Origin of the sequence: Streptomyces sp. SCUT-3, from assembly GCF_014083985.1 — a bacterium.
In the GTDB taxonomy this organism is placed as follows: Bacteria; Actinomycetota; Actinomycetes; order Streptomycetales; family Streptomycetaceae; genus Streptomyces_H; species Streptomyces_H thermolineatus.
On sequence record NZ_CP046907.1, the window covers coordinates 841,448 to 899,118 of the forward strand.

Consider the following 57,671-nt stretch of genomic DNA (forward strand, 5'->3'; position numbering starts at 1 on the left):
GGCACTGTGGTCGGGTCCGCGGGACGGCGTGCGCCTCCGCGGGCACCGGGCGGCCGGCGTCGGCCAGGGCGGCGCGGGCCGCCGCTGTTCCGCTGCGCACCGCCCCCTCCATGGTCGCGGGCCATCCGGTGTCGGTCCACGCGCCGGCCAGGTACAGGCCGGGCACGCGGGTACGGGCGGACGGGCGCAGCCGTCCCACGCCCGGCGCGGGGGCGAACGTGGCCGTCCGCTCCCGGGTGACGAAGAAGTCCCGCACGCCGGCGCTCCGGGCGGCGGGAAGGATGCGCTCCAGCTCGGGCAGGAACCGCTTCCGCAGCGCGGCGACGGGCAGGTCGACCAGGTCGTGGGCGGCGGACTGCGAGAGCACCAGGTACTGTCCCCCGCCGGCCAGGCCGGAGGAGGCGGTGCGGTCGAAGACCCACTGGACCGGGCTGCCCAGCACGGCGAGGAAGGGACTGCGCATCACCCGGCGACCGTAGACCACGTGCAGGTCCACGATGGGCGAAACACCGATCCCGGAGAGCCGCGCGGGGTCGTCGAGGGCGCCGGGCGGCAGCAGGGCGCGGGCCTGTTCCTGCGCCACGGCGAGCACCGCCGCGGTGCACGGCAGCCGGGCGCCGTCGGCCAGGACGACCTGCCGGGCGCCGTCCGGCCCCGGCTCGACCCCGGTCGCCCGGGTCCCGGTCAGCACCCGCACCCCCGCCCGCCGCAGGGCGGCGGCGGCCCGCTCGTCGTGCAGGTCGCCCAGCGGGGCGGTGGCCCAGCCGATGTCGGCGGCGCCGGGGTCGGACAGCAGACCGGTGCGGAAGACCATCGCGGCCAGGCCGAGCGAGACGTCCCGGGCGCGGGCGTTGAGCGTGGCCACGCCCACCAGGTCCCACAGCGCCTCGACCGCGCGCGGCGACTGCCCCTGCTCGCGCAGCCAGCTCGCGAAGTCCCGCCCGTCCAGTGCGGGGTCGGCCGGGTCCAGGCCCTTGAGGGCCCAGGCGGCGCGGGCGGCCCGCAGCCGCTCGACCGGCGACAGGTGGGGGTAGGAGGCGAGGCTGCCGGCCAGGTGCAGGGGCACCGGGAGGGCGGCGCGCCGCAGCCGCGCCGCTCGCGGCCCGCCGGGGGCCGCGACGTCCAGCACGGGCACGTCCAGGCGGTCCTGGAGGGTCACCAGGCCGGTGGCGCCGATGCGGTCCAGGAAGCCCAGGTAGGCGGTGCAGCAGCGCAGGAAGACGTGCTGGCCGTTGTCGACGGCCAGGTCGCCGCGGCGGAAGGAGAAGGCGAGGCCGCCCAGGCGGGGCCTGCCCTCGACCAGGGTCACCGCGAGTCCGGCGTCGGCGAGCTCCAGGGCGGCGGTGACGCCGGCCAGGCCGCCGCCGACCACCACCGCCGTGCGGTCCGCGGCGGCGGGGCGGGACGGGACGCCGCCGCCCGGGCGGGGCACGGGGGCGCTCATGCGCCTCCCCCGGCGGCCCCGGCGACCCGGCGGGCGTGCAGGCCGGTCAGGCCGCGCACGGCCACCAGCGCCTTCTCCCCCCCGGGGAGGGAGACGCGGCCGTGCAGCACCGCCTCGGGGTCGCGGGCGATGCGCACCAGCAGCCGGTGGTAGATGCCGGCCATCGCGGACACGCAGGCGCCGCTGCGCCGGTCCAGCATCGGCAGCAGCCGGAAGCCCTCCTCGAACAGCGCGTGGGCGCGCCGGGCCTGGAAGCGGACCAGCCCGGCGAAGTCGGCGCCCGGGGCGGGCAGCCCGCGGGCGAAGCCTTCGGCGCAGCCGAACCGGTCCAGTTCCTCGGACGGCAGGTAGGTGCGGCCGTTGGCGGCGTCCTCGCGCACGTCGCGCAGGATGTTGGTGAGCTGCAGGGCGAGGCCCAGGGTGTCGGCGTAGTGGTCGGCACGGTCCGCGTCGCGGGCGCCGGGCACGGTGCCGAAGACGCCGAGGGAGAGCCGGCCGATCGCCCCGGCCACGCAGCGGCAGTACTGCCGCAGCTCCTCCCAGGTGCGGTAGGTGGCGCCGCGCACGTCCATCAGCACGCCGTCGATGAGCTCGTCGAGGGCGCCCAGCGGCAGCGGGAAGGCGCCGGCCGCGTGGGCCAGGGCCACCGCGACCGGGTCGGTGTCGTCCTCGGCGACGGCCCCGGTGCGCACCCGCTCCAGCAGGTCGCGGCACCCCTGCAGCCGGGAGGCCTTCTCCTGCGCCTCCAGCGTCCCGTCGCCGATGTCGTCGACCCGACGGGAGAAGGCGTACAGCGCGGACATCGCCCGCCGCCGGGCGGTGGGCAGCAGCCGGATGCCGTAGGCGAAGTTGCGGGCCTGGCCGCCGGTGACCGCCTCGCAGTACCGGTAGGCCGCGAGGACCGGCAAGGAGACCGGCACCCCGGTCGCTGGAGCCTGCATCGGTGCGGCTCACCTCACTCTTTCGTGTCTGTGCGTCCGGCCCCGGTGCGCGGCCGGGGGTCTCAGCGTCGCGGTCCGCGCAGCGCGGCGGCCGCCTCCCGCACCAGGCGGGCCCTGGAGGCCCTGGGCGGCCCGGGCAGGGGGTCGTGGTCGGCGTCCTCCAGTGCGGCGAGCGCCGCGCGCCCCCCGGCGACGAAGCCGGCGAGCAGCAGCCGCAGGCGGCCGCGCACGCTGCCGACCAGGGGTGCGCCCGCGTCCAGCAGGGCACGGGCGCGGTCGGCCTCGAACCGCACCAGGTCGCGCACGGCGCGGCTGCCGGTGGGGCGGGCCAGGTCCGCCTCGGTGACGCCGAAGCGCTCCATGTCCTCGGCCGGCAGGTAGATCCGGCCGCGGGCGAGGTCCTCGGCCACGTCCTGGAGGTGCTCGGCGATCTGCAGGGCCGTGCAGATCTCGTCGGAGCGGCGCAGGCGTTCGGGGCTGGTGGTGCCGGTGATCGCCAGGACCAGCCGGCCGACCGGGTTGGCCGACAGGTCGCAGTAGGCGAGCAGGTCGTCCCAGGTGGCGTACCGGGTGGTGCGCTGGTCCTGCCGGTTCGCCTCGATCAGGGCGAGGAACGGCCCCGGGTCGAGGCGGTGGCGGAGCACGGTGGGCCGCAGGGCCCGCACCAGCGGGTGGCGGGGGCCACCGTCGGTACCGCCCGCGCCGTCGAAGGCACGGAGCAGGTCGCGCTCGATGGCGTCGAGGAGGGCGAGGCGGTCGTCCGCGGCGTCCCCGGGCACGCTCAGGAGGGCGGCGTCGCCGCGGCCGGGCGGCAGGTCGCCGTCGCCGGCGTCGTCGACGAGGCGGGCGCAGCCGTAGACGGCCATCAGGTCGTTGCGCCAGGCGGCCGGCAGGAAGAAGGGGGCCACGGGGAAGTTCTCCCGGGCGGCCTTGTCGAGCACGGCGCGCGAGGACGCGTCCGTCCGCGCGGTCACCGCGTGCGTCCGGGGGTCGGGGCCGTGGGCGGCCGGGCGGGCGGTTCGGGGGCCCGGCGGGAGGCGGTGGACATGGCCGTCACCTCACCCGTTCTACACCGATAGCCGCACGTTCACCGCCGCGGGCACGCCGCCGCCGCGTCCTTGCGCCCCCGCCCTGGACCGGGATCCCCGCGCTCGGCGGTGGTGCGCCGGGCGTACGCCGGACGGGTGCCGGTACAGCTTACGTCGGCCGCGGACGGCCCCGTGCACGGGGGCGTTCCGGCGGCGGGAGCGGAGGGGCGCCCGGCGGCGGGTGGCGGGGAACGCGGCGGCGGCCGCGCCCGGGGTCCGGGTGCGGCCGCCGCCGGTGCGTACGGGCGGGGAGGGCCGGGCTACTTGCCGGTCTCCTTCTCGTACGCCTTGAGGACCTCGTCGGTGGGGCCGTCCATGACCAGGGTGCCCTTCTCCAGCCACAGCACCCGCTCGCAGGTGTCCCTGATCGACTTGTTGTTGTGGCTGACGAGGAAGACCGTGCCGGCCTCCTTGCGCAGCTCCCGGATGCGGGCCTCGGAGCGCTTCTGGAACTTGCGGTCGCCGGTGGCCAGCGCCTCGTCGATCATCAGCACGTCGTGGCTCTTGGCCGCCGCGATGGAGAACCGCAGGCGGGCCGCCATGCCGGAGGAGTAGGTGCGCATGGGGAGGGAGATGAAGTCGCCCTTCTCGTTGATCCCGGAGAAGTCGACGATGTCCTGGTACTTGGCCCGGATCTCCTCCTGGGACATGCCCATGGCCAGGCCGCCGAGGATGACGTTGCGCTCGCCGGTCAGGTCGTTCATCAGGGCGGCGTTGACGCCCAGCAGCGAGGGCTGGCCGTCGGTGTAGACCTTGCCGCTCTCGGCGGGGAGCAGGCCTGCGACGGCCTTGAGCAGGGTGGACTTGCCCGAGCCGTTGGTGCCGATCAGGCCGATGGCCTCGCCCCGGTAGGCGACGAAGCTGACGTCCTTGACCGCGTGCACCTCGCGCACGTTCGGCGACTTCTGGCGGCGCACGATGCGGCGGAGCGCGGCGACCGCGTTGCCCTTGCCGCCGCCGCCGTGCACCCGGTAGACCACGTTGAGCCGGTCGGCGACGACCGTGGGCACCCGGGCCCCGACGGCCGTGCCCGCGGCCGTCGAGGCCTCGGTGACAGCGCTCTGCTCAGCCACGACCGTAACTCTCCTCAGCCTTCCAGAAGAACAAGAAGCCTCCGATGCCCGCGACCAGCGCCCAGCCCACGGCGACCGCCCACACGTGCGGGGGCAGCTCGTTGCGGCCGAAGCTGTCGATGAGTGCGAAGCGCACCAGGTCTATGTAAACGGCTGCCGGGTTCAGCTCGAGCAGCAGGTGAACGATCCACGGCAGGTCGTGCTTCTCCAGGACCGCCCGGATGCTGTAGAAGACGCCGGACGCGTACAGCCAGGTGCGCAGGATGAACGGCATCAGCTGGGTCAGGTCGGTCATCTTGCTGCCCAGGCGGGCCATGCCGAGCGCCAGGCCGACGTTGAAGACCGACTGCAGCAGCAGCGCCGGGACGATCAGCAGCCACGACCAGGCGGGCACCTCGCCGGTGAACAGCACGATCACCAGCATCACGGCCATCGAGATCAGCAGCTGCTGGAGCTGCATGAGGGTGAAGGCGACCGGCAGCGAGGCCCGCGGGAAGTGCAGTGCCCTGATCAGCCCGAGGTTCCCCGAGATCGCCTTCACCCCGGCGAGCACCGAGGACTGGGTGAAGGTGAAGATGAAGATGCCGATGATCAGGTACGCGACGTAGTTCTCGATACCGCGTTTGCTCCCCAGCAGCACGCCGAAGATCAGGAAGTAGACGGCCGCGTTGAGCAGCGGCGTCATGACCTGCCACAGCTGGCCCAGGCGCGCGTTGGTGTACTGCGCGGTGACCCGGGCGCTGGCGTAGGCCCTGATGAAGTGCCTGCGCCCCCACAGCTGGCGGACGTACTCCGCCAGCCCCGGGCGGGCGCCGCTCACGGAGAGGCCGTACTTCTCCGCCAGGGCGGCCGGGCTCAGACCGTCGTCGGGCGACGTCACCGGCGACGCGGCCGCCGTGGCCGCGTCGCCGTGCGTTGTATCGCTCACAGTTGACACTTTCGTCCTCGTGGGGGCGCTGCCGGGGTCGGCCCCTCGGTGCGCCGATGCTCTCAGATCGGTGCGCCGATGCTCTCAGACCCGCGGTTGTCAGATGACGGGAGGGCGGCCGAGGCGGGTGAGCCGCCAGACCGTGCGCCACCTCATGGGCCTGCGCGGCCCGCAGGGGGTGGTCCACCCCTCCCGGAACCCGCCCAGCCAGGCCCGCAGTGCGGCCCCGGAGGGCCTGCGCAGCAGGGTGAGCAGGATCCAGGTACCAAGGTACGCGGGCACGAGGAGGGCGGGGAGGTTCCTGCGGGCGAGCCAGACCCGGTTGCGGGCCACCATGCGGTGGTAGACCGCGTGCCGGGACGGCGCCGTGGTGGGGTGGTGCAGCACCATGTCCGCGCGGTAGTCGATGGCCCAGCCGGCGTCGAGGGCCCGCCAGGCCAGGTCGGTCTCCTCGTGCGCGTAGAAGAAGTCGTCGGGCAGCCCGCCGACCTCGGCGAACACCTTGGTGCGCACGGCGTTGGCGCCGCCGAGGAAGGTGGTCACCCGCGAGGAGCGCATCGGGTCCGAGGCGCGCAGCCGCGGCACGTGGCGGCGCTGGGTGACCCCGGTGTCGGGGTCGGCGATGCGGAAGCTGATGATGCCGAGCTCCGGGTCGGCGGCGAAGGCCTGCCGGCACAGTTCGGCGGTGTCGGTGCGGGGCAGCAGGCCGTCGTCGTCGAGGAACAGCAGGATGTCCACCTCGCTGCCGCCCGGGCCGAACGCCTCGATGCCCACGTTGCGCCCGCCGGGGATCCCGAGGTTCTCGGGCAGCTCCACGATCCGCACCCCGGGGGGACGTCGGGCACGGGCGCCCCGTTGCCGACGACGACCACCTCGACCCGGTCGCCCTCCTGCGCGGCGACCGAGTCGAGCAGCGCCCGCAGCTCGTCGGGGCGGTTGCCCATGGTGATGACGACCGCCCCGACCTTCAGCGGGGTCTCCCGGCCGCTCACTTGAGCCTGCTCGAGGCGAGGACGGACACCAGGTGCAGCAGCGTCTGCAGGAGTGCGATGCCGGCCAGCACGGCGACGCCGAGCCGGGAGAAGAACAGGTCCCCCCGGACCGCGTCCGCGACCGCCAGGACCAGGATGAGCAGGGACGCCTCGATCCCGAGGACCAGCCGGTGGAACTTCAGCGCCGCCGCGGCCCTGCGGGCCAGCGCCAGGCCGGACGAGCGCGGCTCGGACGCCGCCTCCTGCACCGGCGGCAGTCCGCCCTGGTGGCGGGCCACGCCGACGAGGTCGGTCTCGGCCTTGATCAGGACCGCCCCGAGGGCGGCGAGGGTGCCGAGGAAGGCCCACAGCCAGTCGATCCGGCCGGAGCCCCACAGGTCGGCGGCGCGCAGGCCGAAGCCGACCAGCACCGCGGCGTCGGTCAGGTAGGCGCCGACGCGGTCCAGGTACACCCCGCCCAGGGAGAACTGCTTCTTCCAGCGGGCGACCTCGCCGTCGACGCAGTCCAGCAGCAGGTACAGCTGGACCGCCAGCACGCCGAGCACGGCGCCCGCGATCCCCGGCACCAGAAGGGCCGGGGCCGCGAGGACGCCGCAGACGGTCATCAGGTAGGTCAGCTGGTTGGGCGTGACCCGGGTGTTCACCAGGTGCCGGTCCACGCGCAGCGAGAGTTCGCGCATGTAGAGCCGGCCGGCCCAGTGCTCACCGCTCCGCCGGTCCTTCACGCCCGGGGGGTGAACGACCGGCCGGAGTTCAGCTACCGATGGCTTTGGCATAGTCGGCGTAAGCGTCCCTGATCTGGTCGGTGGAGAGGTTGAGGTGCTCGAGGATGGTGTAGCGGCCGGGCCGGGTCTTCGGAGCGAACTCCACGACCTGCACGAACTCCTCCGCGGTGAACCCGATCTCCTCCGGCAGCACCGGCAGCCCGTGGCGGTGCAGCACCTCGGCCATGAACGCCGCCTCCTCGTGCGCACCGCGCAGGTGCATCGCGAAGGCCGCGCCCAGGCCGCACTGCTCGCCGTGGCTGGCCGCGCGCTTGGGGAAGAGCAGGTCGAAGGCGTGGTTGATCTCGTGGCAGGCACCGGAGGCCGGGCGGCTGTCGCCGGCCACCGACATCGAGATGCCGGTGAGGACGAGGCCCTCGGCCAGCACCTGGAGGAACCCGTCGTCGCCGACGCCGCCCGGGTGCCGCAGCACCGCCTCGCCGGCCTGGCGCGCCATGGCGGCGGCCAGTCCGTCGATCTGCTCGCCGTTGACCTTGTGCGACAGCTCCCAGTCCGCGACGGCGGAGATGTTGGAGAGCGCGTCCCCGATGCCGGAGCGCACGAACCGCACCGGGGCCTCGCGGATCACGTCGAGGTCGATGACGACGGCGATCGGGTTGGGCACGCCGTACGAGCCGCGGCCGGCGTCGTTGTCGAGGGTGGCGACGGGCGAGCACAGGCCGTCGTGCGAGAGGTTGGTCGCCACGGCGACCAGCGGCAGGCCGATGCGGGCCGCCGCGAACTTCGCGCAGTCGATGATCTTGCCGCCGCCCAGGCCGACGACGGCGTCGAAGTGGCCGGACTTCATCGCGTCGGCCAGCTTGATCGCGTCGTCGAGGGTGCCGCCGCCCACCTCGTACCACTGGGCGCCGGGCAGGGCCGGGGCGAGCCGCTCGCGCAGCACCGCCCCGGAGCCGCCGCTGATCGCGACGGCGAGTTTGCCCGAGGCGGAGATGCGCTGGTCGGCCAGGACGGCCCCGAGGTCCTCCAGCGCACCGGCCCGGATGTCGACGACGACCGGCGAGGGAATGAGCCGGGTCAGTACTGGCACGCGATCTCCCGGCCCTTGGCGAGGTCGTCGTGGTTGTCGATCTCGACCCACTTGACGTCGCCGATCGGCGCGGTGTCGATGGTGAAGCCGCGGTCGACCAGCTCCTGGTAGCCGTCCTCGTAGTAGAGGTCGGGGTCCCGCTCGAAGGTGGTCTTCAGCGCGTCGGCGAGCGCCTCGGCGGCCTCCGGCTCGATGAGGGTGACGCCGATGTACTCGCCGGTGGCCTCGGACGGCTCCATCAGCTTGGTGATGCGCCGCACGCCCTTGTCCGGGTCGGCGACGACCTTCATCTCCTCGTCGGCGAGCTTCTTGACCGTGTCCAGGGCCAGGATGATCTTCTGCCCCTTGCCGCGGGCGGCCAGCAGGGTCTTCTCGACCGAGACCGGGTGCACGGTGTCGCCGTTGGCGAGGATCACGCCGCGGGAGAGGACGTCGCGGGCGCACCACAGGGAGTAGGCGTTGTTCCACTCCTCGGCCTTGTCGTTGTCGATCAGGGTGATCGACAGGCCGTACTTGGCCTCCAGGGCCTCCTTGCGGGCGTACACCGCCTCCTTGCGGTAGCCGACGACGATCGCGACCTCGGTGAGGCCGACCTCGGCGAAGTTGGCCAGGGTGAGGTCGAGCACGGTGGTCTCGCCGTCGACCGGCACCAGGGCCTTGGGCAGGGTGTCGGTGTAGGGGCGCAGACGCCGTCCGGCGCCGGCCGCCAGCACGAGGCCGATCATTGGGGTTCTCCTGATTCGTCGTGTACCGCGGGTGCAGCTGAGGACACCCAGAAGCGGATGCTCTCGGTGAGCACCGCGAGAGCCAGCGCCCCGGCGAGGACCGCAAGGGCGAGGGTGAGGACGGTTCCGTGCCCGAGGGTCAGCGCGACCACCGCGGTGACCAGCAGCGCACGTCCCTCGTGGCCGCCGATCGCCCGCACCAGCCACACCGGGGGCGCGCCGGTACCACCGCGGATGCGGTAGACCGTGTCGTAGTGATGGTAGGCGACGGCCGCAACCAGTCCGAAAGCAGCCGGTAGCGCTCCGTTCACCTCCGAGCGGGCCGCGAGCACCAGGACGGTGGTGTACTCGGCGGTCCGGAAGAGCGGGGGCGCCAGCCAGTCCAGCCGCCCGTCGAGCGGCCGGGAGACCGCCGCGCCCGACAGGAGGGCATAGCCGCCCGCGGCCGCCACCGCCCACCACGAGCCGGTTCCGGTGAGGAGGACGGTCAGCAGCAGCGCCGCGGTTCCCGCCGCCGCCCACACCGGGGCGGGGACGGCCCGGGGGGCCGGCACGCGGGCGACCGCCGCGGCGACCGGGCCGGTGTCGGCCAGGTCCGCCAGGGCGCGGGCCGCCTCGGGGGTACGGGGGGTCCTGCGGTTCACCGAGCGCAGCACCCGGCCGGCGGTGGTGTAGCAGGCGGCCAGCGCGCCGGCGGCGAGCAGCACGGTGAAGGTGGTGCGCGGGGTGGTCAGGGCGGCCAGCACGGCGATCATCAGCCAGCGCTCGCCGATCGGCAGGACGACCATGCGGCGCAGCCACACGGTCCAGCCGACCTTGTCCAGGCGGGCGGACAGCGCAGCGGCCGGGCTCGCCCCGGGGCCCTGCGGCCCGGCGGGCCCGGGGCCGGCCCCGCCGGCGGCCGCGGCGGGGCGGTCCGCCTCGTTGAAGGAGAAGTCGACCACGTGCCGGCAGGTCTGCAGGACCATGGCGCCCAGCGCCAGCGCCCACACGTCGTCCCCGCCGCGGGCGGCGCCCAGCGCCAGGCCCGCGTAGTAGGCGTACTCCTTGGCCCGGTCGAAGGTGGCGTCCAGCCAGGCGCCCAGCTTGGAGTACTTCAGCGCGTAGCGGGCCAGCTGGCCGTCGGTGCAGTCCAGCACGAAGGAGGCCATCAGCAGCACGCCGGAGACGGCGAAGCCGGTGCGGGTGCCGGTGGCCGCGAAGCCCGCGGCGACGAGGGCGACCAGCAGGGAGGCCGTGGTGACCTGGTTGGGGGTGAAGCCCCGGCGGGCGCACCAGCGCGCCAGGTACTTCGAGTAGGGGCTGACCAGGAAGGTGGTGGTGAATCCGTCGCGGGCCTTGACCGCGCTGCGCAGCCGCACCTTCTCCCCGTCGACCGCGGCGACGGCCCCCTCCGCCTCGGCCCGGGACGGGCCGTCGGCGGGGACGCCGGCGACCAGCACGCCCAGCTCGGGGCGGCGCGGGACGACGCCCTCGGCCTCGACGAAGTCCACCAGCACGTCGGGCAGCACGGCCCCGGCGCGGACGACGGCCGCCTCCAGGGCCGGGCGGGCGACCGGGTCCACGACCAGCACGCCGGGTGCGGCGGAGGCGGTGAACCGGGGGTCGGCCAGGGTGAGCCGCAGGGCGTGCAGGTGGCCGACGAAGCGGCGGTCCACCACGGCGACGCGCCCGCGCGCGGGTGCCGCGGCGATCCGCTCGCGCAGCTCGTCGGGTCCGGCGGCCCCGACGACGTCGTAGCCCAGTGAGCGCAGGTCGTCCTCGAGCGGGGACTCCGCGACCGGGGGGCCGGTGAGGATTGCGGTCGACAGACGAACTCACTCCCAAGGAATGTTCCGGGCTCCACTGCGGGCACCGGGGTTCTTCCTCGAACCACGGCGGCGCACCGCCGCCCGCGCAGCTCCCCCGATCAGGCCCGCGGGCATGTCGGGAGAGGTTATCGGATGCCCGCAGACGTGTTCACCGCCCGTTCACCGGGGCGGGCCCTGCGGCATGATCATCATGGCCGACCCCGGGCGCGGCGACAAACGGCCCCGGAGGGCCGGGAGGGGGCGGGGATAGGCTGCCGGGCATGACATGGATGGTTACTGGGGGAGCCGGCTACATCGGGGCGCACGTGGTGCGCGAGATGACCGCCGCCGGGGAGTCCGTGGTCGTCTACGACGACCTGTCGTCGGGGTCGGCGGACCGGCTGCCCGGGGACGTCCCGCTGGTCGTCGGCTCGGTGCTGGACCGCGGGCGCCTCGACGCCGCGATCTCGGACCACCGGGTGAGCGGCGTGGTGCACGTCGCGGCGAAGAAGCAGGTCGCCGAGTCCGTCGAGAAGCCGCTGCTGTACTACCGGGAGAACGTGCAGGGCCTGCAGACCCTGCTGGAGGCGTGCGCGGCGGCCGGGGTGGCCCGGTTCGTCTTCTCCTCCTCCGCCGCCGTCTACGGCATGCCGGACGTGGACCTGGTCACGGAGGACACCCCGTGCGCCCCGGTCAACCCCTACGGGGAGACGAAGCTGGCCGGCGAGTGGCTGGTCCGGGCTGCCGGGCGGGCCCACGGCATCGGCACGGTCTGCCTGCGGTACTTCAACGTGGCCGGCACCGCGGCCCCCGAGCTCGCCGACACCGGGACGACCAACCTGGTGCCCGCGGTGCTGCGGCGGCTGGCCGCCGGCGAGGCCCCGGTGATCTTCGGCGACGACTACCCGACGCCGGACGGCACCTGCGTGCGCGACTACATTCACGTCTCCGACATCGCATCCGCACATCTCGCGGCGGCCGGGCGCCTCGTCCGCACCGGTGCGCAGACCGACCTGGTCCTCAACATCGGGCGCGGGGAGGGCGTCTCCGTGCGGGAGATGACCGAGCTGATCTCCGAGGTCACCGGGGGCACCGGGCCCGCGGCGGTGGTGGCCCCGCGCCGCGCGGGGGACCCGGCCCGGGTGGTCGCCTCGGCCGCGCTGATCGGCCGCGAGCTGGGCTGGTCCGCCCGCCACGGGGTGAAGGAGATGGCGGAGTCCGCCTGGGAGGCCATGAGCCGGCGCCGGGCGTGATCCGCCGGGCGTGACCCGCCGCCCGGTGCACGCGGCCGGGCGCACCCGGCGGAGTGCATATGACAACGGTCACCAGTGCTGAGTTGCCCTCTTTCCTCCCCCGTTGTTCACTGGGCCGCGTCAACGGCCGCCGCCGCCCGGCTGCGGCACGTCCGGGCCCTTCGGAGAGGACGGCGGCGATGGGGGCAGGTCACGCGCACGGGCACGGCCACACGCACGGCCGGGGCCCGGGCGGCACCGCCGCGGCCGCCTACCGGGGGCGACTGGTCGCCACGCTGTGCATCACGGTCGGCATCCTCGCGGTGGAACTGGTCGGCAGCATGCTGACCGGTTCCCTGGCGCTGCTCGCCGACGCCGGCCACATGGCCACCGACGCGGCCGGCGTGGGCATGGCGCTCGTCGCGATCCACTTCGCCTCCCGCCCCGCCGACGACCGCCGCACCTTCGGCCTCGCCCGGGCCGAGATCCTGGCCGCCGTGCTCAACGCCCTGATCCTGTTCGGCATGGGCGGCTACATCCTGGTCGAGGGGGTGCGGCGGCTGATCGCCCCGACCGCGATCGACGCCGGCCCGACGGTCGTGGTCGCCCTGGTCGGCATGGCGGCGAACATCGTCTCGCTGGCGCTGCTGATGCGCGGGCAGCGCGAGAGCCTGAACGTGCGGGGCGCGTTCCTGGAGGTGGCGGCGGACGCGCTGGGCTCGGCCGCGGTGGTGGTCGCGGCCGTGGTGGTGATGCTGACCGGCTGGCAGCGGGCCGACCCGCTCGCCTCCCTCGCCATCGGGCTGCTGATCGTCCCGCGCACCTGGAAGCTGCTGACCGAGGCGGTGAACGTCCTGCTGGAGGCCGCCCCGAAGGACGTCGACCTGGCGCTGGTGCGCAAGCACATCCTCGGCATCGACGGGGTGGAGGACCTGCACGACCTCCACGTGTGGACCATCACCTCCGGGCGCCCGGTGCTGTCGGTGCACGTGGTGGTGAGCCCGGACGTCCTCCACGAGACCGGGTACGCCAAGCTGCTGCACGAACTGCAGGACTGCCTGGGCGGGCACTTCGACGTGGAGCACTGCACCTTCCAGCTGGAGCCGGGCGGCCACGCGGAGCACGAGGCCGGCCTCTGCCACTGACCGCGCCGCCCACCTGCACCTGCACCTGGGCCGGGGCCGGGGCCGGGGCCGGGGCCGGTCACACGATCGGACCGCGCCCTGCCCCGGTTCGATCACGCGGGCGAGGGCGGGTGAGGCACACTGGGGGCGTTTGCCGCCGAAAACGAACAGCTGCACACCGACCTCCCCAAGGATGCCCATGCCGACCAGTCCTGCCCGCGGCCCCGCAGGTTCCTCGCTCACCGTCCCCTCCGACGGGGCCCCCGACGAGATCCTGCTGGAGCTGGTCGACGAGTCCGGTCGCACCGTCGGCACGGCCGAGAAGCTCTCCGCCCACCTGGCGCCGGGCATGCTGCACCGGGCGTTCTCGGTGTTCCTGTTCGACGACCGGGGCCGGTTGCTGCTGCAGCGCCGCGCGCTGGGCAAGTACCACTCCCCCGGCGTGTGGTCCAACACCTGCTGCGGGCACCCCTACCCCGGGGAGGCCCCGTTCGTCGCGGCCGCGCGCCGCACGGCCGAGGAGCTGGGCGCGGCACCCGCGGCGCTGGCCGAGGCCGGCACCGTGCGCTACAACCACCCCGACCCCGCCTCCGGCCTGGTGGAGCAGGAGTACAACCACCTGTTCGTCGGCCGGGCGCCCGCGCGGCTGCTCCCCGACCCGGAGGAGATCGAGGAGACGGCGTTCGTCACCCCCGGGGAGCTGGCCGCGCTGCGCGGGCGGGCCGTCTTCTCCGCCTGGTTCGCCACCGTGCTGGACGCGGCGCGCCCGGCCGTGCGCGAGCTGACCGGAGCCGGATCCGGCTGGTGAGCCCGCGGGAACCCGGGATCCGGGGGCCCGGGTCCCGGGTTCCCGCGGGGACGGCCGGGGCGGCCGCCGGGCGGTGCGCGGCCCCCGGATAGGCTCCCCGCGCACGTCCGACGACCCCGGCCGCACCGCGGCCCGCACCGCGCCGCCCCCGGGCGGAAGGAGACCCCACGATGCCCTCCGAGCCCGGCCTCCTGCTGGAGACCTCCGGCCGCACCGCCACGGTGACCATCAGCAACCCCGCCAAGCGCAACGCGATGACCACGGCCATGTGGCGCGCCCTGCCGCCCCTGCTGGAGCGGCTCGCCGCCGACCCGCAGGTGCGGTCCGTGGTCCTGACCGGAGCCGGGGGCACGTTCTGCGCCGGGGCGGACATCGGCTCGCTGCGGGCCTTCGCCGAGGGCTCCGCGGACGACGACCCGCAGGCCGCCGCCGTGGAGGCCGAGGAGGCCCTGGCCGCGTTCCCCAAGCCCACGCTCGCGAGCATCCGCGGTTTCTGCGTGGGCGGGGGGTGCCAGCTGGCCGCGGCGTGCGACCTGAGGTTCGCCGCGCCGGGGGCCCGCTTCGGGGTGACCCCCGCCCGGCTGGGCATCGTCTACCCGGCCTCCTCCACCCGCAGGCTCGCCTCCCTGGTCGGCCCCTCGGCCGCGAAGTACCTGCTGTACTCGGCCGAACTGGTCGACGCGGAGCGGGCCCTGCGCACCGGTCTGGTCGACGAGGTGCTGGCCGACGACGAACTGGACCGCCGTGTCGAGGAGTTCACCGGCATCCTGGCCGGACGCTCGCTGCTGACGCAGGCTGCGGCGAAGGAGTTCACCGCGCTGGCCGCGGACGGCGCGGACGACCCGGAGCGGGTCGGGGAGTGGTCCCGCACGGCCCGTGCGGCCGGCGACGCCGAGGAGGGCGTCGCCGCCTTCCTCGAACGCCGCACACCCCGCTTCACCTGGAGCGGCTGACCGGCCGGGCGGCCCCGGCGGGCGCGACTGGACAAGCGGCGCCCGGGGGCGGAATGATCCCTTGCCATGGCCGACCGCTTCCCCGACATACGCCCGGAAAGCCCTGTGGCAGGGAGCGTCCTGAATCCCACACAGGTGGTCCCGGGCCCCAGGCCCGTCGAGCCCGCCGAGGCCTCGGCGGCCACTCTGATCACCGGTGAGGTCGTGGGTCCCCGCCACGCCCGCCCCTCCGGGTCCCGGCACGCCGCGGCCGGTGCCGCCGGGCTGCTCGCCGCGGGCGCCATGGCGGGACTGTCCCTGCTCAACACCTCCCAGCCGTCCGACGTCACCACCGCCCGCGAGGCCGGGGCCGCGGAAGTGGTCCCGGGCGAGGGGAGCGCCGGGGCGCCCGCCGCGCCGGCCCAGGTCCTCGCGGCCCCGGGCGACGAGCCGCTGCAGGTCGCGCAGATCCCGGCGCCCGCCGCGCCGGCGCAGGCCGCCGCAGCCCCCGCCGCCCCCGCGGCCGCACCCGCCCAGGAGGGCAACCGCGGCAGGCACGCCCGGCCGGACGGCCCCTGGGACTCCGGCGACTGGCAGGAGGCCGTGCACCGGGCGGTCAGCGCCGGCCAGCAGTACCGCGAGGAGACCGGCCGGCACCGCGGCGGCGGCCGGCACGGCGGGGGCTTCGGGCACGGGGGCTTCGGGCACGGGGGCTTCGGCGACGGTTTCTGACCGGCTCCGGCCGGGGCCGCCGATCTCCTCTCCCCCTCCCCTTCCTTTCCGATCCCCCTCCCGCGCCGTTGCCGCCCACGGGGGCGGCGCCCGGCGCGGCCGTCAGCGGACGCCGCGGATCCTGCCGACCAGGAGCCCGCCCGCAACGGTCACCGCGGCCGCCGCCACGTACAGACCCGGGTAGCCGCCGGCGTGGGCGACGACGGGCGCCGCGAGGGCCGGTGCGAGCACCTGGGGGCCGGAGTTGGCGATGTTGATGACGCCGAGGTCCTTGGCCCGGTCGGCGGCGGCCGGGAGCACCTGGGTGACCAGGGCCTGGTCGACGGCGAGGTAGACGCCGAACCCCGCGCCGAGGACGGCGGCCGCCGCCATGACCGCGGGCCAGTCGCTGGCGAGGGCGAGCATCAGGGCCGCGGCGGCCATGACGGCGCAGCACCCCGCGACGAAGACCTTGCGGCGGCCCAGGCGGTCGGAGGCGGCACCGGCCGGGACCGCCGTGCACACCGCCGCACCGGTGTACAGCAGGGTGAGCACCAGTACACCGGTGTCCGGGTCGGCCAGGCGCACCTCGTCGGCCAGGTAGTACAGCAGGTACAGCGTCCCGAGGGCGTTGCCGAGGTTGACCAGGAAGCGGCTGAGCCACGCCCACGCGAAGTCGGGGTGGCGGCGCGGGCTCACCCACAGGACGGCCGCCGGGGCGCGCAGGCGCGGCGGCGGGCGGAGCCCGCGGGGCGGGGGCGGCTCGGGGAGGCCGAGGACGTACGGGGCGGCGAGGGCCACCGTCAGCCCGGCGACCAGCAGGTAGCCGGCCCGCACCCCGTCCACGGCCGTGGTGACGAGCAGCGCGCCGAGCACCAGGCCGAGCGGCTGCATGACGCCGGTCCAGCCGGACACCGCGGCGCGCTGCCCGAGGGGCACCCGGTCGGCGACCGGGGCGGTCACCCCGGCGAGCATGGCGTTGAGTCCGGCCTGGGCCAGGCACCACCCGGCGGTGATCCCGGGCACGGTCTGCTGGAACGAGGTGAGGACGAGGCCGGCGGCCCCGGCGAGCGCGCCTCCGGCGATCCACGGCCGGCGGCGTCCGAAGCGGCTCGTCGTGCGGTCGGACAGGGCGCCCGCCAGCGGGTTGGCCACCAGGGCCACCAGGGCGCCGAATCCGGTGACCCACGCCAGGGCGGACTCCTTGGACCCGGCGTCGAGGGCCGCGAGCTGCCGGGGCAGCAGGATCTGGATGGGGGTGAAGAACGCCGTGAAGACGCCCAGGTTCGCCAGCGCGAGTCCCGCGGTCCAGCGGCCGCCCACCCGTTCCCGCGGCGCGTCGGGCGCGTCGGGCGCGCCGTCGGCGGCGGGCGGCCGCGACCCTCCGCCGGGCGGGACGCGGGTGCTGCTCACCGGGGCGCCGGGGCGTCCGCGCGGGCCGTGCGGGTCGCGCGGTGGGCGGCGACGAGGTCGCGGTACCAGGCAAAGGATTCCTTGGGCGTGCGGGCCTGGGTGGCGTGGTCCACGTGCACCAGGCCGAACCGCTGGTGGTAGCCCTCGGCCCACTCGAAGTTGTCGGTCAGCGTCCACACGAAGTAGCCGCGCACGTCCACGCCGGCCCGGACCGCCTCGGCCACCGCGCGCACGTGCCCGTCCAGGTAGGCGATGCGGCGGGGGTCGGCGACCCTGCCGTCCGCCGCGGTGTCCGGCAGGGAGCAGCCGTTCTCGGTGACGAACACCGGCGGCAGGGCGTCCCCGTAGCGGTCCTTCAGGCCGGTGAGCAGCTCGGTGAGGCCCTCGGGGACGACGGGCCAGCCGAAGGCGGTGCGTTCGTACTCCTCGGCGCCGGGGGCCGCGGCGGCCTCGGCGAAGGGCAGCCCGGGAGTGTCGGGGGCCGTGATCCAGGTGGGGTTGTAGTAGTTGACGCCCAGTCCGTCGAGCGGGGCGGAGACGGTCTCGAGGTCGCCGTCGCGCACCGCGCCCCGCAGGTCCTCCCCGGCCCCGAAGGCCGACAGGTCGGGGTAGCGGCCCAGCAGGACGGGGTCGTTGAAGAGGCGGTTGTGCAGCGCGTCGTACGCCTGCGCCGCCGCGCGGTCCTGCGGCGAGGGGCCCGCCGGCCGCACCGGGGTGCAGTTGTTGACCAGCATCACCTCTCCCGCCCCCGCCCCGCGCAGCGCGGCCGCGGCCCGGCCGTGGGCGAGCAGCTGGTGGTGGGCCGCGGGCAGGGCGTCGAGCATCAGCGCGCGGCCGGGCGCGTGCACCCCGAGTGCGTATCCGAAGGCCATGTGGACGAAGGGCTCGTTGAGGGTGATCCACCGCCCGACGCGGTCCTTCAGCCGGGCCGCCACCAGCTCCGCGTAGTCGGCGAACCGGGCGGCGGTGTCCCGGTTCAGCCAGCCGCCCGCGTCCTCCAGCTCCTGCGGCAGGTCCCAGTGGAAGAGGGTGGGCACCGGGGTGATGCCGTGCTCCAGCAGCGCGTCGGTGAGCCGGTCGTAGAAGCCGAGGCCCCGGGGGTCGGCCGGGCCGGAGCCGGACGGCTGGACGCGCGGCCAGGCGATCGAGAAGCGGTACGCGTCCACGCCCAGGTCCGCCAGGAGCGCCACGTCCTCGGGCCAGCGGTGGTAGTGGTCGCACGCGACCGCGGCGGTGTGGCCGTCGCGGACCGCGCCGGGCCGTGCGGCGAAGGTGTCCCACACCGAGGGGCCCCGGCCGTCCTCGCCGACCGCTCCCTCGACCTGGTAGGCGGAGGAGGCGACGCCCCACAGGAAGTCGCCGGGCAGGCGGTGGCGGACCGGACGGGTCATGGCGTACTCCTCACCGGACGGGCGAACATGAGCAGGGCTCACACTTGACGGTTCGCCAACCGTACGCCCGATCGGGCACAGTTGCACCGTGCGGAACCAGAACGATGCGGCGGAGTCCGGTCCCCCGCGGGGCGGCCCCCTGCGGCGCGAGCCCGTGCAGCGGCGCAGCGCCGAGCGGGTGGAGCGGATCGTCGACGCCTGCGCGGCCCTGCTGGACGAGACGGGGTACGCGGCGCTGACCACGAAGGAGGTGGCGCGCCGGGCCGGTGTGCCGATCGGCACCCTCTACCAGTTCTTCTCCGGCAAGGACGCGCTCCTCGGCGCGCTGGCCCGGCGCAACCTGGACCGCTACCTCGACCGCCTCGCCCGGCGGGCGGAGGCCGAGGCCCCGAAGGACACCGCGGCGGTCGTGGACCTGGCCGTCGAGGAGTTCGTCGCCATGCGGCGCTCCGTGCCGGGCTTCGCCGTCGTGGACTTCGGCGCGGTAGGCCTGCAGGACGCCGCCCGGCTGCTCGACGCGGCCGCGGACGACAACTCCACCGTCGCCGGGCGGCTGTGGGTGCTCGCCCGGGACCTGGGCGGCCCGCACGTCACGCCGCTGGCCGTCCGCGTGGCACTGGAGGCCGGCGAGGCCGTGCTCAGGCTCGCCTTCGCGGCCGACGAGGACGGCGACCCCGCGCTGATCGCGGAGTGCAAACGCCTGCTGCGCGCCTACCTGGGCGCGGGGACCTAGTCGGGCGGGGGCCCGGCCGGGCGCGGGGGCTTGACCGGGCGAGGGGCCCGGCCGGGCGCGGGGCCCGGCCGGGCGCGGGGCCCGGCCGGGCGCGGGGCCCGGCCGGGTCGTGCGTCCCGGGCCCTTGACGCGGAAGGCGGCGGTGGCGATCCTCGGGGGACTCGGCACGAAAACATGAATGACCGTCATGTTCCAGATCCACGAAAGCCGTCCGGGGCACCCGGCCGGAAGGCGGCCGCCGCGCGCGGGCGGACCGCCCGGCGGCCGCAGCCCGCACCGCACCCCCACCGGATCCGAGCCCAGCGCACCGAAGGTGTGACATGACCAGACACGCACTGCGCCCCCGCGTCACGACCGCCGTCGTGACGCTGGTCCTCGCCCTGGCCGCGGCCCTCCTGGGCGCGGGCACCGGCTCCCCCGCCCGCGCCGACGGCGGCTGGTGGGACCCCGCCGACCGGCCCGGGCCCGACTCGCAGATCAACGTCGCCGGCGAACCCTTCCGGGGAACCGGGCCCGACGGCACGGTGCGCGGGTTCGTCGACGCGCACAACCACCTGATGTCCAACGAGGGGTTCGGCGGGCGCATCATCTGCGGGAGGACGTTCTCCGAGAAGGGCGCCCCCGAAGCCCTGAAGGACTGCCCCGAGCACTACCCGGACGGCTCGCTCGCCCTGTTCGAGAACGTCACCGGCGGCGCGGACGGACACCACGACCCCGTCGGCTGGCCCACCTTCCGCGACTGGCCCGCCCACGACTCCCTCAGCCACCAGCAGAACTACTACGCCTGGGTGGAGCGGGCCTGGCGCGGCGGCCAGCGGATCCTCGTCAACGACCTCGTCACCAACGGCCAGTTGTGCGCCCTCTACCCGTACAAGGACCGCGGCTGCGACGAGATGGAGTCCGTCCGGCTCCAGGCGCGGGAGACGTACCGTCTCCAGGACCACATCGACCGGATGTACGGCGGCGCGGGCAAGGGCTGGTTCAGGATCGTCACCGACGCCGGACAGGCCCGCGAGGTCGTCGCCCGGGGCAAGCTGGCCGTCGTCCTCGGGGTCGAGACCTCCGAGCCGTTCGGCTGCAAGCAGGTCCTCGACGTCGCGCAGTGCGACAGGGACGACATCGACCGCGGCCTGGACGAGCTGTACGACCTCGGCGTGCGCAGCATGTTCCTGTGCCACAAGTTCGACAACGCGCTGTGCGGCGTCCGCTTCGACGAAGGCACCACCGGCACGGCGGTCAACATCGGCCAGTTCCTGTCGACCGGCACCTTCTGGACCACGCAGAAGTGCACCGGCCCGCAGCACGACAACCCCGTCGGCGCGGCGGCGCCCGCCGAGGCCGCGGCCCTGCTGCCCGAAGGGGTGCAGGTCCCCTCGTACGACGCGGACGCCCGGTGCAACGTGCGCGGGCTGACCGGGCTCGGCGAGTACGCGCTCCGGGGCATGATGAAGCGCAACATGATGCTGGAGATCGACCACATGAGCGTCAAGGCCGCGGGCCGGGCCCTCGACATCCTGGAGTCCGAGGCGTACCCGGGCGTGATCTCCAGCCACAGCTGGATGGACGAGCAGTGGACCGGGCGGCTCTACCGCCTCGGCGGCTTCGTCGCCCAGTACGCCCACTCCGCCGAGGACTTCGTCGAGGCGGGCCGCCGCGACGCGGCGCTGCGCGACGCCCACGGCGCCGGCTACGCCTACGGCACCGACATGAACGGCGTCGGCGGGTGGCCGGCCCCCGTGGGCGAGGACGCCCCCAACGCGGTGCGGTACCCGTTCCGCAGCGCCGACGGCGGCGCGGTCCTGGACCGCCAGGTCACCGGCGAGCGCACCTGGGACCTCAACACCGACGGCCTGGCGCACAACGGCCTCGTCCCGGACTGGATCGAGCAGATGCGCCTGAGCGGCGGGCAGGACGTCGTGGACGACCTCTCCCGGGGCGCCGAGTCCTACCTCGGCACCTGGAGGGCGACCGAACGCCACCGGCCCGCCGCGGACCTGGCCGCCGGCGTCCCGGCCACCGCCAGCTCCTCGGAGTCCAACCCCTTCACCGACTACGGGCCCGCCCGGGCCGTCGACCGCGACCGGAACACCCGCTGGGCGAGCGACTGGAGCGACGACCAGTGGCTGCGGCTGGACCTGGGGGCCGTGCGCACCGTCGACCGGGTCACCCTGGACTGGGAGCGCGCCTACGCCAGGGGGTACCGCGTCGAGGTGTCGGCCGACGGCGCCGACTGGCGGACCGTGTGGTCCACGACCGCGGGCGACGGCGGGCTCGACACCGCCTCGTTCGCCGCCGTGCCCGCCCGCTACGTGCGGGTGCACGGCACCGAACGGGGCACGAAGTACGGCTACTCGCTCCACGAGGTCGGCGTCTTCGGGAGGTGACCGCCCGGGAAGCCCTTTCGGGGCCTCCCGGAGGGCCCTTCCGGGTCCCGACGACAGCCCCGTCCCAAGACCCCGTCCCACGGCCCCGTCCCACGGCCCCGTCCCGCCCTCCCGGCGGGACGGGGCCGTCCGGGTGCCCGGACGCGGCGGCGCCGCCGTCACCGGACGTTCGGCACGCGCAGCCTCTTCCAGCTGGCCGGTCCGGGGATGCCGTCGGCGGCCCTCCCCGAGTACCCCAGCCTGCGCTGCCAGGCGGCGTACGACCTGCGGTCGGCCTCGGTCCACTCCGGCCCCGGACCGACCGCGTACCGGCCGCACCCCTCGGCGACCAGCCGCCTGCCCATCGCGGTGACGACCGCGCTGCGCCGCCCGGCACGGAAGAACGCGGCCCCGGGGAACGGTTCGTACGCGGGCTCGGCCGGCTCCTTCGGCGGCTCCCCGGCCGGCGGGCCGTCCGCCTCCCCGCCCAGCCTCTCCTTCACCCGGGCGCGCACGGACGACATGGTGAAGCCCTTGGGGTCGACCTTGCCGGGCTGCCACTCCAGGTGGCCGATCACCGACCGCTCGGACCAGCCGTGGGCTCGGCAGACCGCGGCGGAGGCCTTCTCGATCGCCTCCAGCTGCGCGGCGGGCCACGGGTCCTTGCCGTCCCCGAGGTTGACGCACTCGAAGCCGTAGAACCGGGCGTTGCCGTCGGTGTCGGCCTCGTTGTCCCCGGGCAGGGCGGCGGCCTCGGCGACGACGGCTCGCAGCACGTCGCCGTCGCCCAGGCCGGCGTGGTTGGCCCGCCCGTTGCCGACCAGGTACACCGTGCCGTCCTTGGCGATCACGCCGTGGCACAGCGGGCCGGGCAGCGAGCTGTGCCCCTCGTAGCACAGGCGCACGGAGGCGTCGGTGCCCTCGGTGACGGTGTGGTGGATCATCACCCCGTGCACCGGGCCCCACGCGCCCTTGGCGTTGCGGTTGTGCGTCCTCCACGACCGGTACTCGACGACCTTCAGGCCCTCGGCGCGCAGCGCCGCGACCAGCCGGTCGGCCGACAGCGGAGTGGCCATCAGCGGTCCTCCTTCCTTCTCCGCACCGTCTGTCCGTTCGGCATTTCCGCACGGGCGCCGGGGGAACCCGGCCCCCGTGCGGGAACGGTTGTTCCCCGGCTCACCGGCCTCGCCGCCCTCACCGGCCGGAGCCGCCGGAGCGGCCGGACCGGGCGCCGCGTGCCCGCCGCAGCGGCGCGGCCAGCGGTGCGAAGACCCGCCGCAGGTCCTCGGCCACCCCCTCGCCGGTGACCCAGGCCAGCGGCGCGCAGTGCCGGACGGTCCCGGCGGGCGGCCGCAGCAGGGGCTCCCCGGCAGCGTCCGCCGGCCACTCGACGGCTCCGGTGGCGGTGCGGGCGGGGATCACCCAGTGGTCGCCGGGGCGGTAGTCGCCGCCGGGCTCGAACCACACCTGCACACCGTCCTCCAGGCCGGTCCACACGCCCTCCTCCAGGAGGACCGCGCCGTGCCGGAGCCCGGCGGAACCGCGGCCCCTCCCGGCCCGCTGGTCCCAGCGGCGCAGGAAGGGGTGGTGCTCGGGACGGCGGCCGGTGCCGGGGCCGGGCTCGCCGGAGAGCCGGACCCGCCGCCCGGGCAGGTCGACCTCCTCGACCTGCAGCAGCGGGGCGGGCTCGCCGCGGCCGGTGCGGACGTCGTCGGCGAACTCCACCCAGTCGCCCGCCTCCAGTTCGAGCCTGCCGTCGCCGCCGGCGGGGAGCAGCTCGGCCCAGGTCCCGTCGAGCCGGGCGACCGGCCGGACCACGGAACCGTTCTCCCTCGACCACTTGAAGGTGGGCCCCCCGTCGTCGTCCCCCACCGTCCCGCCCCGGTGCACCTCGACCCGGTACAGCTGGTTCTCCGGGCCCCGGTAGCGGGCGTCCGGGTCGACCGGGCAGGGGTGCTCGTCGGCCCCGTCCGGGCGTTCGCTGCGCGCGGCCAGCAGGGCGGAGGTGGTGGTGTAGCGCCGCGCCCAGGCGGCGAACGCCTCCTCGGCGGCCTGCGCGTCGGCGTCGTCGGGCAGGTCCAGTTCGCCGGTGGTCAGCGCCCGCACCTGCCAGACGGTCTTCAGCCGGGCCGCGGTGTCGGCGACCGCCGCGCCGAGGGCGGACTCGCGGATCTCGGGGTCCTCGGCCGCGGTGACGGACCGCTCCCACGCCGTCAGGGCCACCAGGTAGGGGAAGGTGCCGGGGAGCCGGTCGCCGGGGCGCTCGGGGTCGCGGTGGGCGTCGGGCTGGTCCCAGTAGGTCCACCCGGTGTGCCGCGGCCCGTCCCCCGAGCCGCCGTCCCCGGAGCCGCCGCCGCCGTCCCCGGAGCCGCCGCCGCCGTCCCCGTCGCCGGGCCGGCCGGACCCGGCGGGGAGGCCGGGGGCGGGGCGGGTGGCGTCGAGCAGGATCCCGTCGACGTAGTAGCGGCCCGCGCCGATCGTCAGGTCGTCCGGCCCCCGGTTGCCGGGGACGTGGCCGACGGCGAAGCCGGCGTCCCCCGAGGGACCGCCGTGGGGGCCGACCAGGTCGGCGGCGGTGGTGCGGGCGGTGTGCAGCCAGATGGCGGCCTGCTCGTTGGCGTCGGCGTCGAGCTGCACCCGCCCCTGCTGGGCGAGGACGGCCGAGTAGTGCTTCTCGGGCCGGAAGGTGACACGGGAGAAGTCCCCGTACATGCATCCCCCTCGGGAGTGGTGGTGACGGTGTTCGGTGGTCGGACGGGGTCGGACGGGGCCCTCAGGTGACGTGGACGATCCCGGCGTCGGTGCCGGCCGGCACGAACTCCTCGATCCGGGCGCTCAGGTTGTCCTGGCGCTGCGGCTGGAACAGCTCGTGGAAGGCGCCGAGCTCCGAGCCGTCCTCGGCGCCGCGGACGATCTCCGCCGCGCAGTCGGCGGCGAGCTGGACGTAGGCGGGGGTGCCGTAGCGGGTGGAGGTGAACCGGGGCCGGACCCTGGCCGACTCCAGTTCCTCGTCCTCGGCCGTCCCCCCGGCCTCGCGCACCGCCTCGCGCACCAGGTCGGGCTGGCAGTGGTGGCGGCGCGGGGTCCGCGAGCCGGGCGGGACGTAGCTGAAGCGCAGGCAGCCGGTTCCGCGCCGGGCGACGTGCACGCGGCCGTCGAAGACGCAGTTCTCGCCGACCGCCACCGCGTGCGTGTGCACCTCGCCGACGACGGTGGTGCGGCGGGCGTGCAGGACCGCGTGGGCGTGCCGGCAGTCGGGGGCGGACAGCGCCTCGCGGTCCGGTCCGGTGGCGTCCAGGACGCTGTCGGTGATGTGGATCTCCAGCGGGTCGGTGCCCACCTCGTCGCCGACGACGCGGATCGTGCCCAGGATGCTGCGTTCGATCCGCACGCAGGCCGAGGTGCGGTCCAGGACGAGGCTGGGCTCGTCCGGGGAGAGCGGCTCGCACTCCGGCTCCAGCGACCAGCCGGGCACCAGGGTGCAGTGCCGCACCGTCACCGAGCCCACGGGGCCGGTGACGTTGACCCCGCGCCCGCACACGAGCAGGCCGTCCAGGACGAAGCGGGGCGCGCCGCCCCGCCCGGCGCGGTCGGCGTGCTCTCCCCGCCCGGCGCGCCCGGCTCGGTCGGCGTGCTCCTCGTGGGCGGCGCGGACGTTGAGCGCGTCGGGGCGGTTGCTGTACCAGTCCAGCAGGCGCAGCACGGGCCGGGTCCCCTCCGCGGCGCGCAGCCGCAGGTGGTCGCCGGGTTCGAGGTCGAAGTCCAGCTGCTCCTGGTGGGCGCCGCTGTGGGTGAGTTCGATGACCGCCTCGCCGCCGGCCCGCCCCTCGGCCTTGTCGCGGCGCCACTGCTCGTAGGCGTCGGTGATCCGCTCGTGGCGGCGGCCGGGGCCGACCCGGTAGAGGGCGGCGCCGGGCGCGGGGGCGGGCTCGCGCGGGTACTCGCCGCCGCCGGTGTCGTCGCTGAAGGCGTGGTGGTAGGTGACCCACACGCCGCGGCGGGGGGCCGAGCGGGCGCCGAAGGCGATCCGGCCCAGGACGGGGTCGACGGCGACCTGCCCGCGCCGGGGCCGGTAGGTCCAGCCGGACAGGTCGGCGACGACGACGTCGGCGGGCGGGACCGGCTCGCCGTCCCCGTCCCGCCAGATCGCCAGGGACCTGCCGGGCCCGTAGTAGTCGGCCAGGCGGTCGGCGAGCAGGCGCCGGCCCACGTACCCGGGGACGTTGTCCACGGTGGCGGTGTGGGCGGCCGACGGCTCCGGCTCGGGCCTGGTGACCAGCGGGGTGTCGTTGCCCAGGATGGAGAAGGTGTACAGGTTGCGGGCCCGGTCGACGCAGTAGGCGGGGCCGCGGGTGACCGAGTACGGCTTGAGCCGCCACACGAACACCCCGACCCCCGCGGGGGTGCGGCCGCCCGGGCGGCGCCGGGAGGCCGCCCGGCGCACGTCCGCGCTGCGGGCGGTGGTCTCGAACGGGCCGCCGAGCAGGGCCAGCGCGGAACCGTCGCGCAGGTCGGCGGTGCGGCCGCGGGAGCCGGACGGCGTCCGCCGCGTCCTGGCCGGTGCCGGTGGGCCGGACCGGCTGCGCGGCGGCCAGCAGCCGGGAGAACTCCACGGCGCGGGCGGGCCACTCGGCGACCTTGGCGGACAGCTCCTCCAGCAGGGCCGAGGTGCCCTTGCGGCGGCGGTCGGCGACGGTGTCGGCGACGTCGCGGCGCGGGGCGAGGCGGGCGGCCAGCCGGCGGCGGGAGGCCGCCCGGTCCCCGCCGCCCGCGCCGGCCAGGCCGTCGGAGAGCACCTGCTCGTAGCCGGGCAGGATCCGGTAGCCGACCAGGTCGCCCAGGTGGGGCAGGACCCAGTCGCCGCAGGTCTCGACGAAGGCGTCCTCGTAGCCCTCCTCGATCGCGGTGCGCACCAGGTCGGCCTGTTCGGCGATCACGGCGAGGAGGGCGCGCAGCGGCTCGCCCTCCTCCGCGTCGCGCAGCCGGTGCCACTGGGGCAGCAGGTCGGCGAGGCCGTCGGGGTCGCGGCTCATGCGGTGGCCTCCTCGAGGATGAGCGTGTCGGGCAGGTCAGGGGAGAGCAGGACGAACTGCGCGGGCCGGATCCCGCGGAAGACGGTGACCGTGCGGCCCCGCGGCAGCGGCCGGGTGCCGGTGATGCCGGGGTTGAGCCGCAACAGTTCGCCCACGGTGATGCCGTGCCGGGCGGCGACCGCGGTGAGGGTCTCGCCCTCCGGGTCCTGGATCCGGTAGCGCTCCTGCGCCCACCGCGCGGGGCGGGCCGGGACGGTGCCCCGCGGCTCCTCCAGCTGCCGGGCGAGCCGTTCCAGGCCGGCCGGGGTCAGGCTGCCGGGGATCCCGGTGAAGGCGTCGACGTCGACGTGGTCGACTCCGGGCACCGTGTGGCCGCGGCCAGCACCTCCGACAGGTGGGCGGGCTGCCCGAGCTCCCGGGCGGCGTGCCCCAGTCGTTCCAGCAGGGCGCGGCGCAGGGCCGGTTCCACGACGTCCCAGGAGTGGTCCGGGCGGACGGCGACGCGGGCCGCCACGACGAGCAGGACGAGCTCGCGGACCGCGACGTGCACCGGCACGGCGGGGTCGCCGTGGGCGGCCAGCGCGGCGCGCAGGGTGCGCACGGTGTCGGAGTCGTCGGCGAGCGGGGCGTCGTCGACGCCGGCGACGGTGACGTGCACGGACTCCCGGGCCCCGTCGAACAGCCGGACGGCGGCGGCCCGCCCGATGCCGGCCCGGGCGCGGGCGAAGTCGGCGTGGTCGGATACCGAGACCAGCCGGTCCAGGGCGCCGACGGCCAGCGGATGTTGCGGCGGGCCGCGCCCGGACCGTCCGGGTCGGCCGCGCCGGTGGCGGGCAGCGGGTTGGTGACGCCGGACACGCCCAGCGGCCGGGTGACGGCCTGGGTGATCCGGCCCGGCGGCAGGTCGCCCTGCCGTCCGACGCCCACCCGGTAGCGGGCGCGGACGTTCTCGTGCCCGGTCGGCAGCCGGGCGCCGTTGACGCCGTCGCCGAAGGTCACGGTGGTGCGGCCGTCCGCGGTGGTGCCGGTGGCGTACACGCGCTCGCGCGGGCCGCGGCCGGCCAGGCTGTCCACCTCGTGCCACAGCACCCCGTCCACCCGGACCTCCAGGGTGGACGCCGCGCCGGACGGGGTGTCGGCGGCCAGCCAGGTCAGCGGGGCCTGCCACAGGGCGAAGCTCTGGTGGGCGCGGGCGGCGTCGCCGCTGCCGATCGCCTCGTCCCGGGTGGCGCCCTGGGTGGCGCGCACGACGTTGCCGAGGACCTTCACGGTGTCGCGGCGGTAGCTGAACGCCAGGTCGGCGGCGAGGACGAGGGTGGTGTGCACGGTGTCGCCGGGCAGGGCGGGGTCCACGCCCTGCCGGACGGCGGCGACCATGGCGAGTTCGGTACCGGGGACGCCGGAGGTGCCGGGCACGTCGGTGCGCTCGCCGGTGACCACGACCCACCGGCCGGGGGTCAGGCCCGTGGAGCGCGGCGAGCTCGATCTCGTTGCCGTGGACGTCCTCGTCCACCGGCTCCTCGGCCAGGGCCAGCGTCTCGCCCCGGGCGTGGACGGTGGTGTCGCGGATGTGCGAGAGCAGGGTGTCGTGCTCGTCCATCCACGGCTCCTCCAGGGTCAGCTCGGTGACCTTCCCGGTGATGCCGAAGTCGGCCCGGGAGACCACCCGCACGTCGTCGACCCGGGTGATCAGCAGGGCCAGCGCCGGGTCGCCGGGGACCTCGCCGGACACGCCCTTGCGGGGCCTGCGCACGGCGACCCAGCTGCCGGGGCGATGCCGTCGTGGACCGCGTCCAGGGCGATGACGTTGCGGGAGGTGGGCTGGAGCCGCGCGGTCAGGACCACCTCGACGGCGGGCTCCTCGCCCTCGCCGGCGCGGCGGACGGCGACCTGCAGCCCGCCGTGGCCGGCGGGGTGCTCGTCCCCGGGGCGAGACGGAACTCCAGCGGCTCGCCCCGCCCGTCCCCGACCGTCACCCGGACGGTGCCGTCCGGAGCGGGCTCGGAGAAGAACAGGACGCGTTCGGGCAGGTCGGGCAGGAGGCGGACGGTGACGCCGGCCTCCTGGCCGGGGCCGGGGGCCGCCTCAGGCCCTGGGGCCGCCGCGGAGCCGGGGGCTCGTCCTCGCCGCCCCCGATCAGCTCCCCCAGCCACTCCAGCGGGCCCTGCCCCTGCCCCTGCCCCTCCCCCTCCTGCTTCTCCTGCTCCCCTCCGGGCCGTCCCGCACGGCCCGGCTCCTGCGGGCCCTGCGGGTCCTGGGGTGCGTCCTGCTCCCCGGGATCTTCCTGCGGGGCGTGGGTGGTCAGCTCGACCCGCCGGGACCGAGCGCGAAGTCGGCGGAGGTCCCGGGCGGCGGGAGCTGGCGGCGGTACGGGACCGAGCTGCCGGCCTCGGTGTAGGAGAGGTCCGCGCGGCGCGGCTTCTCCCCGTCGCGGCCGTAGCCGATCCGCACAGCGATCCGCTTGCTGCCGGTCAGCGGCCAGTCGTCGTGGCGCACGACGCGTCCGGCGTCGTCGTGCACCGGTTTCAGGGGCGCGGTGGCGCCGAAGGGGGTGGCGGTGACCCGCATCGCCTGCATCTCGTGCAGGGCCAGTGGCGCGGTGAGCCCGATCCTGCTCCAGGCGCGGTACAGGCCGTCGCGCAGCCGGGGGTCGAGGGCCGTCAGCAGGCCGGGGCCCAGGTCGGACCCGGGGGCGTAGAGGCGCTGCGGGTCCCGGTCCAGGTGGCGGGGGCCGGCAGGCTGCCGTGCGGGGGCCGTGCGCAGCGCGGCGATCAGCGGGCCGAGTCCGCGCACGGCGGGTCGAAGGGCACCGGCGGTTCCTGTCCGCCGCCCCCCGTCCCGGCTCCGTCCCCCGCCCCGGCTCCGTGCGCGGGGGCGCCGGCCGTGGCGGGGGCGCCGGCCACGAGCCGGTCGATGCCCAGGGCGAAGTGCAGGCCGGCCCCGCCCGCGGGCTGCGGACCCTCCTCCGCGGGCTCCTCCGGCGGCTGCGGGGTTCCAGCTGCCGCGCCTGTCCGGCGATCCCGAGGAGCACCGCCTCCAGTTGCGCGAACCACCGCGCCACCGGCTCGTGGTCACGGGCGATTTCCCGTGCCTCACGGTCCGCTCGACCGTCTCGGCGAGCCGGGCGGCGAGTTCGGAGGCCGTGTCCAGCAGGTCCAGGTCGGCGCGCAGCGGCCCCAGGACGTCCTCGTCGACGCGCTGACGACCGGGCTGTCCTGCGGACGCGGGTTCGGCGCGTCCCCGCCCGGCGTGATCCACCTCTGCAGTTCCTCCAGGAGGGCCGCCAGGGAGGGGAGTTCGGGACCGGGCAGCCCGACCGCCGTGGTGCCCAGGGCGCGGTCGACCCGCACGTGCGGGACGGTCAGCAGCACCCGCTGCCCGGGGTCCGCCGACTTCTCCGCGCTGAAGACGAACAGCAGCCGGTCCCCCGGGCGGACGTTGTTGGCGGTGCCCACAGGAACAGTTCCCGGCGTGCGTGCAGCCGGTCCGCGGTGAGCTGGTGGGGGCGGCGGGTGCGCACCGCCATCTCGTTCCACGACCAGCGGGCCCGCAGGTCCTCGGCGGTCTCGAAGGACTGCGGCTCCTCCCCCGGCCCGGGCACGCTGGTCGACCGCGCGCCGGCGGGGACCGTCACGACCGGGTCCTCGCCGAGCGCGGGTCGTGGTCGAGGGAGTAGGCGAGGAAGGTGGAGGCGGCGATCCCGGGGCGGGGGCGGTGTCCCACCAGGCGGCCGAGGAGTTCCAGGGAGCGGGGTCGGTGGCGGTGCGCAGGTACCGCTCGGCGGCGATCCGCTCGGAGTGGAAGTCCGTCAGGTCCGCCAGGACCGCCCAGGCGTCGAGCAGGGCGACCGCCGGGTCGCCCGGGTCGCGCACGGTCAGGCCGCGCAGCGCCGGGTGGGCGGGCCCGGACAGGCGGGCGAGCATCGTGGACAGGAAGTCCGCGTGGGTGCCCACCCGGTGGGCGAGGACGTCGCGGCCGGGCGGGTTGTGCACCTCGAGCGGCGTCACGGTCCGGACGCCGTCGCATCCGCAACCGCAACCGCGGGACGGGCCGGTGGTCATCGGCCACCTCCGATCACGAGCTTCAGGCGGCCGTTCTCCGGCCGGTCGGGGTCGTTGTCGCACTGGGCGACCTCCAGCGGGCCCGTGCGCAGCAGTCCCGCGTCGAGTTCTCCGTCGTCGCCGCGGAAGAGCCGCCGCAGCCGCGTCACCCGGGCGTCGGCCACGCCGGCACCGCGGCGGCGGCCGCCACCAGGCGGCTGGCGCGTACCGGTTCGCCGAAGGTGAGTGCGTCGGGGTGGAAGAAGCCGGGCCGCCCGTCGGGCAGCACACCGGTGCCCAGGGCGCGGCGCAGCGCGGCCAGGACCTGCCCGCGCTGGTGCCCGGGGCGGCGCACACGGTCAGCTCGATGTCGAGCGGCACCAGCGGCGCGGTGCGCACCACCAGGTCGTGGCCGATCCTGCGGTACGCCTCCAGGGCGCGGGCGACCTCCGCGAGGAGGCCGGGCGGCGCGGTGGCGGCGTCGAGCGGGTCGACGGCCACGTGCACCTCCTGGACGCTGCCGGTCCAGCGCAGTTGCGCGGCGGCGCGCTGCACCCCGGGCAGGGCGGCGGCCAGTGCCGCGTAGTCCTCGGCGGTGACGGCGCGCAGCCCGGTGCGGCGCAGGGCCGGGGCGCCAGGCGGCGCACGTCGTCCAGCGGCTCGGGCTCGGTGCCGCCGACGGCGGGCAGCGGGTTGCGCACCCGCAGGACGGCCGCGTGCGGCACCGGGAGCCTGCGGCCCGCCTTCGCGCGGCGGGTCCCGGTCCCGGCCGGGGCGCGGTCGGCCCCGCCGCGGCACAGCACGAGGTGGTTGACGGCCTCGGCCCCGACGTTGCCCGCGGCCCCGTTGCCGATCCGGTAGAAGACCTCCAGGCGTGCCCCGGGCGGGGGCGCGGCGCCGTGCCTGCCGTCGCCGAAGCGCAGGGTGAGGCGGCCGTCGTTGCCGGTCTCGCCGACGAAGTGGGCGTCGCGCGCGGCCCGGAGGCCAGCAGGTCGCGGCGCGGCGTCCAGGTCCGGCCGCCGGCCGAGACCGCACGGCGGGCAGCGCGGCGCGCGGATCGGTGGCGAGGGCGGCGGCAGGGCCCGCGAGCACCGGGTCGTCGGGGTCGAGCGGCCGCGTACGGCTCGCCCCAGGTGTGAGCGACCTCCCAGACGACGGAGCGGTCCAGCACGCCCCCGGCGCGGGCCCGTGCGGTCAGGATCTCCACCGGGTCAGCCGGGGCCGCAGCAGGCGGCGGCGCCGGGCGAGCAGTTCCCGCAGGGCGTGGGCGGGACGCTCGCGCAGGCGGACCTCCTCCAGCACGCGGGCGCCGAACAGCACGGTCAGCTCCGCGACCTCGGCGCGGCCGGGCGGCCGGCCGTCCTCGGCCGCCCGCCACAGCTCCTCCAGCCGTTCGCGCACCCGCTCCGGTACCGCCGCGAGGTGCTCGGCCTGGGCGGCGGAGACGCGGCGCGGGTCGGGGTGGGGGGCGGCCCGGGTGACGGGCGCGTGGCGCAGCACGGGGCGGAAGCGGACCGGCACCGGCGGGTAGGAGGACCGGGCGAGCAGGGTCTCCAGGCGCTCCGCCTGCTCGGAGGCGGTGGGCGGCTCGACCTTCTCGGTGTCCTTGCCCGCGCCGGGCACGAGGCGGATCTCCAGGCCGGCGCGGGTGACCTCGGCCTCGCCGAGGAGGGCGTGCAGGGAGCGCACCCGGGCGGGGGTGAGCCGCCGGCCGGACCGGGTGAGGTCCAGCAGCCCGTGGAGGGCGAGGGCCGCCTCGCTGCTCCCCCCGCCCTCCCCGCACCCGCAGCCGTCGCCGCAGTCGCAGGGGGCGACGACCACCGGGGCCGGGGGCACGGTTGAAGCGCTCGGGGGCACCGCCGCAGAAGGTGAGGGAGCGGCCGTGCTCGACGGCGACGACATTGGCCCGGGCGACGCTGACGTCCGGGAGCGGCCTGCAGTCGGTCCCGCCGCGCGAGGACAGGCACAGCGGGAAGGCCAGTGCGTCGGCCCGGTCCCAGGAGACCTCCAGGACCGGCTGGTCGCAGAGCCTGTCGACCAGCGGGTGACGGAGGTCAGCCGCACCGCCTGGCGGTGGGCGGGGTCGGCGTCGGCCGGACTGCCGGTGCGGGGGCCGAGCACCTCCTCGAGGACGAGGAGTCGCCGGGCCGCAGTCTCAGCACGCTCGCGGGGACGGGGCGGCCCGCGGGGTGGCCTCCGCCCGGACGGCCGGTGGCTTCGGCTTCGGTTCCGGTTCCGGTCCCGGTCCCGGTGTCCGCGTCGGTGCGGGCACCTGCGGCGGCTTCGGCGGTCCCGGGGCCGGGGCCGTCGGCCCGGGGGCCGGGCCCGTCGCAGCGGTCCGCCCACTCGTCGCGCAGGGTGGCCGAGACCGCGCCCCGGGGCAGGACGCACTCCTCGTCGCCCCAGGTCCAGAAGCGGACCGCGTTGTGCGCGGGTACAGCGCCGGCTCGGCGTCGCCGAGCGGTTCGAACACCTCCTGGGAGGCACCGGGGGGCAGCGCGTCCAGGTCCTCGTCGGCCAGTACCGTGCCGAGTTCGGGCCGGTCCCGCGGGTCGAGGCGGCCGGTGTCGACCGCCGCGAAGCGGAAGGCCCCGCGGGGCAGGACCACGGGGCGGTCCGTCTCCAGCGCGACGAACGCGCGGGCCGCCGCGCCGTCGTGCATGGCGTAGTCCACCAGCCGGGCGTGCCGGCGCACCGACTCGCGGCGGCGGGCGGTGTCCAGGTACGCCTCGGTGGCCACCGCGTCCTGGTGGTGGGCCAGCCGGTCCGCGGTGTACGCCAGCAGTTCGGCGACGGTCACGCCCAGGTCGGGCACGTGCCGTTCCGCCCATTCCGGCGCGGTCAGGGCCATGCGGTCCAGCACCGTCCGGAGCCGCTCGTAGTCGCGGGCCGTGCGGTCGATCAGCGGCGCGGGCCGCAGCGGTGCCGGGCACGGCTCCTCGGCCGCGCAGTCGAACGGGGTGGGGCGGCCGGGCCGGAAGGAGAAGCCGGCCGAGTGGTAGCGCTGGTCGAAGCCCCGGTAGGGGGTGGTGCCGGGGCGGCCGTGGGCGTCGGTCTCCACGATCGACAGCCGGTAGGCGGAGGTGTCGCCGGTACGGTCGAGGACGACGTGCATCCGGTCGTCGAGTTCGGGGTCCTCCTCGGTCTCGACGTGCACCTCGACGGCCCGGAGGCCGGTGACGCGGCGGCCCCCGTCGATGCGCACGTTCCGCGGCCCGACGCCGCCGGGCGCCTTGCCCAGGAAGGTGACGGTGAGGGTGCGGCCGTCGGCGGCCTCCACCCGTCCCCGTTCAGCCGGGCGGCCCGGACCGCGTGCCGCCGCCGGTCGGTGCGGCACCGGGCGCCGGGCGTGCCGGGCGTGCCGCCCGCGTCGGCCGCGCCGCTCGCACCGCTCGTGCCGCTCGTGCCGCTCGTGCCGCTCGTGCCGATGTCCGTGCTCATGCGCCCCCCGTCCCCTCGAACACCTCGTCGCGGTGCGTCCCGGTGCGCCGGACCGTGTACGCAGGTGCACGCGCACCGTGTTGTCCTCGGCGGTCACGTCGAGGTCCCCGACGTCGATCACGTCGCCAGCCACTGCTGCAGCGCGGCGTGGACGGTGAGCTGCAGCGCCGAGGCCAGCTCGGGGCTGTTGGGTGCGAAGACCAGGTCGAGCAGCCCGCAGCCGAAGTCCGGGCGCATCACGCGCTCGCCGGGGCTGGTGAACAGCAGCTGCTCGATCATGTCGCGCACGTGCTCGTCGTACGGCGCGTGCGCGGTGCGGCCCCGGCTGTCGGTGCGGAAGGGGAAGGCGATGTCGGTGCGGCGGGGCCCCGCGTCGTACGCCTTCGGCTCGACCACCCGCTCGCCGTGCGCGGTACTCCTCGTCGGCGGGCTCACGCGCCCACCACCCTCTGCTGCACGACGGAGACGACCGCAGGCCCCTGCGGGACTGCCCCGCGGAGTGGCAGGCCCCGGCGAGGACTGCAGGACGCCGGTGAGCCGTCGATCCGCACCGGGCGGAGGGCCGGTCCAGCGGACCGAGGTGCACGGGCCCGGGCCGCCGGCCGCGGTGGCGGGGCAGCCGGTGACGGTGAACAGGTCGGCGGTGGTCACCGCCGGGCTGCCCTGGGCCAGCACCCGGTGCCGGCCCGGTGACGGACGGGCCTGCGCCCGTGCGGGCAGGTCACCGTCGAGGCGGTGTTCAACAGGTTCCGGACAACAGCTTTCGCCTTCCCCCGTCAGGTCACGCTCAGAGCGTCCTGGTTGATGGTCACGGTCGGGCCGACGAGCGAGATCGTCGCGCCTGGCCGTTGCTGATGTGCACCCGGTGTCGTCGATGACGATCGACGCCCCGCCCGGTGCGCCGAGTGTGATGCCCTTGCCGCCCGGTTCGTCGGAGAGCACGACCACCCGTCCTCCGGGCGTCTGCAGCACGACGTTGGGGGTGTCGGGCAGGCTCTCCGAGGCCAGGGCCGGTACCTCCTCCCCCGTCCCGTACCAGCAGCCGGACCAGATCGGGTAGCTGGGGTCGCCCTGTTCGAACTCCACCCACACGCCCGCCCGCCGCGGCGGCAGCACGTACTGGCCCATCCCCGGGCCGGCCACGGGGAAGCAGGGCATGGCCAGGTCGACGGCTCGTCGCCGAGCACGTCCGGGGCCTTCACCCGCAGGCGCCCGATCTTCATCGGGTCGTTGTTGTCGACCACGGTTCCCGGTACTTGCCGAGGAAGCGCGCCGGTTCAGCGGCCATCGGTGCGTGCTCCTGTTCGCAGGGGGGGCGGTTGTCGGGAAGGCCGGCCCTCAGGGGACGACGGTGGACGAACGGGCGGTCAGGCCCTCGCGGGCGAGGGTGAAGTTCTGCGTGAAAGAGCCCCGTTGGAGGTTGTGGGTGACGCTCTTGACGTAGTAGAGGCCGTCGTAGGTCAGGCCGGCGCCGCGCACCCCGACCAGTTCGCGCGGGCGCAGCAGGTAGCCGTAGCGGACCACGTCCAGTTGGCCCGAGCCGGAGACGGCGTCCGCGGACTCCATCGCCTTGGCCACGACCTCGGCGTAGGCCTGCGGGCCGTCCTTCTTGGCCGTGCCGCCGAGCACCTTCTTCTTCAGCGCGGGCGCGGGCCTGCGGGCCAGCGGCGGGCGGAACGTGCTCACCTCGGGCACGTCCAGGACCTGCGAGACGCGGGTGGCCTGGGACTGCACCCGGGCCTCGGGCTGCTCGCGGGCGGTGCCGTCGAAGGCGAAGGTGAGCTGGTCGACGTTGGACAGCGCGTCCATGTTGACGCTCAGCGCGTGCTGAGGGACGCCCAGGCGCACCTCCGGGCCCCAGTAGGCGCGGCTGGTACCGGGCGCCGGGCCGGGGTCGAGGTAGAAGACGAAGCCGTTGGCCCTCGCCAGTTCGGTGACGTAGGACAGGTCGGTGCCGGTCTGGAAGTCGATCCGCTTCGTCGGCATCGGCGTCTGCGGGACCAGTTCGGGGATCACCTGCGGGGTGATGCCGTAGTGGGCGTACTTCGAGACGATCGAGGAGACGCGGGCGGCCGGCGACATCGCCGGGAACGGCACTCCCGCCCTCTCCTCCAGGTCCATCAGGCGGTCAGGTCCTCGCCGGTGACGGTGAGCGTCGACTGGCCGGGCCGGTTGCTGACCCCCACCTCCTGGCGGACGATCACGCCGTCCATCAGCACGGTCGTGGCGCCCCCACCGTGACGGCCAGGACGACCCTGACCTTCGGGTCGAAGAACCCGGCGGGCAGGAGGGTGGAGTTGATCGGCCCGCGCTTGGACAGGTCGAAGGCGAGCTGGAACCGCTGCGCTGGCCGAGGCGACGGTGACCTGCGCGGACAGCAGGGCGTCGACGACCTGCCGCGGCGCGGGCACCGGTATCTGCGGGCCCATGAGCAGCGTCAGGTGCACCGGGCCGCGGCGCATCGGGTGGTCAGCCACGCGCCACCCCGGGACGGTTCCGCCGGGCAGGGGCACGAGGATCCTGCGGCCGGGCTCCGCGGTCAGCTCCCTCGGGTCCAGGACGTCGTTGGCGTCGGCGATCCGCCACCACTGGCCGGCGTCGCCGAGGTAGCGGTGCGCCAGCACGTCCAGCCGGTCGCCCGCCTCGACGACGTGCTCGACGGCGGCGCCGACCGGCGCCGCCTCCTCGGTGCGCGGCAGCAGCCGGTGCCTGACGTACGGCGTCGCGCCGCCGTCCGGCCCGACGTGCACCGCGATCGGGCAGTCGTGGTAGCGGCTGGAGGGCGGATAGGGGGAGGCGGCCGGTAACGCGTCCGCCGGCCCTGCCGCCGCTGCCCTGTCCATCGTCATCGGACCCTCCCGTGTTGGTCGTCCCCGCGCCGGCCGGCCCCGCGCCGCCAAAGCCCGTCCTGCCGAGGCCCGCGCCGCCGAAGCCGGTGCCGCCGGATCCGGTGCCGCCCAGTCCGAGCGTGCCGAGCCGGCCGCGCGTCGACGACGCCCCGCCGGCCAGCGCCTCCTTCTGCGCCAGGTGCGCCATGTACAGCTCCGCCCCCCGGTGCCCGGACGGCAGGTCGTTGACGGTGAGCACCCGCAGTCCTATGGCCACCGCCGCCCGGATCGGGTTCAGCTCCACGTCGAACCCCTCGGTGACGGCCAGCTCCGTCAGCCGCACCGGGAGGACGCGTTTGCTCCCCCAGGTGAACAGCGTCAGCGGCGACTCGACCGGGGTGATCTCCAGCGCCCCGCCGCCGCCAGCGCCTCGTTCTCCCGCAGCCGCGCGCCGGAGGGGTGACCAGCATCTCCAGTGCGGCCAGCTGCGGGTGAATGCCATGAGGCGCGGCGACGTCCAGCTGATCGGTGGCGTCGATCTCAGCGGTGAACTTCCACGTCTCGACGGCCGGCCCCTTCAGCCGGAGCGCCTCCGTGCGGTCCCCCGCGCCCTCCGCACCGGCGGCCTGCGGGGCCAGGGTCCGCTCCAGCGTGTCCGGGTTGAACTGCAGCACGACGATCCCCTGCGGCGTCCCCCGCTCGGGATCGACGAACACCAACCCGGACCGGATCGGTTTCGGTATGTCCGCGTACCGGGTCATCCGGCCTCCCGATCTCCGTCGATGCCTTGGAGGATCACTCCGGCCTGACTTCTCAGAACCTCTTCGGGGTCATTTTCATGACATTTTTCACTAGTTCGCGAAACTCTCCCCATCGAGAATAGGAAGTGGCCCACAGCCCTGCCCAACGAATTTCCGGATCCTCATCAGAAATTGCATTCTCGATCACTTCGTAGAATGACCGATCAAACCCTGCGGGAGCCCCGACACCGGCCCGCAGGACCGCCCTCATCCGATCGCCCTTCTCCTGGCAGGACCGCGCCTCCGTCACCAGTTCGGAAAGTCCCCACGGCTTGAAATTCTCCTCGACGGAACGCTCGATTCTCTCCGCACTCTCCGGGGGGCGTCCCCCGACGGAAAGGATCGAGCAACCGGACCGCGAGTCCTGACATACTGGAGGATCAGCCCCGGGATCACTCTCCAGGCCACGTCCCGAACCACACCCATGGGTTCGTCACTCGACTCGTCCTTCACCATTTCAAGGCCCGCTTCCTCGGCGAACCGCATGATCCGCTCCTCCGTGCAGAAGTCACGGAGCACCATTCGACGACTCACGTACCGCTCGCCGGAATCGCGCACTTCAGATCTCCCGTCGACTACTTGAGGCCGTACACGTCGAGCAGCCACTCGCGATCACCGAGCAGCTTGTCCAACCCTTCAATCATCTCCTCGACCCTACCCGCCTTGGCCTGTTCGGTGGTCAGCACGCCTTCAGCCACAAGAAGGGCGACCACCGTTGTCGCGCATCTTCCTGACCTCGGATTCAGGAGTTCCCACGCGTTGCCTTTCGGCCTGCACCTCCTCGTTCGTTATGTCCTTCTTGTCGACCGACCCTTTACCGTCTTCCGTCTTGTAAGGGCGTCCTGAGCCAGGCTTGATTCTTGTAATGCGCGGCGGGCCCTGCCGCCGCACTCTTCCTGATGTTTTCGATTTCCGCTTCCACGACCTTCGCCGCTTCGGAGAACTCTTGCTCCCCTGCCACCCCCGGAGACTTTTCATACTTACGAACCAAAGCATCCATCCTCTTCAAGCGCGCGGCGATTTTTTTGACATAATTGCGCGTCCCCGAAGAAACGCGAACCGCTCCCGAGGATGTCATTGGACCCCCTCGCAGAACGTCGTCAGAATTTCGCAATCCTTGTTCAATGAGTTTCAACTCGGCGGGACCGACCAAAATCATGAGCTCCACTCGGAGTGATTCGGCAATACTCCTCACCACAGCTATCTGCGCAGGCAAACTGGCGGCCGTTCGGAAACTTTTCGATATCGTGCACGTTCCTGATCGTCTGGAGTCCGTGAGCACCGAGATCCGCCCCTCTCCCTTCTTCCCTCGCCGCCTTTGCCATATTTCCGTACGAAGAGATGGATGCGGGGTCGATGTCTTCACTCGGGTCCGGTTCCACCAGCAACTCGCCGGCCGGGTCAGATTTCGGACCCTTTGTTCGGACGATGTGCAGAGGGTGACGTTTCCCACCCGGTACCGAATACTTTCCCCCTTCTCCAGCCCTTTGAATTCCGCATCGTTACGCATCGTGGAGTACAGTCCGAGAAGTGACCCTTGGCTGTTCTTCTCCGCATGCTCGACAGCCTGCTTGACGTACTGGAGAACTCTCTGTTCGAAGTCTTCCTCTATGGCTTCCTTCCGTTGTCCAGCGCAGGAAGCCTCGGATTCAGGTATGCCTCGACCCCAAATCTCTTCTCCCCCGTCGAAGAAAGTCCGGTCAACCGGTACCAGGCCCGCATGCTTGCGAGGACTGCGCTTAGGACCGGCCCCTTCACTCCCTTTCCCAGCAGCGACTGAAGCCGGGGCCTGATACGCGCCACGATTCTCGCCAGCCGTGCTTGCTTGGCCTCCGGGGAGTTTCGCGCCGGTTGCGCTCGTCGCGGCGGCGGCGGAGCTGTTCCTGGCGGATCTTCTGCTGCCGGCGCAGGAGGTCGCGGCGGCGGCTGTAGGCGTCGCGCATCCTGCGGGCGCTGTTGTCGAGGGCGCGGCCGATCCTGCTGCTGCGGAGCTTGCGGCCCATGGCCCGGCCGGCGGTGCGGACCCGGCGCAGGGCCGCCTCGACCGTCCGCCTCGCCCGCTTCAGGGCGCGCCCGGCGGGCGAGGTGGGCCTGCGGCGGGGCGTCTTCCTCGCGGAGCGGCCTCGGGCGTCCGCGGCTGCTGCTCCGGCTCGCGGTCCGGTGTCCGGTCGTCCGCCCGGCCGGGACCGCGGGTGTCGGTGCGGGGCGGGCGGGCGTCCGGGCCCGCGGCCCGGGCCGGCGCCGGCCGTGACGCGGTCGGGCGGGCGGGCCGCGGCGGTGACGGTGGTGCGGCCGGGGCCGCGGCGGGCGGCGGGGGTGCCGGACGGGAGGGGACGCGCGGGCCCTCGGGCCGGCCGCGGGCCGCGGCAGAGGCGGCCATCGCCCGGTTGGCGGCGCGCAGGCCCTGCCGTGCGCGGTTGATGTCGCCGCCGAGCGCCTTGCGCGGTCCCCTCGCGGTCTTCTCCAGTGCCTTGGTGATCCTTCGGGCCATGGCCTTCAGGCGGGTGCCGACGCCCTTGGCGGCCGTCTGCAGCTTCGCGAGCAGGAAGTTGGTGATGAAGTCGAGCAGGGCGACGACGCCCGCGGCGACCGCCTCGGCGAACAGGCAAGCGGCGTTGCCCCCCTTGACCGCCTTGAGGAATTCGAAGAACTTGCCGAAGGCCGCGACGATCCGGCTGACGGTGTCCCAGGCCGCCATCAGTCCCTGAATGATCGTCAGGACGGCGCCCGCGGCCGGCACGATCATCGAGACGACCTTCTCGACGACGATCGAGACGATGATCCCGGGCAGGGAGGCGACGACCGCCTCCCACGCCATCCGGCCGATCTGCGCCATCGACATGCAGCCCTTGACCAGGGCGTTGACGACGGCCGGGCCGATGCCCCACTGCCTGGAGCTTCTCGTCGAACCACTGCCTGACCGCGCTCCGGACGGCTCCCCACAGGTGGTTCTGCACGCCTCCCGCGCCGAGCCGCCGAGGTTGGCCAGCCAGCCGCCCGGGTCCGGTGCGATGTCCGCGACCAGGGCCGCGAACTGCCCGAACGCGGCGACGGCCTGCCGGGCGAACTCGATCGCGCCCACCACCGCGTCCCGCACGACGGCGACCGCCGCCCTGAGCCCGGCCTCCAGCGCGTCGAGCAGGGCGCTCAGGCCGGCGGCGAGGAGGTCGAGGAGTTTGTTCACGGCCTCCTTGAGGCGGTCGGCCCACTCGTTGACCTTGTCGATCGCCGCGTCGCGCCACTCCTCGATCCTGTTGCGGAACTTCTCCCGCAGCTCCGGGAAGGCCGCGAGCAGCACGTCGCCGATGGCGACGAGGGCGTCCGCCACCTTGTTGATCAGGTCGACGGCGAACTTCCGGGCCGCCTCTATCGCCTTGTCGACGAACGTGCGGAAGCCCTCGATGAGGGAGTTGACGGCCCTGCGGGCGGCGTCGAAGACGGCGGTGACCGCGTCCAGGAGGGCGTCGAAGGCGGCCTTGACCTTGTCGGCGATCCAGCCGAGCCAGCCGGAGGACTCGTCCTTCTTCTCCTCCTTCTTCTTCCGGGCCTCCTCCTCGGCCTTCTCCCGCTCCTCCTGGATCTTCCGGTTGTCCTCGTCCTTGCGCTCCTCGACCTCGGTGTCGGTGTCGGTGCGCTTCTTCCGGATCTCCTTGTTCTTCTCGCCGTGCTCCTTGCCGGCGTCCTCCTCGGCCCTGGAGAGCTCCTCGTCCTGCTCGGCCCGCCAGTCCTCGCGGGCCTGCCCGACCCGCTCGGCGAGCCCTCGCGCTCCCCGGCCTGGGCCTCGGCGTTCTCCGCCTCGGCCGGTCGATCTCGCCCTCGGTGCGCAGCCTGGCCCCGGCCTCGCCCCGTTCGTGCTCGGAGCGGGCGGTGGACATGTCGCCCTGCGCCCGGCCGACCGACGCCTTCACCCGGTCGCCGCGTTCCTGCTCGGCGACGATCGCCACGCCCCGCTCGACCCGGTCCGCGCCCGTGGCCCGCTGTCCCCGTCCGCCCCCGGAGTCCCCTGCGGGCACCTCGGCGGTGAGCGTCTCGGGCGGGACGTCGGGGTAGACCTGGTCCTCCCCCATCCCTTGGCGGCGTCCTCCCGGCCGACCTCCAGGATCCTGCCCGAGGTCTCCTCGAGCTTCCCGAGCTGCTTGTCGGTGCGCTCCGGGTCGCTCTCCCCGGTCAGTTCGACCTTGGGGGCGGCGCCGACGGTGGTGTTCAGGGCCGGGTCGGTGTCGGGGATCCCGTCGACCGCGGCCTGCATGTTCTCCACGTCGCGGGCGCTGACCCGTTGTCCGCGCGCTGGGCGACGACGGGTCTGCCGACCTGCTCGGTGGGCCTGCGCCCCTCGGCCTTCTTCCCCTTCGCCCTCTCCTGCTCCCCCTTGCCGTCGGGGCCGATCCGGTCGACGCGTTCCGAGACGGCCTCGGCCGGGGCCTCCGCCTCCGGCGGGCCGGAGAGGGTCCGCGGCGCGCCGGACGGGCGCTCCTCGGTGGGAGGAGGAGCAGCTTCCAGCTCCGCACGGTCCTCGCCGACCGAGCGGGCGACCGCGCCGTCCGCGCCGTCCAGTACGGTCTGCGCCCGGTCCAGGGGGACGCTGCCCGCGGCGGCCACGGCGCTCTGCGGGTCCTGGCCGGAGACGTCCGGGGGCTCGGGCTGCTTCTCCTGCTCCCCTCCGCGGCCTCCGCCGCCGCCGGCGCAGCCCCCCGGACCCTCCTCCCGGCCGGTGGTCGGCTGCTGCGGCCCGCGCAGCCGCCGCCGCCCGGTTCCAGGGAGGCGTCGGGGGCCGCCCGAACGCCCGCCGGCGACTCGTTCTGCTCGGCCGCGGGTCCCGGGGCGGCCGAGGAGTCGGGGCCCGCGGCGGCAGCAGGCCCTGCCGCAGCGGTGCCACCGGCCGGCGTTCCGGCAGGGCCACCGGGGCCGGTACCGGGCGCGGTCCCGCGGGCCCTCCGGGCGGCGGACTCGCGCCCGGCCGCCGGCTCGGCGCCCGCCCGCACACCGGCCGGGTCCCGCAGGGACGGCGGAGCGGGAGCCGCGGAACCGGCGGCGGGCGCGGAGGAGGCCGCCCGAGGCCGGCCGCCTCGGACTCCGACCCGGCATCGGGGCCGGCACCGGGTCCGTGGCCGGACACCTTCCGGTCCTCCCGGGTGTCCTCCGGGCCCTCCACGTCCTCCGCGTCCTCGTCCGGCTCGGGCCCCGGAACCGGTTCCGCGTCCGCCCGGGCCGACGCGCCCGGATCCGGGCCGACCTCCTGCTCGACCGGCTTCTCGGGTTCGAGGTCCCGGGCACCGCTCTCCCGGGCCTCCGCCACCGGGCCGCCCGCGGGGGCCCCTCCCGCGCCTGCGGGCGCGGCCAGGGGCTCCGGGCCGGTCTCCCCCTCCTCGGCGGCGTCCTCGGCCTCGGCCTCCCTCTCCGCCTGCACCTGCTCGGCCCTGGTGGGCGGCGGTGCCGGGAAGGCGGGCGGCCGGGCGGACGGCGGGGCGCCGCCGCCGGAGAGGTCGATCCGGTCGGCCGTCGGGACGGAGGAGACGTCGAGGTCGGTGTCGGGGAGGAAGTCCTCGGGCTTCAGCTCGACGTCGGCGACGCCTTCGACCGCCTGCCCGCTCCCGCCGTCCGCCGCGTCGATCTCCTTGCCCGCGTCCGCCTCCAGGCCGAGCGGCTGCTCCTCCTCCCGCGGGTCGCCCTCCTCGTCGTCGATCCCGTGCTGTTCGAGAGGGCTGTCGTTCTCACCGGCGATCCGGTCGACGCGCTCCGGGCGGACCGGGCCGGGCTGTCCGGCCGCCCTCGGGGCGATCTCCCTCGGCACCGACCCCTCGGCGGGCTCCTCCTTCTTCTCCTTCTTCCCGTCTTCCTCCGCGGCCGTTTCCGCCCGGAGACGCTCCTCCTCGGCAGGCTGCTCCTCGGCCTGCGGCCCGCCCCGGGCCGCACCGCGCTCCGGCGCCCCGCCGGGCCGCTCCTCGGCCGCGGGCTGCTGCGGTGCGGCCGGTCCGGCCGGAACCGCTTCGGCAGGAGCCTGTTCGCCCCGGTCCTGCCGGTCCTGCCCGCCCTGCTCCCTGCCGCCTTCGGCGTCCGGCGCGGGCCGTTCCGTCTCCGCACCGCCGGGCCGTGGCTCCGGCCGCCGCTCCTGCGGCGGTTCCGCACCGGGGTTCTTCTCCGCCCCGTCGGGGCGTTCGGTGTCCTGCTCCTCCTCCCGGCGGGCGTCCTCGGTGACGTCCTCCTCGTGCTGCTCCCGGTCCCGTTCGACGTCCTCCGCCCGGTCGCGTTCCCGCTCGGTGCGCTCGGCCCCCTCGACCACCGGTTCCGGGGCCCGCGCGGGGCCGGCCGCCTCGGGCCCGGCCCCGGCGTCCTCGACGAGGTCGAGGACCCGGTCGTACGCGGAGGAGGGCAGGCGGTCCTCGATGCGGTCCAGGACCGATTCCTGCAACTCCGGGGAGAGACGGGCGATCTGGAGTCGGACACGGCCGGAGGAGTCGGTGGGGTCGCCCCGCAGGGAGCGCAGGATGCCCGCGGTGAGGCGGTCGACGAGGGTGGCCGGGTCGAGGCGCTCGGTGCGGTGGCGGTCGGCGTCGACGGTGGCGTAGCGCAGCCAGCCGGGGGTGGCCTGCCGGGACACGTCGGCGCCGCGCCCCGGTCCGGGGTTCGTGTCGCCCCGGGCTCCCGCCTCGGCCTCGCGCTCGGCCGCGTCCTGGGGAAGGCTGACGGCTCCCAGGTCCCGGCCGGCGCCGAGGGCGCCGAGGGAGTGCGGGGCCTGGACGGTGTGCAGGAGTTCGTGGGCGAGGAGGCGGCGGCCGTCCTCGGTGCCGGGCGGAAGGCGCCCTCGCCGAAGAAGATCTCCGTGCCGACGGTGACGGCGTCCGCGCCGAGCAGGCCGGTCAGGGCGGCGGCGTCGCGGTCGGTGTGGACGCGCACGCGGCTGAAGTCGTGGCCGAGGCGGGCCTCGAGGTCGCGGCGGGTACCGGGGTCGAGGGGGTGGCCGGCCCCGCTGATGATCTCCTGAGGTTCGGGAGTGCGGGCCCCGGCCGTCTGGGGCTTGCGCCGGTTCCCCCTCGGGCCCTGCCGGCCGGAGTCCCGGCCGGCGCGCGGTGCGGGGGCGTGGACCTGGCTCACTGGCGCTCCCTTCCGCCGGCGGCGTCCGCTCCGGTGCGGCGGTCGCCGCCGCCGGCCAGTCCCACGTGCACCGCGCGGGCCAGGGCCTCGCCCAGGCGCCGCGGGGACGTGGTGGCGGGCAGCGGCGGCAGTCCGGAGAGGACGTCCGGCGCCGTGTCCCCGAGGACGGCGGCCGGAACGCCGTACTCGCCCACCAGTCGGGTCAGTTCGCGGCGGAAGGCGTCGGTGACGCGTTCGTGGTCGAGACGGCCGAAGCCGGTGAAGGCCAGTTCCCCGATCTCGATCTCGATGCGGGCCGGGGCCCCGGGAGGGCCGCCCGCCCGCCCGCGCGGCGCGGACGGCGGCTGCGGATGCGCCCGGGGCGGCGGCAGCGGTTGCGGATGCGCCCGGGGCGGCTGCGGCAGCGGTTGCGGCTGTGCGTTCAGGCCCATCCGCGCACCTCCGCGGGGGTCAGGGAGCGTTCCAGCTTGAGGTATTCGGTGCGGGCGGCGGCCAGCAGGTGCCGCATCCGCAGCGGACCTCCCTCGTCGGCGGCGAGGAAGGCGCCGGCCAGGGCGATGTTGCGGATGGAACCGCCCGCGACGGTGAGCTGGGCGAGCAGGTCGTGGTCGATGCCCTCGGAGGGCACCTGCGCGGGAATGACGCGCCGCCAGATCTCGGCGCGCTCGGGGACGGCCGGGAAGGCGAAGTCGACGACGAAGCGGATGCGGCGCATGAACGCCGTGTCCAGGGCCTTCTTCATGTTGGTGGTGAGCACGGCCAGGCCGCGGTACGCCTCCATGCGCATCAGCAGGTAGCTGACCTCGAGGTTGGCGTACCGGTCGTGGCTGTCCTTGACCTCGCTGCGTTTGCCGAACAGGGAGTCGGCCTCGTCGAAGAGCAGCAGGGCGCCGCCCCGCTCCGCCGCGTCGAAGACCCGGCGCAGGTTCTTCTCCGTCTCACCGATGTACTTGCTGACGACCTGCGAGAGGTCGATGACGAACAGGTCGACGCCGAGCTCGCCCGCCATGACCTCCGCGGCCAGCGTCTTGCCGGTGCCGGAGCTCCCGGCGAACAGCGCGGTCACACCGAGTCCGCGCCGCAGCACCGCCTCGAAGCCCCAGTCCTGGTGGACGGTGGCGCGCTGCCGGACGTGGGCGACGATCTCGCGCAGGATCCGGCGCTGCCGTTCGGCGAGGACGAGGTCGTCCCAGCCCGCGCGCGGTTCGATGCGGCGGCCGAGTTCGTCCAGGGCCATGCGCGCCTCGGTGAGCCCGGCGTGCCAGGCGAGCCCGCCGGCGCCCGGGCCCGGTCCCGGTCCCCGGCCGGTTCCGCCGTCCTCTTCCGTGCCCTCCCCCGCCCGTACCGCGCGTCGGACGGAGTCCGCCGCGGAGCGGATGACGTGGGCGGGCAGGGAGAACTGGGCCACCAGCGCGCGCAGGTCCTGCTCGGAGACGCCGGGCACGTCCGCGAGGGCGGAGGTCCAGACGGCCAGCTGCTCCGGGGAGGTGAGGTCGGGGACGGACAGGCGCTCGCGGCCGGTCGCGGCGGCGGCCGGGCGGGGCTCGTCGGAGGCGACGGCGACGGGAACGGCCAGGTCGGCGGTGAAGGCGTCGGCCGCTCCCGGGCCCTGGACGGCCCCCGGCCCGGCGGCGGCCCGGTCGGCGCCGGGCGCGTCGGGCATCTCCACCAGCAGTGCCGCGGGCAGCAGGACGGCCTCGCGCTGCCACAGGCGGGAGAGCCGGTCGCGTTCGGCCGGGTCGACGGGCAGGTCGCCGGCCTCGACGCTGTAGAGGCCCAGGCCGGAGAGGCGGGCGGCCGCGGCTGCGACCTCCAGGCGGGTGCGGCGGTCGGCGCCGGTCAGCTCGACGTGCGGCGGGCCGTCCGCGCGGGCGGAGGACCAGGCCGCGGCGATCCGGCGGGCGGTGAGCCCGTGCGGGCCGGGGAGGTCCTCGGGGGCGGCGGCGCGGCGGACCAGTCCGTGCAGCCGGACGTCCAGGTAGGGGGTTCCGGTGAGGAAGTGCAGGATGCGCTCGTCGATGCGCAGGCGGGAGCCGGTCGGTGACGCCTCGTCGTCCAGGGCGACCAGCTGCCAGCGGCGCAGTGGTGCGACGGGGGTCAGGGCGCTCCAGTGCGGGCCGGGGAGGGCGGCGAGGGCGAGGGAGAAGGTCGGGTACGGGCGCTCGGGACTCCCGCCGGCGGCGGCGCAGCGGGCGGCGGCGGTGGGGTCGAGTTCGGTGGCCGCCGCCAGGACGAGGGTGTCGCGTTCGAAGGGGGTGAGCCCGAAGCAGGAGCACAGGGTCTCCAGCGCGCTGCGGGCCTCGGGTTCGGGCGTGGCGGCCGGCGGTACCGGGGCACCCGCGCCGGCGCGGCCGGTGGCCGCCGAGGACGCCCGGGCCGCGTGGGCGTCGACGTGGCCGAGGACGGCGAGGACCGCGGCTGCCAGGGCGCGCTGGTGCACCCCCTCCCGCGTTCCCTGCGGGACGGCCCCGGGGCTCCCGGCCGAGGACGCCTTGGCCGACGACGCCTTGGCCGACGACGCCTTGGCCGAGGCGCTCCTGCTCCGGGCGGCCCCGGTCGCGGACGCCCGGGGGGCCCGGCCCGTCCGCCGTCCGCCCGTACCGCCGCCGGTGCTGTTGTCGCCGGTGCTGCCGCTGCCGCGTGTGGTCATGGCTCCCTGTCCCCCGTCCCCGGTCAGTCCGTCGCCGCGCGGTCCGCGGTGGTGGCGCCCGTGCGGGGCACCGCGCGCACGGTGCGGGTCCGCACGGGCTTGGCCGGTACGGGCTCGCCCCCGCCGTCGACGAGGACGGCGGACGCCTGGTAGCAGACGGACAGCGCGTGGGGAGTCTGGAAGAGGGTCGACCACAGCTTGGACATCTCGTCGACGTCCATCTGGGTGGGGGTCAGGCGCACCCGCTGGGGCGAGTCGGCCAGGTCGGACCCCTCCAGGAACGGCCGGGCCGCGACCGCGGCCTCGAGGACCTCCCGGGTGAGCAGGGGTGTCTCGTGCAGTTGCCGGACGACGCAGCCCAGCAGGCGCTGCGCGACGAGCTGGCCCTCGTCGCCGTAGCAGCTGATGAGGTAGTGCAGGTCCAGGGCGGTCGACGGCCTGGTGAGGAGCGTGGCGCCGTCGGGGCTGCGGGTGGGCAGGTCGCGGTTGCGCAGGGCCGCGTTGGGGGTGACCTGGTAGAGGTGGACGGTGATCGTCGGGTCGGGCGGCGGCTCGGCCGGCGGTCTGGCCGCCCTGACCTCGACCGCGAGGGGCATGTCCGGGGTCAGCGAACCCGCGATCGCCAGCCGCAGCGCCTCGGTGGCGTGGGCGACGGCCAGGAAGTTGCTCACCTGCGGCCTCCCTCGCGGGACAGGTAGCCGTCCAGGCTCAGCGCGGGGGCCGGGCGTGCGGGCCGGGGCCCGTCGTCGTCGCGGCGGGCGGCAGCCGGGGTCCGGCCGGCCGCGGTGACCTCCAGCCTGCCGATGCTGACGTGCACGACGCGTTCGACGGGCCCGCTCCGACCGCGCCGCCGGCCGCCGCCGGTCCTTGCGCCTTCGCCGCCGTCGGCCGGGGACCGCTCGGGACGGGAGGAGGGCGCCGGGCGGACAAGGGCCGGGGCCGCACGGCGCGGCGGCACGGCGGTCTCCGCGCCCGCGCGGGGCGGCCGCCCGTCGGGGCCGCCCCGTCCGCCGACCGCCCGGCGGGCGGGCCCGGGGCGGGCGGCCTCGGGCGCGGCCGGGGCGAGGGACGCCGCCGGGACTCCGGGCGGCGGGACGAGGAGCGGTGCGGGCCCGAGCGGTACGGGCAGCGGCTGCCGGTCCTGCCGCTGCGGGGCCGGCGGGTCCGCGGGGGCGGTCCGGGGGCGCCCGGGCCGTTCCTCCCGGCCGCCGGGGGCGAGGAGGAGGGCCGGCGGGAACGGCGGTACCGCCCCGGTCGCCGTTCCCGGGGACGCGACGGGCGGGACGTCCGCGGGCGGGGCGGGGCGGGCGCCGAGGGTGTCGATCCTCTCGAACGGCCCGGGCAGGCGCGGGCGCACCCGGGCGACGGCCCCGCCGCCGGACGGGCCGGGGGCGCCGCCGGCCGCGTCCGGTGCATGGCGCGCCAGCAGACGGTCGAAGAAGTCAGGCATCTGCGCACAGCTCCAGGTAGTAGCGGCGCCGCAGCGGGCTGAGCGCCAGGATCTCCGCCTCGCTCCAGCCGTAGGCGGTGGCGAGCAGGTGGACGTCGGCCAGGGCGGTCCTCGCCCACGCGTCGACCTCGGCCCACAGGTAGGAGGCGATGTCGAGCTCGGCTCTGGTGGTGCTGCCGCATTCGGGGCAGGGGACGTTGAGCACCACGTCGGCGCACGGGTCGGCCTCGGCCGCGGCCCGTGCCATGCGCTCCTGCACCGGGCCGGGGAGGTCCTCGGGCCGGACCGGTGCTCCGTCCCTCCCGGCGCTCAGCACCGTGCGGGACAGCAGTACCGCACGGGCCCGGTCGGGCCCCGCCTCCTCGGCGGCGGCGACGTCCGCGGCGGCGGGCGGTACGAACCGGACCTCCCAGCCGTCCGCCTCCACCGTCAGCGGTTCCGCGTCGGCCTCGGCGGAACCACCGGCGTTCCCGCTCCCGGCCGCACCGGCCGCACCGGCGACACCGGCCTCACCGACCACTCCCGCGGGGTCGAAGCCGAACTCCATCTCCTCGGCGCACTCCCCGCAGGCCACCCGTACGTCCATCAGGTCGCCGAAGAGCGAGCGGCGCAGGGCGAACAGGTCGGCATCGCGCCGGCCCACCGGTGTCCGCAGCAGCTCGTCGACGGCGGCGTGCGGCCGGGCGAAGCCGTGCAGCAGCAGTGCGCGGCCGGCCGGCCCGGCCGCCAGCCCTGCCTCCCAGACGGCGACCAGGGCCGCAGCGCCGCCGGGCCCGGTCTCCCGGTCCGACGACGACGGCGGCTGCCCCAACGGCTGCTGCTGCAACGGCTGCTGTCGCAACGGCTGCTGGGCTCCCGGCTGCTCCACGTGCGGCCGCCCTAGGCCGGCTGCTGGAAGGAGGGCTCTTCGGGCTCGGCGACCTCGTAGTCCCGCTCCCAGCCCTCGCACTCGAGCTTCAGGCTCTGGATCGCCACCGCGTTGGCGTTGGCGTCCATCTCGCCGAGGATCTGGTACTCGCTCGGCCAGGCCCGGTAGAGCTTGTGGGCGACCGCGACCTGCCCCGCCTCGTTGAGGACCTGGATCACCAGGTCCTTGCGGAAGTCGCGCAGCGAGACCTCCGCGCCCCGGCCCGCACCGACCTGCCAGACCTTGTTGGCCCAGCGGTCGAACTCCGGGTCGTGGGTGACGCCCCGCTCCAGGGTGACGGCCTCGAACTCGCTGCGTCCCGGGGACTTCCGCGGGGAACTCGGGTCTCCGCCGTTCCGGTGCTTGACCACTTCGGTGGTGCGCTTGAGCGGACTTATCTTGCTGATTCCGGCGACGACGCGCCCGTCCCAGACCACCAGGAACTTGAAGTTCTTGTAGGGGTCGAACCGATGCGGGTTAACGGTGAACTCGGCCATGGAAATCCTAAACCTCGAACTGTCCAGCCATCTGCTCGATTTTCACGACGACGAATTCCGCAGGTTTCACCGGCGCGAATCCGACGACGACGTTCACCACTCCCCGGTCGACGTCCTCCCGGGTGGTGGTCTGGCCGTCGCACTTGACGAAGTACGACTCGCGCGCCGAGGAACCCCGGAAGGCCCCCTGCTGGAACAGCGTGTGCAGGAACGCCCCGACGTTGAGGCGGATCTGCGCCCACAGCCGCTCGTCGTTGGGTTCGAAGACGACCCACTTGGTGCCGCGGTACAGGCTCTCCTCGATGTGCAGGGCGAGGCGGCGCACGGGGACGTACTTCCAGTCCGAGTGCAGCGCGTCCGCGCCCTCGAGGGTCCGTGCGCCCCACACCACGGAGCCGACTACGGGGAAGGTGCGCAGGCAGTTCAGGCCCTGCGGGTTGAGCAGGCCGTTCTCCCGGTCGGTCAGGGGCACGGTCAGGGCACGGACCCCGGCCAGGCGGGTGTCGGTGCCGGCCGGTGCCTTCCACACCCCGCGCTCGCTGTCGGTGCGGGCCATCACTCCGGCCACCGCCCCGGAGGGCGGGAAGGCGCGCAGCCGGCCGGTGAGCGGGTCGACCGTCTCCAGGTGCGGGAAGTACAGGGCGGCGTGGCTGCTGCGCACGGGGTCGAAGGCCGCGATCCCGGCCCGGGCGGCGTCCACGCTGCGCCAGGCCGCGGGGGCGTCGGCGACCAGGAACATCCGCTTGTCCCGGCACAGGGCCTCGGCGGCGGAGAGCACGGTGACCATGTCGTCGGTGCTGTCGTAGCCGGCGACCTCGGGGAGGACCAGGAGGTTGACGTCCTCGACGAGGCGCAACGCCTGGATGCCGTCGGCCCCGGCCTCGCTGCCGATCAGGTCGACGGGGCCGGGCGCCTCGCCGTCCGCCCCGCCCGCCGGGGCGAAGGCCGGCGGGTTGGCCGATGCCTCCAGGCCCAGGTCGTTGGCCGCCTCGCCGAGGAACCGGACGGTGTCGGCGGGGTCGGTGGAGCCGGCGACGACCCGCAGCCGGCGGCCCGAGACGGTGACCCGGGTACCGGCGAAGGCGCGGCGACCGGGCGCGTCGGGCAGGGCTCGCAGCTTGCGTTCCAGCAGCAGCGCCAGTTCCGCGACGCCGGCCGGGGCGTCCCCGTCGCGCCCGGGGTCGTGGAGGGTGAAGGTCCTCGCGGTCCCGCCGATCCTGACCTCCACCTGCCGGTCCAGCCGGGGCAGTTCGGCGGGGAAGGGCTTGGAGACGGTGCCGGAGGGATCGGGCGTCCCGGAGCCCTCGGCGGCCGCCTCGACCAGGGAGGACCCGGCGTTGACCACGGTCGGGGCGAAGCGGGGGTGGTCGCTGTCCATGGACAGGCCGTCGAACGACTCGCGCAGACCGCCCGCGGTGTCGAGGACGCGGAGGTTGAAGGTCTCCCCGGGCTGCGGGGTGTCGTGGTCGACGGCGATCCGCAGGCCGGCGCCCCAGGCCCCGGGCTCCTTGGCGGTGACCGTCAGGGAGGGCGCCTCGGCGCCGTCCCGGGTGGAGGCCAGGGTGACGGCGGCGCAGGTGCCGGTCCCCTCCTTGGTGACCCGCACCACGACCGCGGAGGAGCCGCCGTTGAGGAAGAACTGCTGGACGGCGTGGCCGAGCGGGCTGCTGCGGTCGAGTCCGCCGAACCGGCGTTCGTAGTCCGCGAATCCGGACACCGCGACGGGCCTGTTGACCGGGCCGCGGCGGGTGTGCCCGACGAAGGCGGTCACCGACGTGGTGACCGCCGCGACGGTGCGGACCGTGCTGGAGAGTTCTTCGATGTAGACGCCGGGATACGACGGTGTCGTCGGCACTCCTCCTCCAATCCCTCGGGGCACCGGGAGGCGTGGGAGGAGGAAGAAAGACGCATCGGCAGGCGGACGCGGTGATTTCCGTGCCGGGGCGACTCACCAGTTCCCCCGTCATGACCCCTGCGGCATGTGCCGCGAGGGGCTCGGGCTGTCGCCCGAGACGCCTGGTGTGTCAGTGCGCTCAAATTCTGAGATCGGTTCGGTAAATCTGTCAAGGAGGCCGGAAGATCGCCTTACGGAGGTAAACAGCCGAATTCACCGGCGATTCGGACAGCAGCGAAGATCTTTTCCCCGTGATCGCGGAACCTCTTTTACCGCTTTCACCAGGAGTCCTTTTCGCGGCCGCGCCGGGCGTGCGCGGCAGCGCGTCGTGGCCGGTTCGGGCCGTCCGGGACCGGCCGGTTCCGGGTCGTCCTCACACGACCCCCACATCCGGGCACGGTCCGCGGCCGCCTTCCTCCCGCGCCTTCCCGCGCCTTCCCGCTCCCTCCCGCGCCCTCCCGCGCCCTCCCGCGCCGCCGGGCGCCGCCGGCCGCCCGTGCTACGTTGGCCGAGGCTGTGACAGCCCCGGACGAGCGCGTCGTACCCGGCACGACAAGACGGCGCAGTTGATGCAGAGACTGCCGACACTGCGAGAGGTGCCGTCACCGTGGCCTGGTTCGTTCTGATCGTCTCCGGAGTCCTCGAGACCGTGTGGGCGGCGGCGCTGGAGGCGTCCCGTTCCTTCAGCCGCCCGCGTCCCACCGTCCTGTTCGTGGTCGCCCTCGTGCTGAGCATGGGCGGGCTGGCCTACGCCCTGCGCTCGCTGCCCCTGGGCACCGGCTACGCGGTGTGGGTGGGGATCGGCGCGGCGGGGGCCGCCGTCTACGGCATGGTGGCGCTCGGGGAGCCGGTCACCGCCGCCCGCATCGTCTGCCTGATGCTGATCGTCGCCGGCGTCGCCGGCCTCAAGCTCCTGCACTGACCCCACCGCCCCGGCCGCGGGGTCCGTCCGGTGCGCCCGGCCCGCCGCGTGCGGGCCGGGGTCCCGGCGCGGGCCCCTGCGCGGGCACGCGCCGCCTTATTGACGGGCTCATGACATGGCGGCATCATCTGCTCCGTACATGCAGCGCACGCCCCCCACTCGTCGCACCGACCACATCAGGAGGACGGTTCATGCGACTCCACCGGCGCGCACGGCGCGCTTCGGCGACCGCCGCCCTGCTCGCACTGGCCCTCGCCGCGTCCCTGAGCGGCCAGGCAGGCGCCTCCCCCGCTTCCGCCGACGGCGCCCCGGCGGCCGTCGCGGGCTCCCCCGCGGACGAACAGGTCCGCCAGTACACCGTCACCGGCCCCCGGACCGCCGCCGAACGCACCGCCGTCGCCCGCACCGGCGCGTCGGTCGACGCGGTCCGCGAGGGCTCGGTGGTCATCACCGCGGACGCCGCGCAGGCCCGCGCGGTACGGGCCCTCGGCCACCGCCTGACCGCCCTGCCCGCCCCCTCCGGCACCGACGGCACCGACGGTTCCGGCACGGTCGGCACCCAGGACTTCCCCGGCGCCGACTCCGGCTACCACAACTACGCCGAGGCCGCGGCGGAGATCAACCGGCTCGTCGCCGCGTCCCCCTCCATCATGAGCAAGAGGGTGATCGGAAAGTCCTACGAGGGCCGGGACATCGTCGCCGTGAAGGTCAGCGACAACGTCGGCTCGGACGAGAACGAGCCCGAGGTGCTGTTCACCCACCACCAGCACGCCCGCGAGCACCTGACGGTCGAGATGGCGATCTACCTGCTGCGCGAGCTCGGCGGCAAGTACTCCACCGACAGCCGGATCAAGAACGCGGTCGACGGCCGCGAGATCTGGATCGTGCCCGACCTGAACCCGGACGGCGGCGAGTACGACATCGCCACCGGCACCTACCGCAGCTGGCGCAAGAACCGCCAGCCCAACTCCGGTTCCTCGTACGTCGGCACCGACCTCAACCGCAACTGGGACTACAAGTGGGGCTGCTGCGGCGGCTCCTCCGGCTCCACATCCAGCTCCACCTACCGCGGCTCGGCCCCCGAGTCGGCCCGCGAGGTGAAGGTCCTGGCCGACTTCGTGCGCAGCCGGGTGGTCGACGGGAAGCAGCAGATCACCGCCTCCATCGACTTCCACACCTACAGCGAACTGGTGCTGTGGCCGTTCGGCTACACGTACTCCAACACCGACACCGGCATGACGGCCGACGACTACAACACCTTCGCCACCTTCGGCCGCACCATGGCCGGCACCAACGGCTACACCCCGCAGCAGTCCAGCGACCTGTACATCACCGACGGGTCCATACCCGACTGGCTGTGGGGGAAGCACCGCATCTTCGCCTACACCTTCGAGATGTACCCCGGCCCGAACGGCTCCTCCGGGTTCTACCCGCCCGACGAGGTCATCGATCGGGAGACCAGCCGCAACCGCGAGGCCGTGCTGCGGCTGCTGGAGAACGCCGACTGCATGTACCGGGTGATCGGCAAGGAGCAGCAGTACTGCTCCTGACCCCGCCCCACCCGCTCAGCCCGCTCACCCCGCTCAGCCCGTCACGGCCCGCCGCGCCCCGCGCGCGGCGGGCCGCCGCGCGTCCGCGCCCCGGGTCAGAGCGCGGACAGGGCCGCGGCGCCCCGGCGGTGGGTGAAGATCAGGCTGGTCTCGGTGTGCTGGATGCCCGGGTGCGAGGTGATGTGGTCGAGGATGAAGTCGCGCAGCGCGTCCGCGGAGGAGGCGGCGACCCTGAGCAGGAAGTCGTTGCCGCCGGAGAGGTTGAACACCGATATCACCCCGGGGAGTCCGGCGGCGTGGTCGAGGAAGCTGTCGACCTGGCCGCGGGTGTGGGCACCCAGCCGGACGGCGATCATCGCCTGCAGGGGCAGGCCGAGCGCGGCGAGGTCGATGTCGGTGTGGTGGCCGTGGACGATCCCGCGCTCGCGCAGGGCGCGGATGCGGCCCAGGCAGGTCGAGGGCGCGATGCCGACGGCGGCGGCGATCGCGTTGTTGGGGGTGCGTGCGTCGCGGGCGAGCACCCGCAGGATCCTGCGGTCGGTCTCGTCCAGCTCGGCCGGTCGCATCTCGTTCGGCACGGGGCCCTCCCTGTGACGGCGGGGCGAAGGAAAATCGGAGTCGTGCGCCTGCTGGAGAATATTATTCCCACCCATTGGCCCAGCTCCGCGCCATGTTCATAATTTCACCACCTCTTCAACGTCGAAAGGTGGTCCCATGTACGGGCTGGACAGCCAGGCGGTCCACGCAGGACGGGCGGATCTGGCCGCCCTCGGTGTGCACGTCCCCCCGCTGGACCTGTCCAGCACCTCGCCCCTGCCGGACGTCGAGTCCGGCGGCGACTCCTACGAGTCGATGGCCCTCGGCGGCGAGCCGACCGCGGGCGGCAACGTCTACGCCCGGCTGTGGAACCCCACGGTGGCCCGGTTCGAGGAGGCCCTGGCCCAGCTGGAGGGGTGCGACAAGGCCGTGGCCTTCTCCTCCGGCATGGCCGCGGTGACCGCCTGCCTGCTGGCCGCCGCCGCCGAGGGACGCCGCCACGTGGTCGCGGTGCGCCCGCTGTACGGCGGCACCGACCACCTGCTGGCCACCGGCCTGCTGGGCACCGAGGTCACCTACGCGCCCGCCGACGGCATCAGCGGGGCGCTGCGCCCGGACACCGGGCTGGTGATCGTCGAGACCCCCGCCAACCCGACCCTGGAACTGGTCGACCTGACGGCGGTCGCCGAGCAGGCCGGCGACGTCCCGGTCCTGGTCGACAACACCTTCGCCACCCCGGTCCTGCAGCAGCCCGCGCGGCACGGCGCGACCCTGGTCCTGCACAGCGCCACCAAGTTCGTCGGCGGACACGGCGACGTGGTCGCCGGCGCGGTCGCCACAAGCGTCGAGTGGGCCGCCCGCCTGCGGCGGGTCCGCGCGGTCACCGGCGGCATCCTGCACCCCCTGGGCGCCTACATGCTGCACCGCGGCCTGCAGACCCTGCCGGTGCGGGTGCGCGCCCAGCAGGAGGGCGCGCGCGCCGTCGCCGCCTGGCTCGCGGAGCGCCCCGAGGTGGAGCGGGTGTACTACCCGGGCCTGCCCGAGTGCGACCCGCAGTCCCTGGTGGGCCGCCAGATGTCCGGCCCCGGCTCGCTGCTCGCGTTCGAGGTCGCCGGCGGCTACGACGCCGCGGCCCGCACCGCCGCCTCCTGTCGCATGATCACCCACGCGGTCTCCCTCGGCGGCGTGGACAGCCTGATCCAGCACCCGGCCTCCCTCACCCACCGCCCCGTGGAGCCCCACGCGCGCCCCGCCGCCGCGGTGCTGCGCCTGTCGGTCGGCCTGGAGAACCCCGAGGACGTCTGCGCCGACCTCGAGTCCGCCCTGAAGGAAGCACGATGACCACCCTGTGGACCCCTGCGGCCCCGGACGCCGTCCCGCAGCCCGCGGACGCGCCGTCGGAGGAGCTGCTGCGCTCGATCCAGCAGCGGGTGCTGTGGCTGTCCACCGCGATCGTGCACCACGCCAACCGGGTGCGCCCGAACCCCTCCGGCCTGAAGGTCGGCGGCCACCAGGCCTCCAGCGCCTCCATGGCGAGCATCATGACCGCGCTGTGGTTCGGCGACCTGACCTCCGCCGACCGGGTCTCCGTCAAGCCGCACGCCTCCCCCGTCCTGCACGCCATCAACTACCTGCTGGGCGGCCTGGACGAGAAGTACCTGACGACCCTGCGCGAGTTCGGCGGGCTGCAGAGCTACCCCAGCCGCACCAAGGACCCCGACCGGGTCGACTACTCCACCGGCTCGGTCGGCATCGGCGCCACCGCACCGATATGGGGCGCGACCGCCCGCCGCTACCTCGACGCCCACGCCGGCGCGCTGGGCGCGGCCGCCGAGGCCCGCGGGCGGCAGATCTCCCTGGTCGGCGACGCCGAGCTCGACGAGGGCGCCTGCTGGGAGGCCCTGCTGGACCCGGGCACCGCCGGGCTGGGCGAGGTCATGTGGGTCGTCGACCTCAACCGGCAGTCCCTCGACCGCGTCGTGCCCGTGCAGACCGCGCAGCGCTACGAGCGGATGTTCCACGCCGCCGGCTGGCAGGTCGTCACCCTCAAGTACGGGCGCCGCCTCGGCGAGCTGTTCACCCTCCCCGGCGGCGACGCCCTGCGGCACCGGCTCGACACCATGAGCAACGCCGAGTACCAGCGGCTGCTGCGCGCGGACGGCCCCCGTCTGCGCGAACGCCTCCCCGGCACCGGGGCCGCGGCCGGGGAGGTCCGCAGGCTGATCGGCGAACTGGACGACATCCGCCTGCGCGAGGCCGTGCGCGACCTGGGCGGCCACGACCTGTCCGCCCTGCTGTCGGCCTACCGCGCCGCCGAGCCCGGCCGGCCCACCGTCGTCCTCGCCTACACCCTCAAGGGGTTCGGCCTGCCCACCGAGGGCCACCCGGCCAACCACTCGGCGCTGCTGTCCACCGAGGACGTCCACGCCCTGGCCGCGTCCTGCGGCATCGACCCGCAGCACCCCTGGCAGCGCTTCGCCGAGGGCAGCGCGGAGGCCGAGTGGTGCGCCCGCACCGCCGGACGCCT

48 protein-coding genes, 3 pseudogenes and 1 riboswitch (2 of these 52 running past the window's edge) are annotated in these 57,671 nt (G+C 75.1%); of the genes and pseudogenes, 12 read left to right on the top strand and 39 right to left on the bottom strand.

Annotation, left to right across the window (positions count from 1 at the left end; genetic code table 11):
- From hpnE to GQS52_RS03790, 10 genes and pseudogenes are all read right to left on the bottom strand, one after another.
- On the bottom strand, nt 1-1,444 hold the 5' portion of the coding sequence (hpnE, locus tag GQS52_RS03745; RefSeq protein ID WP_182311643.1) for a hydroxysqualene dehydroxylase HpnE. The gene continues 23 nt to the left of window position 1, outside the view; only the first 1,444 of its 1,467 coding nucleotides appear in the window; the start codon lies at nt 1,442-1,444; the stop codon falls past the left edge of the window.
- A complete protein-coding gene (hpnD, locus tag GQS52_RS03750) occupies nt 1,441-2,385 on the bottom strand; it encodes a presqualene diphosphate synthase HpnD (protein ID WP_182311644.1) in 945 nt (314 codons plus the stop codon). The genes hpnE and hpnD overlap by 4 nt, the downstream gene beginning before the upstream one ends.
- A 62-nt stretch (nt 2,386-2,447) precedes the next feature.
- A complete protein-coding gene (gene hpnC / locus GQS52_RS03755; protein WP_182311645.1) occupies nt 2,448-3,359 on the bottom strand; it encodes a squalene synthase HpnC in 912 nt (303 codons plus the stop codon).
- Nucleotides 3,360-3,733: 374 nt separating this feature from the next.
- On the bottom strand, nt 3,734-4,546 hold the full coding sequence (locus GQS52_RS03760; RefSeq protein WP_182311646.1) for an ABC transporter ATP-binding protein: 813 nt from the start codon (nt 4,544-4,546) through the stop codon (nt 3,734-3,736).
- Nucleotides 4,539-5,474: an ABC transporter permease gene (locus GQS52_RS03765; RefSeq protein ID WP_182311647.1), complete on the bottom strand. Its 936-nt coding sequence runs from the start codon at nt 5,472-5,474 to the stop codon at nt 4,539-4,541. Before GQS52_RS03765 ends, GQS52_RS03760 begins: the two co-directional genes overlap by 8 nt.
- Before the next feature lie 99 nt (nt 5,475-5,573).
- Nucleotides 5,574-6,418: pseudogene (locus tag GQS52_RS03770) on the bottom strand (glycosyltransferase).
- 44 nt (nt 6,419-6,462) lie between these two features.
- Nucleotides 6,463-7,242 carry a CDP-alcohol phosphatidyltransferase family protein gene (locus GQS52_RS03775; RefSeq protein ID WP_182311648.1) on the bottom strand — a complete coding sequence of 260 codons (780 nt, stop codon included), beginning with the start codon at nt 7,240-7,242 and terminating at the stop codon, nt 6,463-6,465.
- Nucleotides 7,220-8,281 (bottom strand): iron-containing alcohol dehydrogenase family protein, encoded by a 1,062-nt coding sequence (locus tag GQS52_RS03780; protein WP_182311649.1) that lies wholly within the window; start codon nt 8,279-8,281, stop codon nt 7,220-7,222. Before GQS52_RS03780 ends, GQS52_RS03775 begins: the two co-directional genes overlap by 23 nt.
- A complete protein-coding gene (locus GQS52_RS03785) occupies nt 8,269-9,006 on the bottom strand; it encodes a phosphocholine cytidylyltransferase family protein (RefSeq protein WP_182311650.1) in 738 nt (245 codons plus the stop codon). The genes GQS52_RS03780 and GQS52_RS03785 overlap by 13 nt, the downstream gene beginning before the upstream one ends.
- On the bottom strand, nt 9,003-10,817 hold the full coding sequence (locus GQS52_RS03790) for a DUF5941 domain-containing protein (RefSeq protein WP_182316187.1): 1,815 nt from the start codon (nt 10,815-10,817) through the stop codon (nt 9,003-9,005). Before GQS52_RS03790 ends, GQS52_RS03785 begins: the two co-directional genes overlap by 4 nt.
- 260 nt (nt 10,818-11,077) lie before the next feature.
- Here GQS52_RS03790 and galE point away from each other — a divergent pair, with 260 nt between their 5' ends.
- The 5 genes from galE (at nt 11,078) to GQS52_RS03815 (ending at nt 15,624) form a co-directional block, all read left to right on the top strand.
- Nucleotides 11,078-12,049, top strand: coding sequence for a UDP-glucose 4-epimerase GalE (gene galE / locus GQS52_RS03795; RefSeq protein ID WP_182311651.1), 972 nt, complete (start codon nt 11,078-11,080; stop codon nt 12,047-12,049).
- A gap of 179 nt (nt 12,050-12,228) precedes the next feature.
- Nucleotides 12,229-13,173: a cation diffusion facilitator family transporter gene (locus GQS52_RS03800; RefSeq protein WP_182311652.1), complete on the top strand. Its 945-nt coding sequence runs from the start codon at nt 12,229-12,231 to the stop codon at nt 13,171-13,173.
- Nucleotides 13,174-13,351: 178 nt separating this feature from the next.
- Entirely contained in the window at nt 13,352-13,960 is a 609-nt protein-coding gene (idi, locus tag GQS52_RS03805; RefSeq protein WP_182311653.1) for an isopentenyl-diphosphate Delta-isomerase, read from the top strand.
- A 170-nt stretch (nt 13,961-14,130) separates the two neighbouring features.
- Nucleotides 14,131-14,913, top strand: coding sequence for an enoyl-CoA hydratase-related protein (locus GQS52_RS03810; RefSeq protein ID WP_182311654.1), 783 nt, complete (start codon nt 14,131-14,133; stop codon nt 14,911-14,913).
- Between the two features lie 66 nt (nt 14,914-14,979).
- On the top strand, nt 14,980-15,624 hold the full coding sequence (locus GQS52_RS03815; RefSeq protein ID WP_182311655.1) for a hypothetical protein: 645 nt from the start codon (nt 14,980-14,982) through the stop codon (nt 15,622-15,624).
- A 102-nt stretch (nt 15,625-15,726) separates the two neighbouring features.
- Here the strand turns inward: GQS52_RS03815 and GQS52_RS03820 are convergent, their stop codons facing one another.
- Nucleotides 15,727-16,926 (bottom strand): MFS transporter, encoded by a 1,200-nt coding sequence (locus GQS52_RS03820; RefSeq protein WP_259371032.1) that lies wholly within the window; start codon nt 16,924-16,926, stop codon nt 15,727-15,729.
- 86 nt (nt 16,927-17,012) lie between these two features.
- On the bottom strand, nt 17,013-18,407 hold the full coding sequence (locus GQS52_RS03825) for a GH1 family beta-glucosidase (protein ID WP_182311657.1): 1,395 nt from the start codon (nt 18,405-18,407) through the stop codon (nt 17,013-17,015).
- A gap of 88 nt (nt 18,408-18,495) precedes the next feature.
- Here GQS52_RS03825 and GQS52_RS03830 point away from each other — a divergent pair, with 88 nt between their 5' ends.
- Nucleotides 18,496-19,140: a TetR/AcrR family transcriptional regulator gene (locus GQS52_RS03830; RefSeq protein WP_182311658.1), complete on the top strand. Its 645-nt coding sequence runs from the start codon at nt 18,496-18,498 to the stop codon at nt 19,138-19,140.
- 320 nt (nt 19,141-19,460) lie between these two features.
- On the top strand, nt 19,461-21,524 hold the full coding sequence (locus GQS52_RS03835) for a discoidin domain-containing protein (protein WP_182311659.1): 2,064 nt from the start codon (nt 19,461-19,463) through the stop codon (nt 21,522-21,524).
- Between the two features lie 158 nt (nt 21,525-21,682).
- Here GQS52_RS03835 and GQS52_RS03840 read toward each other — a convergent pair whose 3' ends face one another.
- From GQS52_RS03840 to GQS52_RS27425, 5 genes and pseudogenes are all read right to left on the bottom strand, one after another.
- Nucleotides 21,683-22,579, bottom strand: a complete 897-nt coding sequence (locus tag GQS52_RS03840) for a peptidoglycan-binding protein (protein ID WP_182311660.1) — start codon at nt 22,577-22,579, stop codon at nt 21,683-21,685.
- A 118-nt stretch (nt 22,580-22,697) separates the two neighbouring features.
- Nucleotides 22,698-24,215 (bottom strand): DUF6519 domain-containing protein, encoded by a 1,518-nt coding sequence (locus GQS52_RS03845; protein WP_182311661.1) that lies wholly within the window; start codon nt 24,213-24,215, stop codon nt 22,698-22,700.
- A gap of 61 nt (nt 24,216-24,276) precedes the next feature.
- Nucleotides 24,277-26,536, bottom strand: a pseudogene (locus tag GQS52_RS03850) (hypothetical protein).
- Nucleotides 26,533-26,901, bottom strand: a complete 369-nt coding sequence (locus GQS52_RS27420) for a LysM domain-containing protein (RefSeq protein ID WP_259370562.1) — start codon at nt 26,899-26,901, stop codon at nt 26,533-26,535. The pseudogene GQS52_RS03850 and the gene GQS52_RS27420 overlap by 4 nt, the downstream one beginning before the upstream one ends.
- Nucleotides 26,844-27,194 carry a hypothetical protein gene (locus tag GQS52_RS27425; protein WP_259370563.1) on the bottom strand — a complete coding sequence of 117 codons (351 nt, stop codon included), beginning with the start codon at nt 27,192-27,194 and terminating at the stop codon, nt 26,844-26,846. The genes GQS52_RS27420 and GQS52_RS27425 overlap by 58 nt, the downstream gene beginning before the upstream one ends.
- A 318-nt stretch (nt 27,195-27,512) precedes the next feature.
- On the opposite strand from GQS52_RS27425, the gene GQS52_RS27430 reads away from it, so the two are divergent.
- The gene (locus GQS52_RS27430) at nt 27,513-27,821 is read left to right on the top strand and encodes a hypothetical protein (protein ID WP_259370564.1); all 309 of its coding nucleotides are present in this window, start codon (nt 27,513-27,515) and stop codon (nt 27,819-27,821) included.
- A gap of 1,016 nt (nt 27,822-28,837) precedes the next feature.
- On the opposite strand, the gene GQS52_RS27435 is transcribed toward GQS52_RS27430, so the two are convergent.
- From GQS52_RS27435 to GQS52_RS03970, 21 genes and pseudogenes are all read right to left on the bottom strand, one after another.
- Entirely contained in the window at nt 28,838-29,329 is a 492-nt protein-coding gene (locus GQS52_RS27435; RefSeq protein ID WP_182311662.1) for a hypothetical protein, read from the bottom strand.
- Between the two features lie 299 nt (nt 29,330-29,628).
- On the bottom strand, nt 29,629-30,543 hold the full coding sequence (locus GQS52_RS03865) for a hypothetical protein (protein ID WP_182311663.1): 915 nt from the start codon (nt 30,541-30,543) through the stop codon (nt 29,629-29,631).
- Between the two features lie 50 nt (nt 30,544-30,593).
- Nucleotides 30,594-30,761 (bottom strand): hypothetical protein, encoded by a 168-nt coding sequence (locus tag GQS52_RS27440; protein ID WP_182311664.1) that lies wholly within the window; start codon nt 30,759-30,761, stop codon nt 30,594-30,596.
- Nucleotides 30,743-30,931, bottom strand: coding sequence for a hypothetical protein (locus tag GQS52_RS27445; RefSeq protein WP_182311665.1), 189 nt, complete (start codon nt 30,929-30,931; stop codon nt 30,743-30,745). The genes GQS52_RS27440 and GQS52_RS27445 overlap by 19 nt, the downstream gene beginning before the upstream one ends.
- Nucleotides 30,932-30,969: 38 nt before the next feature.
- Nucleotides 30,970-31,668: pseudogene (locus GQS52_RS28350) on the bottom strand (putative baseplate assembly protein); the annotation flags it as partial.
- A 102-nt stretch (nt 31,669-31,770) separates the two neighbouring features.
- Nucleotides 31,771-32,412, bottom strand: coding sequence for a hypothetical protein (locus tag GQS52_RS27455; protein ID WP_182311667.1), 642 nt, complete (start codon nt 32,410-32,412; stop codon nt 31,771-31,773).
- Between the two features lie 319 nt (nt 32,413-32,731).
- Nucleotides 32,732-33,856 carry a hypothetical protein gene (locus GQS52_RS03890; RefSeq protein WP_182311668.1) on the bottom strand — a complete coding sequence of 375 codons (1,125 nt, stop codon included), beginning with the start codon at nt 33,854-33,856 and terminating at the stop codon, nt 32,732-32,734.
- Between the two features lie 278 nt (nt 33,857-34,134).
- Complete coding sequence (locus GQS52_RS28355; RefSeq protein ID WP_346268221.1) at nt 34,135-35,160, bottom strand: GPW/gp25 family protein; 1,026 nt, start codon at nt 35,158-35,160, stop codon at nt 34,135-34,137.
- A 195-nt stretch (nt 35,161-35,355) separates the two neighbouring features.
- Nucleotides 35,356-36,138 (bottom strand): hypothetical protein, encoded by a 783-nt coding sequence (locus GQS52_RS03905; RefSeq protein WP_346268222.1) that lies wholly within the window; start codon nt 36,136-36,138, stop codon nt 35,356-35,358.
- Entirely contained in the window at nt 36,138-36,866 is a 729-nt protein-coding gene (locus tag GQS52_RS28360; RefSeq protein ID WP_346268223.1) for a hypothetical protein, read from the bottom strand. Before GQS52_RS28360 ends, GQS52_RS03905 begins: the two co-directional genes overlap by 1 nt.
- Before the next feature lie 1,354 nt (nt 36,867-38,220).
- Nucleotides 38,221-38,358, bottom strand: a complete 138-nt coding sequence (locus GQS52_RS03915; RefSeq protein WP_182311669.1) for a hypothetical protein — start codon at nt 38,356-38,358, stop codon at nt 38,221-38,223.
- A gap of 1,041 nt (nt 38,359-39,399) precedes the next feature.
- Nucleotides 39,400-39,648: a hypothetical protein gene (locus tag GQS52_RS03920; protein WP_182311670.1), complete on the bottom strand. Its 249-nt coding sequence runs from the start codon at nt 39,646-39,648 to the stop codon at nt 39,400-39,402.
- A 59-nt stretch (nt 39,649-39,707) separates the two neighbouring features.
- A complete protein-coding gene (locus GQS52_RS03925) occupies nt 39,708-40,973 on the bottom strand; it encodes a hypothetical protein (RefSeq protein WP_182311671.1) in 1,266 nt (421 codons plus the stop codon).
- A gap of 576 nt (nt 40,974-41,549) precedes the next feature.
- Entirely contained in the window at nt 41,550-44,243 is a 2,694-nt protein-coding gene (locus GQS52_RS27460; RefSeq protein WP_182311672.1) for a hypothetical protein, read from the bottom strand.
- Nucleotides 44,244-44,733: 490 nt separating this feature from the next.
- Complete coding sequence (locus tag GQS52_RS03940) at nt 44,734-45,168, bottom strand: hypothetical protein (protein WP_259370565.1); 435 nt, start codon at nt 45,166-45,168, stop codon at nt 44,734-44,736.
- Nucleotides 45,159-47,387, bottom strand: coding sequence for an ATP-binding protein (locus GQS52_RS03945; protein WP_182311673.1), 2,229 nt, complete (start codon nt 47,385-47,387; stop codon nt 45,159-45,161). Before GQS52_RS03945 ends, GQS52_RS03940 begins: the two co-directional genes overlap by 10 nt.
- A gap of 23 nt (nt 47,388-47,410) precedes the next feature.
- Nucleotides 47,411-48,058 carry a DUF4255 domain-containing protein gene (locus GQS52_RS03950; RefSeq protein WP_182311674.1) on the bottom strand — a complete coding sequence of 216 codons (648 nt, stop codon included), beginning with the start codon at nt 48,056-48,058 and terminating at the stop codon, nt 47,411-47,413.
- Entirely contained in the window at nt 48,055-48,837 is a 783-nt protein-coding gene (locus tag GQS52_RS03955; RefSeq protein WP_182311675.1) for a hypothetical protein, read from the bottom strand. The genes GQS52_RS03950 and GQS52_RS03955 overlap by 4 nt, the downstream gene beginning before the upstream one ends.
- The gene (locus GQS52_RS03960) at nt 48,830-49,705 is read right to left on the bottom strand and encodes a hypothetical protein (RefSeq protein WP_346268224.1); all 876 of its coding nucleotides are present in this window, start codon (nt 49,703-49,705) and stop codon (nt 48,830-48,832) included. The genes GQS52_RS03955 and GQS52_RS03960 overlap by 8 nt, the downstream gene beginning before the upstream one ends.
- Before the next feature lie 11 nt (nt 49,706-49,716).
- Nucleotides 49,717-50,241, bottom strand: a complete 525-nt coding sequence (locus GQS52_RS03965; protein ID WP_182311676.1) for a phage tail protein — start codon at nt 50,239-50,241, stop codon at nt 49,717-49,719.
- Between the two features lie 7 nt (nt 50,242-50,248).
- Nucleotides 50,249-52,096, bottom strand: coding sequence for a phage tail sheath C-terminal domain-containing protein (locus GQS52_RS03970; protein ID WP_182311677.1), 1,848 nt, complete (start codon nt 52,094-52,096; stop codon nt 50,249-50,251).
- 546 nt (nt 52,097-52,642) lie between these two features.
- Nucleotides 52,643-52,702: riboswitch (guanidine-III (ykkC-III) riboswitch) on the top strand.
- Nucleotides 52,703-52,742: 40 nt separating this feature from the next.
- Between GQS52_RS03970 and GQS52_RS03975 the strand changes: the two genes are divergently transcribed.
- Nucleotides 52,743-53,057, top strand: coding sequence for an SMR family transporter (locus GQS52_RS03975; RefSeq protein ID WP_182311678.1), 315 nt, complete (start codon nt 52,743-52,745; stop codon nt 53,055-53,057).
- Nucleotides 53,058-53,248: 191 nt separating this feature from the next.
- On the top strand, nt 53,249-54,607 hold the full coding sequence (locus tag GQS52_RS03980) for a M14 family metallopeptidase (protein ID WP_182311679.1): 1,359 nt from the start codon (nt 53,249-53,251) through the stop codon (nt 54,605-54,607).
- 95 nt (nt 54,608-54,702) lie between these two features.
- Here the strand turns inward: GQS52_RS03980 and GQS52_RS03985 are convergent, their stop codons facing one another.
- Entirely contained in the window at nt 54,703-55,185 is a 483-nt protein-coding gene (locus GQS52_RS03985; RefSeq protein ID WP_259370566.1) for an Lrp/AsnC family transcriptional regulator, read from the bottom strand.
- Between the two features lie 136 nt (nt 55,186-55,321).
- Here GQS52_RS03985 and GQS52_RS03990 point away from each other — a divergent pair, with 136 nt between their 5' ends.
- Nucleotides 55,322-56,485, top strand: coding sequence for a PLP-dependent aspartate aminotransferase family protein (locus GQS52_RS03990; protein ID WP_182311681.1), 1,164 nt, complete (start codon nt 55,322-55,324; stop codon nt 56,483-56,485).
- Nucleotides 56,482-57,671 carry the 5' portion of a pyruvate dehydrogenase gene (locus GQS52_RS03995; RefSeq protein WP_182311682.1) on the top strand. 1,237 nt of this gene lie beyond the right edge of the window, so the window shows 1,190 of its 2,427 coding nt (coding positions 1-1,190); its start codon is at nt 56,482-56,484; the stop codon falls past the right edge of the window. Before GQS52_RS03990 ends, GQS52_RS03995 begins: the two co-directional genes overlap by 4 nt.

Excerpts from the sequence above, each read along its gene's own strand:
- GQS52_RS03775 (WP_182311648.1), bottom strand. The coding sequence starts at position 7,242 with ATGCCAAAGCCATCGGTAGCTGAACTCCGGCCGGTCGTTCACCCCCCG.
- GQS52_RS03800 (WP_182311652.1), top strand. The coding sequence starts at position 12,229 with ATGGGGGCAGGTCACGCGCACGGGCACGGCCACACGCACGGCCGGGGC.
- GQS52_RS03845 (WP_182311661.1), bottom strand. The coding sequence starts at position 24,215 with ATGTACGGGGACTTCTCCCGTGTCACCTTCCGGCCCGAGAAGCACTAC.
- GQS52_RS03940 (WP_259370565.1), bottom strand. The coding sequence starts at position 45,168 with ATGGGCCTGAACGCACAGCCGCAACCGCTGCCGCAGCCGCCCCGGGCG.
- GQS52_RS03965 (WP_182311676.1), bottom strand. The coding sequence starts at position 50,241 with ATGGCCGAGTTCACCGTTAACCCGCATCGGTTCGACCCCTACAAGAAC.
- GQS52_RS03990 (WP_182311681.1), top strand. The coding sequence starts at position 55,322 with ATGTACGGGCTGGACAGCCAGGCGGTCCACGCAGGACGGGCGGATCTG.
- GQS52_RS03810 (WP_182311654.1), top strand. The coding sequence starts at position 14,131 with ATGCCCTCCGAGCCCGGCCTCCTGCTGGAGACCTCCGGCCGCACCGCC.
- GQS52_RS03840 (WP_182311660.1), bottom strand. The coding sequence starts at position 22,579 with ATGGCCACTCCGCTGTCGGCCGACCGGCTGGTCGCGGCGCTGCGCGCC.
- GQS52_RS03905 (WP_346268222.1), bottom strand. The coding sequence starts at position 36,138 with ATGGACCTGGAGGAGAGGGCGGGAGTGCCGTTCCCGGCGATGTCGCCG.
- GQS52_RS03920 (WP_182311670.1), bottom strand. The coding sequence starts at position 39,648 with ATGGGCCGCAAGCTCCGCAGCAGCAGGATCGGCCGCGCCCTCGACAAC.
- GQS52_RS03980 (WP_182311679.1), top strand. The coding sequence starts at position 53,249 with ATGCGACTCCACCGGCGCGCACGGCGCGCTTCGGCGACCGCCGCCCTG.
- GQS52_RS03825 (WP_182311657.1), bottom strand. The coding sequence starts at position 18,407 with ATGACCCGTCCGGTCCGCCACCGCCTGCCCGGCGACTTCCTGTGGGGC.
- GQS52_RS03955 (WP_182311675.1), bottom strand. The coding sequence starts at position 48,837 with ATGCCTGACTTCTTCGACCGTCTGCTGGCGCGCCATGCACCGGACGCG.
- GQS52_RS03815 (WP_182311655.1), top strand. The coding sequence starts at position 14,980 with ATGGCCGACCGCTTCCCCGACATACGCCCGGAAAGCCCTGTGGCAGGG.
- GQS52_RS03785 (WP_182311650.1), bottom strand. The coding sequence starts at position 9,006 with ATGATCGGCCTCGTGCTGGCGGCCGGCGCCGGACGGCGTCTGCGCCCC.
- GQS52_RS28360 (WP_346268223.1), bottom strand. The coding sequence starts at position 36,866 with ATGACGATGGACAGGGCAGCGGCGGCAGGGCCGGCGGACGCGTTACCG.
- hpnD (WP_182311644.1), bottom strand. The coding sequence starts at position 2,385 with ATGCAGGCTCCAGCGACCGGGGTGCCGGTCTCCTTGCCGGTCCTCGCG.
- idi (WP_182311653.1), top strand. The coding sequence starts at position 13,352 with ATGCCGACCAGTCCTGCCCGCGGCCCCGCAGGTTCCTCGCTCACCGTC.
- GQS52_RS03835 (WP_182311659.1), top strand. The coding sequence starts at position 19,461 with ATGACCAGACACGCACTGCGCCCCCGCGTCACGACCGCCGTCGTGACG.
- GQS52_RS03945 (WP_182311673.1), bottom strand. The coding sequence starts at position 47,387 with ATGACCACACGCGGCAGCGGCAGCACCGGCGACAACAGCACCGGCGGC.
- galE (WP_182311651.1), top strand. The coding sequence starts at position 11,078 with ATGACATGGATGGTTACTGGGGGAGCCGGCTACATCGGGGCGCACGTG.